The following is a 51,103-nucleotide window of genomic DNA, read 5'->3' on the forward strand; positions in this document are numbered from 1 at the left end:
TTCAAGCCCGAGCACTACCGGTACTGAGGAAGCGCGCCATCTGGCGCCCCTGCAACCGCTGGCCGAAAGGCTGGCGGTTGTTTTGCTTCTGGCGCAAATCTGCACGGGCCGCCAAAAGATTTGGTGAAACCCGAAAAACGGGTTTGAGGATCGGGCCGGTTTGCCGTTTTGATAGACAGTGTAATGGAACGGTACGCTGAACTCGGCCGTTGCCAATCTGCTACCCTCGCAAGAAAGCTGCTGTAATGTTTACCCGACGCCAGTTTGTTGCCACTGCCGCTGCGTTAGCCACGCCGGCAATCGCCCGCCCCGCCTTTGCCGCGCCAGGAGACTGGAGCCAGTGGGACGCCCAGGTGACTCCCCCTGAATTCGATCTGGAAACCTCGAATCCCTGGGGTCTGCATCCCCGCTTCCTGCCGCGGAGGGTCTCGGCCAACCCCGGCCTGAAACCGGGTGATATTCACGTCGATGCGGTTGCGCGCTACCTCTATCACATCCAGGGCGACGGAACCGCGATGCGCTATGGCGTGGCGATCGGGCGTGACGGTCTGTACGGACCGGGTGTCTACACGATCAAGCGCAAGGCGAAATGGCCGCGGTGGACGCCTACCGCAGCCATGATTGCCCGAGAGCCGGAGAAATACGCAGCCTGGGCGGACGGGCAGCCCCCCGGCCCGGACAATGCGCTGGGGTCGCGTGCCCTGTATCTTTATGTCGGCAACCGGGACAGCTATCTGCGCATTCACGGCACGCCCGCGCCGCGCTCTATCGGGACGCGGGCAAGTTCGGGCTGTGTGCGGATGGTGATGCCGCACATCAACTACCTGTACGACCAGGTGTCTACCGGCGTGACCGCCTACCTGTATCCCACCGACGGTAGCCCTCTGTAGGACTGTGTGGGCGGCCCCTGACAGGAGGCTGCCTGAGGTCCGCGATCAGGGCCGGGGCCGCGTGCAGATCGGATTGCCTGCGCTGGTGCGCACTGGCAATTCGGTCGTCTCGACGGGGCCTTCATGGGTGTACCAATAACACCCGTCCTCGGACCGCCACCGAACTCTGGTCAGATCCTGGTAGGGGGCGGCGATGGCGGCCACGGCTTCGGGAGCAGTGGACGTGGGGCCAGAGGGTGCACCGCCTCCCGGAACGGGCTCGCAGGCGGCAAGCGCCAGAAGGATGAGAGGGCTGGCGATTAAAAGAGGGCGTTGCATGGCGTAACAATCCGGTACTGAGGTCAACCGGACAGTCGCATTCCGCCCCACCGGCTTCAAGCGGCCACGGACCGGGTCGCGGCTTACTCTGCCAAGCGTGACACGAATCCCTCTCGGATCACCGCCGGGTCATAGGCCTTGCGGGCAAAGACCTCTCGCACCTGCGGTTCGAAATGCTCCAGCGGCAGGGTGTCGTACGCCGGGTCGAAACTCGACTGGTCCCAGCGTTCGCAGAATTCCGCGCAGCTGTCGCAACAGGGATGATCCTTGAACCGGTCGCGGGCATTGCGGTCCCAGCCATAGTGGTGGCCGTAGTAGAAGCTTTGAAAGATGCCGTGGTGTTCCACCACCCAGGCCACGTCCCAGCGGACGAAGGGCCGGATCACATCGGCAGAAAACCGGTCATGGTTCTGCGGCGCCAGCCCGTCGCCGACATCGTGCAAGAGCGCGCCGACGATCCAGTCGAGGTCGGCGCCATCGCGTTCCGCGCGGGTGGCCGATTGCAGCCCGTGGGTCAGCCGGGTGATGCGATACCCTTCGAGGGTGACCTCTCCCTGGCGGCGCAATTCATCCAGCACCCGGTCGGGGGTCAGCGCCAGGTAGGGTTTCTCCAGCCGTTCGAGAAGCTCGTAGTCTTCGCGGGTGCCATCCTTCATCTGGGTAAAGCTGACAGTGCCGGTTTCGGTCATGCGGTGCCCTCCTGGGGTGGGACGCCGGAACGGCGCCCGCCTGTCCCGATCTGGGCCCAAATTGCCACAGAGCGCAAGGTGACTTCACGGAATGCCCTTCGCGCCCGGAACAGGGGGAAGAGAGGTGCCGCATTTCCCTTGCCAATAACGCGAATGTGCGGTCACCATGCGATGGCATGGCCGCTTTGGCCGCTAAACAGCACGGACAGCGCCCGCGGAACGCGGCGCATGACACGAGGGAGTGAACATGGGACGTCGCGACGAACTGATCGCCAAATACGCCGAGGACCTGAAGAACAAGTGCGGCATGGAACCGGACATGGACCTGCTGACCAAGGTCACCATCGGCTGTGGTCCGGCCATCTATGACGCGGATGCCTCAACCGTTGCCTCATCGCAGGAGAGCGAGCTGGAAACCGTCAAGGACAACTTCCTGGTCAAGAAGCTGGGCCTTGCGGACGGTCCCGAGCTGATGGACGCGATCGGCAAGGTGATTGAAACCTACGGCCAGTCCGAGCGCAACAAGTACCGTGCCGTGGTCTACTACATGCTGACCAAGCATTTCGGCAAGGAATCCGTCTACGGCTGAGCCGTGGCAGCAGGACCAACCTGTTACGGGGCCTCCGCAGCGCGGGGGCCCTTGTCGTATCCAGAGCGGTGATTCCCCGCAATTGATTGAAATTGCCGGTAGTTCCAGATTGCCGGACGGGCGTGGAAACCGTAGGGTCTAGGGGACTGGCCAGAAAGGCCGGAACCGTAGATTTCAAAACACATGTGGTGCGTAGGGAGCATGTGGGGTGGACGGAGGGTTCCGGGTTTTCCGGGGCCCTCCGTTTTTATACGAGCCCGTGTCGATCTCAGAAGAGCGTCAGCACCAGCCCCATCAGACCGCAGGCCAGCGTCGCATAGCCGCCGTCGATCAACGTCAGCGTCAGGGGGCGCATGGAGTTGGCATTGTTGATCGCGATCCAGGGCGCGATGAAGAACAACCCGATCCCAAGGCCCGACACCAGTCCGGCACCAGCCGTCTCGACGCCGCTGGCGGCAAAGACATGGCGCATCATCCCGGCCACGACCACCTGCATGACAAAGGTCAGGATCATGACACCCGCGCTCATGCCGCCCTGCGGATTGCCGTCCGCGTCCAGTTTCACGCCTGAGGCGGTTTTCCACGGTCCGGCCAGGGCCATGTACCAGACGGCGCCAGCCGCGAAGGCCAGGATTGCAGCGGCAAGACTGTTGACGAATTCAAGCATGGTCATTTCTCCGGCGTGACTTTTCCGCGCATAAAATTACGGGTTTCGAAAAAAGGTTTATCCAGAACCCCTGTTTTCGCGTGGAATATGCTATAGTTTACATTGCGTGATATCTTGAGTCCCCGCAACTTTGACGAGCGCCCACCATACCCGTAGACCTGAAATACTTCCCCGATCTCGACCTGGTGTGGATTCGTCACAACGGACATGTCACGCGTGGAGAATTGCGCGAATTATTCGAACGTTTACATGGGGAAGACTCGCCGGAAGCCCCTGGAAAGAATTTCACCGACCTGGCCGAGGTCGCCGAGGTAGAGTTCGGGTTCCGCGAGCTGCACTGGCATTCCCTTCGCCTGCAGGATCGGCTGCGCTCCCGCAACCAAAGGTTGCTTGACTCGGTTCATGCTCCTGGCGGCGTTTCCTTTGGTCTCGCCCGCATTTACCAGCAGGTCGTCGACCCCGAGGGGCCTTTGCAGGTGCATGTCAACGACGAACGCCGACAGGCACTTGCGGCGCTCGCCCTGCCGCATATCCCCGACGAACTGCTGTGACGCGGATCAGGTGGACAGGCCCGCCAGTCCGCAGATGACCTGCCATTCCTCTTCCGAAACCGGCTGAACCGACAGTCGGGAGTTCTTGACCAGCACCATTTCCGCCAGCCGGGGATCCTCTTTGATCTGGTCCAGAGTGACCGGCGTCGCGGCGGATTCCAGCGCCATGATGTCCACGCATTCCCAGCGATCATCATCCGTGGTGCTGTCGGGATGTGCCTCGGCGATCACCTCGACGGTGCCGACAATCGCCTTTTCCTTTTGCGAATGGTAGAAAAAGCCCCGGTCGCCCTTTTCCATCTCCCGCATGAAATTGCGGGCCTGGTAATTCCGGACCCCGTCCCATTCTTCGCCAGCGTTGCCCTTGGCCTGCTGGTCCTGCCAGGACCAGGTCGAGGGTTCGGACTTGAAAAGCCAGTAGCGCATCAGATCACCTTTTTCCACGCGGTCAGGGTGACGCTCTGGAACAGGCCGGCCTTGGCATAGGGATCGTTTGCCGCCCATTCTTCGGCCGCTGCTTTGTCGGCGACGTCGAGGATCACCAGAGAGCCGATCATGCCGCCCTCGTCGTCCAGCAGCGGCCCTGCCTGAGAGACGACCCCGGTCGATTTGAGGTAGTCCAGGTGGGCGTCGCGCGTGTCCTTGCGGATTTGCAGGGCGCCGGGTTTGTCATGGGCGATCAGGGCAATCAGCATGTCATTCATCCTTGAGTGGTCGGGAAAGCAGGGTGTCCATCGCTTGGCGCACGGTCAACCGCCCCTGGGACAGGTCGGCCACCACGGAACAGACGGGCAGGGGCAGGTCCAGCTCCGTGGACAGCCGGGCGGCGGCGCGGGCGGTGGCCGCGCCTTCGACGGTCACGGAGGGGTCGAACTCCTCTCCTCGTCCCAGCGCCAGGCCAAAGCGATAGTTGCGCGACCCGTCAGAGGTGCAGGTCAGCGTCAGGTCGCCCAGGCCGGACAGGCCGGTGAGCGTTTCCGGGCGCGCGCCGAGCCGGGCGGACAGGCGCATCATCTCGGCAAAGCCCCGGGTCATCAGGGCCGCGCGGGCGCTGTCGCCCAGGCCGGCACCGATGCAGGCGCCGCAGGCGATGGCGATCACGTTCTTCAGCGCGCCGCCCAGTTCCGCGCCGATCATGTCATCGCTGCGATAGAGCCGCAGGACCGGCGTCGACAGGTGTTCCTGCAGCGCCCGCCCCCTGGGTTCATCTCCACAGGCCAGCGTCAGCGCCGTCGGCAGGCCGCGCGCGATGTCGCCGGCAAAGCTGGGGCCGGTCAGAACGGCGGGCACCGAGCCGGGTTGGTGCCGGGCGATCAGGGCCGACGGCCCGACGCCTTCGGCCAGGTCGATCCCCTTGCAGCAGGCGACCAGCGCGTGCCCGTCCAGCGGCGTGGCAATCCGGTCCAGCAGGGTCGAGAGCTGTTGCATCGGGACCGACAGCAACAGCGTGTCGCGACTGGCGGCCTCGTTCAGGTCGCCGGTGACGGTGACGGCATCTGGCAGGGTCACACCGGCAAGGCGGGGGCTTTGCCGTGTGTCATGCAGGCCGGTCACATCCCGCGCCCAAAGCGTCACCGCGCGCTTGCGCCCCAGCGCGACCGCCAGCGCCGTGCCAAAAGCGCCACCCCCGAGGACCGCGATGCTCATGCCTTGGCGCCTTTCTTGCCGGAGCCGACCAGGGGTGCTGCGCTCTTGTCCAGTGGCCAGCGGGGGCGCGCGGACAGGCTCATGTCATGGGTGACACCCGCGGCCAGCAATTCGCCGCCCGCATAGGCGATCATCGCCGCGTTGTCCGTGCACAGCCGCAGCGGCGGGGCGGTGAACCGCACACCTGTCTCGGCGCAAAGCGCCTGCAGCGATCCGCGCAGGGATTGGTTCGCGGCAACCCCCCCGGCAACGGCCAGGGCCGGTTCCGACGGGGCCTCATCGAGGTAGAGCGCGATCGCGCGGCGGGCCTTTTCGGTCAGAACGTCCCGCACCGCCGCCTGGAATCCGGCGCAAAGGTCGGACACGTCCTGCGCATGCAGACCGCCCTGATCGGCGATCAACTGGTCCCGCTGGCGCAAGAGCGCGGTCTTCAGTCCGGAAAAGCTCATGTCGCAGCCGGGACGGTCCAGCAGCGGGCGGGGAAAACGGAACCGGCGTTCATCGCCCGCGCGGGCCCGGGCCTCGACCGAGGGACCGCCGGGTTGCGACAGGCCCAAAAGGCGCGCGGTCTTGTCAAAGGCCTCTCCGGGCGCGTCGTCGATGGTGCCGCCCAACCGGGAGAAATCCTGCGCGCCGCGTACGATGAGGAACTGGCAGTGCCCACCCGACACCAGCAGCATGAGGTATGGAAAGGCCAGCCCGTCGGTCAGCCGTGGGGTCAGCGCATGGCCTGCAAGGTGGTTCACCCCCACCAGTGGCACGCCCAGCCCCGTTGCCAGCCCCTTGGCCAGCATCACCCCCGAGAGGACTCCGCCGATCAACCCCGGTCCGGCGGTCACCGCCACGGCGTCGACCTGTTGCAGCGTCACGCCTGCCTCGGCCAGGGCTTCCTCGACACAGGTATCCAGCCGCTCGGCATGGGCGCGGGCGGCGATTTCCGGAACGACGCCGCCAAACGCCGCGTGCAGCTCGTTCTGGCCCTTCACGACAGAGGCCAGCACCTCGCGCCCGCGCAGCAATGCGGCGGCGCTGTCGTCACAGCTGCTTTCCAGGCCCAAGATCAGGGGAGAGGTCATCCGGCGTTCCCGTTGCGCTTTACGGCGTCTGCAAGTACCACCCGGAAAGGCGCCCCACAATCCCGGAGGCCCATGCCCGACGCCTTGCCCGTTCTCCTGCTGACCCGGCCACAGGCCGCGTCCGAGCGTTTTGCCGCGCGGCTGCGGCAGGACGGCCTGAAATTCCGTGCCGTCATCTCTCCGCTTTTTGCCGTCGAAGTCACCGGGCCGCTGCCGAACGTGTCGCAGGCGCGGGGGCTGATCTTTACCTCGGCCAATGGGGTCATGGCCTGGCAGGCGCTGGGCGGGCGCACCGATCTGCCGGTGTTTGCGGTGGGTCCGGCGACGGCGCGAGCCGCCGAAGCGGCGGGGATGCATGCGCAGGAGGGCGGGGGATCGGCAGAGGAGCTTATCCGTCATATCATTGCGCGGCGGCCCCCGGCCCCCCTGGTGCATCTGCATGGGACCCATGTGCGCGGCGACATCGCCGCCCGGTTGAGTGCGGCGGGCATCGCCTGCACGAGCGCCGCGATCTATGATCAACCGCCTTGCCCCTTGAATACAGAGGCCCGCGCCGCACTTGATGGGCAGGTTCCGGTGGTTGCCCCGGTGTTCTCGCCCCGGACGGGCGAATTGCTGGCGAAGGAATGCGCAAAGGCGCCTCTTCTTGTCGCGGCCATGAGTCAAGCTGTGGTCAACGCGCTCATGCCGCTGCATAAAAGGAACCTGAAAGTGGCTGAGCGGCCCGAGTCGGAGGCAATGAGGGAGGTTGTCTCGGACCTTCTGAACCGGGCGCTGGCCAGAGACTATTGACCCGGTCCATCTGCCTGGACCGACGTGCATTCGAGGGGAAACGATAAAGTGGCGAAGTCTAAGAAGGATACCCCGACGGACACGGGTAACGCCGCAGACAGCCTGCCCGAGGCGGACACCCTGAAATCCGGCGCTGAAGACGCGGCGGAGGACAGTCTTGCCGCCGACGCCGGCGAGGACAGCCTGGCCGGAACGGATCTGCCCGAGACCGAGGGTGATGACACCCTGGCACCGGAAGGCGAGAGGCTGACCGCCGATGCGTTGGAAACCGGCGACCCCGCCGACACCGACCCGGATGCTGACCCTGCCCCCACCGAAGAGTCCGTGCCGCACGAAGGCGGTGATGTGGCCGCCGGGGCCTCTGACGATACGCTTTCAGACGACGCCGTGCCATTCGAGGACACCCTGGACACCGCCGCGGCGCCACCGGCAGAGCCGCAGGTTGTCCGCGAAACCGTGGTCGAGCGCAAGGGCGGCTTTGTCCCGATGCTGTTGGGCGGTGTCGTCGCCGCCGGGCTGGGTTATGCCGCCGGGGCCTATCCCGACCTGCCCTTTATCGGGTCGCAATCCGCCGAGGAAGATCCCTTTGTCACCCAGACGCTTGCTGCACTGCGCGACCAGGATGACCGGATCACGGCGCTGACCAAGCGCGCCGATGCCACGGATGATGCCGTTGCAGGCATCGACCTTGGCCCGCTGGGCACCAGCGTGACCGCGCTGGAAACCGGGCTGGGCGCACTGAGGACCGAGCTGACAGAGACGCAGGATCAGCTGACCGGGCTGGGCACCCTGATCACCGACCTGGACCGCCGCATGACCGCGCTGGAAAAGCAGCCGCTCAAGGATGCCGTCTCGCCCGAGACCGTGGCCGCCTACGAGCGTGAGCTGGAGGCGCTCAAGGCGCAGGTCACGGCACAACAGGCAGACCTGCTGGCGGCGCAGAAGGAGCAGCAGGCGGCGATGGATGCCGCGCGCAAGGAAGTCGAGGCGATGGCCGCCCGTGCCCGTGCCTCGGAAGAAAGCGCCGAAACCCGCGCGAAACTGGCCGCCAGCCGCGCCGCGCTGGCCGATCTGACGACCCGGGCCCGCGACGGCCAGCCCTATGCCGAACCGCTGGCGGTGCTGACCGGCAACGGCGTGGATGTGCCAGGGCCGCTTGTCGAAGGTGCCGAAGAGGGGCTGCCCACCGCCTCTGCCCTGATCTCGTCCTTCCCCGATGCCGCCCGCGATGCGCTGGCGGCGGCGCGGGCAGCGGGTGCCGACGGTGCCGAGGCGGGCAGCGTCGTAGGGTTCTTCCGCTCGCAATTGGGCGCGCGCTCGGTCACGCCACGAGAGGGGAACGACCCCGACGCGGTGCTGTCGCGGGCCGAGGCCGCGCTGCGCGGCGGCGACCTGGACACCACGCTTAGCGAAATCGAAAGCCTGCCCGAAACGGCACGGGCTGAAATGTCAGACTGGGTGGCCCAGGCCACGCTGCGGCGCGACGCTCTCGCCGCCGCGGCCGATCTCTCCCAGCAACTGAACCAGGAATAAGGGTCGGCACCATGCTTTGGTCACTCATCAAGATCGTTGTCTTCGTCGCGCTGGTCGGCGCGCTGGCCCTTGGCGCGGGCTACCTGCTCGAAAGCCAGGGCGGGGTGCAGGTTACCGTTGCCGGGATGGAATACACGCTTGGCCCGCTGCAATCGGTCATGGCGGCCGTCGTGCTGGTCTTTGCCGTCTGGCTGTTCTTCAAGCTGGCGGGTCTGATTATCGCCACGCTGAAGTTCATCAACGGCGACGACACTGCGCTCAGCCGCTATTTCGACCGCAACCGCGAGCGCAAGGGATACGAGGCACTGTCCGAAGGCCTGATGGCGCTGTCCTCCGGTGAGGGTCGTCTTGCCATTGCCAAGGCGAACAAGGCCGAGAAATACCTGCACAAGCCGGAACTGACCGATCTGATCACCGCGCAGGCGGCAGAGATGGTGGGCGACAACCGCAAGGCCGAAGAGGTCTACAAGCGCCTGTTGAAGAACGACACCACGCGTTTTGTCGGCATCCGCGGGATCATGAAGCAGAAGCTGGCCTCGGGCGACACGGACACGGCGCTGCAACTGGCCGAGCGCGCCTTCGCGATCAAGCCCAAGCACGTCGAGATCCAGGACACGCTGCTGCAATTGCAGGCCGAGAAACACGACTGGTCCGGCGCGCGCAAGACCCTGCAGGCCAAGCTGAAACACGGTGCCCTGCCGCGTGATGTCTACAAGCGGCGCGATGCTGTCCTGGCGCTGTCGGAGGCCACCGACATCGACGATGCCGAGGAGAGCGGCAAGGCTGCGGAAACGGCGATCGAGGCCAACCGCGCCTCGCCCGACCTGGTCCCCGCCGCCGCGATGGCCGCCCGCGCCTACATCGCGCAGGGCCGCAAACGCAATGCCATGAAGGTGCTCAAGAAGGCCTGGGAGGCGCATCCGCACCCCGACCTGGCCGCCGCCTTTGCCGAGATCGAGCCCGAGGAGACCCCGGATCAGCGCGTGCAACGCTTTGTCCAGCTGACCCGCATCCAGCCCGACCACCGGGAGACCAAGCTGCTCAAGGCCGAGCTGAACCTCGCCGCCGAACACTTCCCCGAGGCGCGCCGCGCGTTGGGCGATTTGCCGGACAAGGATCCGGATGCCCGGGTTCTGGCGATCATGGCCGCCGTCGAAAAGGGCGAGGGCGCGAAGGACGCGGTGGTGCGTGGCTACCTTGCCAAGGCCCTGACCGCACCCCGTGGTCCGCAGTGGGTCTGCGATAAGTGCAACACGATCCACGCGGAATGGACGCCGATCTGTTCCAACTGTTCGGCCTTCGACACGCTCAGCTGGACGACTCCGCCGCAGTCCGAAGTCGTGCTGCCCGCCGGCGCCGACATGCTGCCGCTGCTCATCGGCGGCGCGCTGGAAGACAAGGCCGAGGATGCCGGCGAAGAGGCCGGGCCCGATGTGATCGACCTGGGCCCCGAGGCCCCTGCCAGCGCCGCCCCGACGGATGCCAAGGCCCCTGATGCCGGACCCGAGGATGCCGAGGTCATCGAACTCGAAGACCCCAAGAAGGAAGGCGCAAAATAGCCCTTCCCCTCGCGCGGCCCGTTTGCTAATAGGCCGCGCACTGACACCGATCAGCCCTGCTTTGGGCGGTTTTGATCTGTGCAGGGAAGATGGCCGGTGTAGCTCAGCTGGTAGAGCACGTCATTCGTAATGATGGGGTCGGGGGTTCGAGTCCCTTCACCGGCACCACCTTCCCCCGGATCCGGCGCAAGCCTGGTCCTTAGCTTTCCGCGACAGAGACGAAGTCCAGACCGATGTCCAGCGTCGGCGCGCTATGCGTGATCCAGCCAAGCGAAATCAGGTCTACGCCGCTGGCCGCAACCGTGGCGGCGGTGTCGGGGGTGATGCCGCCAGAGGCCTCGGTGATCGCGCGACCCGCGACCATCTCCACCGCCTTGCGCAGCGTGTCCGGGTCCATGTTGTCCAGCAGAACCGCGTCGGCGCCGATCTCCAGCACCTCGCGCAGCTGGTCCAGCGTGTCGACCTCGATCTCGATCTTGACCATGTGGCCGGTCGCGGCGCGGGCGGCCTCCAGCGCCGGGCGGATGCCGCCCGCGATGGCGATGTGGTTGTCCTTGATCAGCACCGCATCGGCCAGCGAATAGCGGTGGTTCATGCCGCCGCCCGCGCGCACGGCGTATTTTTCCAGCGCGCGCAGGCCCGGTGTGGTCTTGCGGGTACAGACGATGTTGGCCTGCGTCGCGGCAACCGCCTGCACCAGGCCCGCGGTGACACTGGCGATCCCCGACAGGTGCCCCATGAAGTTGAGCGCCGTGCGTTCGGCGGTCAGCAGGCTGCGCGACGGGCCTTCGAAGGTGGCGATCCGGGCACCGGGGGTGACGGGGGCGCCATCCTGCAGGTGGCGCGTGACCTCGATGGCCGGATCGACCAGGGCACAGGCCAGCTCGGCACAGTCCAGCCCGGCAATCACGCCGGGTTTGCGGGCGACGGCGGTGACGATGGAACGGTGCCCGTCCGGGATTACCACCGCCGAGGTGATGTCCCCGGCAAGGCCAAGATCCTCTTCCAGCGCGGTGCGCAGGGCGGGTTCGATCACCGGGCGGGGCAGGGGGACAAGCGTCATGTCAGGCACTCCGGGGCAGGGGATGGGTCGTCTGCTGTTCCGCGACGGCCATAATGTCATCAAGGGTCATCCGGCAGGATGTGCTGCCGGGGAGAGGATCGGGATAGTCGGTGCGCGCATGGGCACCGCGCGATTCCTCGCGCAGCAGGGCAAAGGTCGCGATGGCAAGGCCGATGATGGCCGGGTCGGCAGAGGCGCCGGTGCCTTGGGCGAGGGGCAGCAGAGCGGCCAAGGCCGCGCGCAGGCTTTTGTCGTCGCGGAGCAGGCCAAGGTTCTCGGACACGGTTCGGCGCACCGCAGCACTGTTCGCCACCGGGGGCAGGGATACGGGCGACAGGCTGGCACCGCGCGGCCGGGCAGCAGGCTGGCCCGCGATATCCTGGGCGGCGCGTTGCCCCATGACCACCGCCTCCAGCAGAGAGTTGCTGGCCAGCCTGTTCGCCCCGTGCAGGCCGGTGGCGGCGCATTCGCCGATGGCCCAGAGGCCGGACAGGCTGGTCCGGGCGTGAGTATCCGTATGGATGCCGCCCATGTGGTAATGCGCCGCCGGTCGCACGGGAATGGGTTGTTGCGCAGGGTCGATCCCGACCGCCTGGCAGAGCCGCGCAATCCCGGGGAACCGCTTGGCAAACCCCGCGCCCAGTGCCGGGCGGGCGTCCAGGAAAACGCGGCTGCCGCGCGCGATCTGGGCGGCGATGGCACGGGCCACGACATCACGCGGGGCAAGCTCGGCGCCGGGCGTGTCGGCCATGAACCGCGTGCCCTCGGCGTTGATCAGCACCGCGCCTTCGCCCCGGACGGCCTCCGAGATCAGGCCCAACGGCGTGCCCTGTGTATCCAGCGCGGTGGGGTGGAACTGTACGAATTCCATGTCCGACAGCTGGGCCCCGGCGCGGGCGGCGAGCATGACGCCCTGGCCGTAGTTGCCCACGGGGTTGGTGCTGGCATCGTACAGCCCACCCAGCCCGCCGGTTGCCATCACGACGCGGGACGTGGACAGCAGCCGGCCGTCATTCAGCAGGACACCGCGCATAGGCCCGTCGCGCCGGACCAGCCGCACCACCTCGGCCCCGGTCAGGACGGAAATCGACGGGCAGCGGCGGACAGCCTCGGACAGGGCACGGGTGATGCCCGCACCGGTGCCGTCGCCGTCGACGTGCAGGATGCGTTTGCGCGAATGCGCGGCCTCCAGCCCCCGGGCGAAATCGCCCTCCGGCGTGCGATCGAACCGGACACCATGCGCCTCCAGCGCGGCGATGGCCCCGGGGGCGCCGCTCAGAACGGTTTCTGCCACCTCTGGATCACAAAGACCGGCCCCGGCAGCCAGGGTATCCGCCAGGTGCAGCGCCACGCTGTCATCGGTGCCGAGGCAGGCCGCGATGCCGCCCTGCGCCAACTGGCTGGAGCTTTCCTGCCCCAGCCCGGCACGTGTGATCAGCACCACCGGCTGCGGCGCCAGTTCCAACGCGCAGATCATCCCGGCGATGCCGCCGCCGACGACCGTGACCCGGTCGCCGTCCTGGCCAAGCCGGATCATTTTACGGCAAGCATCCGTTCGACGGCGCGCCGTGCGTCCGCAGCGATGGCGGCGTCCACCGTGACCTCGTGGTGGTTCTGTTCCAGCGCCTCGCGGATGTTGCCCAGGCTGATCCGCTTCATGTGCGGGCACAGGTTGCAGGGACGCACGAATTCCACGTCCGGGTGATCCACCGCTACGTTGTCGCTCATCGAGCATTCGGTCAGCAGCACCACGCGGCCTGGCTTTTTCTCACCGACGTACCCCGACATGACGGCGGTCGAGCCGGAGAAATCCGCCTCTGCCACCACTTCGGGCGGGCATTCCGGGTGCGCCAGGATGGTGACGCCGGGGTAGGCCTCGCGCATGCCGCGCACGTCGTCGGCGGTGAACAGTTCGTGCACTTCGCAATGGCCGTTCCAGGCGATGATCTCGACATCGGTTTCGCGGGCCACGTTCCGGGCCAGGTATTCGTCCGGGATCATCAGGACCTTGGGCACACCCAGCGATTCGACCACTTCCTTGGCGTTGCCCGAGGTGCAGCAGATGTCCGAGGCGGCCTTCACCGCGGCGGAGGTGTTCACATAGGTGATGACCGGCACGCCGGGATGCGCCTGCCGCAGCAGGGCGATGTCCTCGGGGGTGATCGAATCGGCCAGCGAGCAACCGGCGCCCATGTCGGGGATCAGCACGGTCTTTTCCGGGTTCAAGAGCTTGGCCGTCTCGGCCATGAAATGCACGCCCGCCAGCACGATCACGTCGGCCTCGACCTCGATCGCCTTGCGCGCCAGCGCCAGGCTGTCGCCCACGATGTCGGCAACACCGTGAAAGATTTCCGGCGTCTGGTAGTTGTGCGCCAGGATCACCGCGTTCTTTTCCCGTTTCAGGTCAAGGATGGCGGCAATGTCGTCCTCGTAGCGGATCCAGTCCGGTTCCGGGACGATCTTGCTGACCCGGTCATAAAGTTCGGGAAGGCGAAGGTAGGTCATGACGGCTCCTTATACTCTGGATGAGTACATCTGGAGGCGCTTGATATTCTCAACTAGAGTTTATGTCAATGGCGTGACACGGGCAGTCTTGGGCCTGCCAGGGCCTGGGCCTGCAGGACCGTCGGTCGATAGCGGTACAGCTTGGCCGGACGGCCCCCCGTCCCGCTGGACATCTCGCCGGTTTCCTCGACCAGTTCCTGCTGGTCGATCTGGCGGCGAAAGTTCGGTTTGTGCAGGCGCAGGCCCGATAGCGCCTCGACCGTGCGTTGCAGGTGCAGCAGGGTAAAGCTGTCCGGCATCAGTTCGAAAACCACCGGGTGATACTTGATCTTGGCGCGCAGCCGCGCGATCCCGGTCGCCAGGATACGCCGGTGATCCCCTGTCATGGGCCGCCCGAAACCCTCGATCGCCGGGCGCGAGGGGCTTTCGGCCAGACCGGCCTCGTACATCAGTTCATAGCGTTGCAGGGCCAGGTCCTCGTTCCAGGGCAAGCCATTCTGCCCGAACAGGAAATCGACACGCTCCCGGCGCAGGGAATCCGACCCCGCCCAACTGTCCAGCCGGTCCGCGATGCTGTCCAGGACAGCGGGACGGCGGTCGCGGTGGTCCTCCCAGGGGAAATATTCGTACCAGCCGTGCCACTGTGGCTGGCCGGTGCCCGGTGTCACCTGTTCCCGCACAAGCCCGAGGTAGCCGATAGAGATCCGCCGGGCCGCGCCTGCCTCGGAAGGGGCCTCTCTGTCACGGTCGGCAAAGGTGTAAAGCTGTTCGAGGTAGCCGACCGGGTGGCTCGTCTGGCTTTCGATCCAGTCGCGCAACCCGCTTTGCAGGCTGCGGTGCTGCGACTCGAAGGGGCCGGAGGGCAGCGCCTCGCCCGCGCGCAGGGTCATCACGCGCGGTTCGTTGTCCGTCACCGCCACGAGGACGGCGATCAGGTCAGCATTTGCCAGCCCCGCGCGCAGTTGGACGCCTGTCATGCTCTTGTCTTCCAGCCAGGATGAATGCCCAAGTACCTGTCAGAAGTCCCGGCGCGAGACAAGGCGCGAGGCCCGCAATGCGGGCCCGACGCGGTTCAGCCCCGGCGCAGCTGGCGCAACCGGGCGCGGTGCGCGGCGGCGATATGGGCCCGCATCGCCTGTTCCGCCGCATCCTGGTCCCTCGCTTGCAGGCCTTCCAGGATCGCCGCGTGTTCGCGCAGGGCATCCTCGGCGCGTTCTTCTTCGCGCAGGGTCGTGGGGCCCAGGATCAGCAGCGTGGTGTGGATCGAGGCGACCGCCTTCATCAGGAAACGGTTGCGCGCGGCATCCAGAAGCGCCGCGTGAAATTGCCGGTTGAGCACAAAGGGATCGCCATCGCCGGCGGCCATCGCGGCGTGAATGTCGGCCAGTTCCGCAAGTTCCACCTCTGACGCCGCGCGCGCGGCAAAGCGCGCCGCGGTGCCTTCCAGAACCGTGCGCATGTCGTAGAGTTCAGAGATTTCCGCGTGGTCCAGCCTGCGGATCGCGGCGCCGACGCGTGGAACATGGGTCACGACGCCGTCGCTTTCCAGCTGGCGGATCGCCTCGCGCACGGGGGTCCGGGAAAAGCCCAGCCGCTTGGCAAGCTCGACCTCCATCAGCCGGTCGCCCGGCATCAGGTGCCCGGCGCGGATCTCGTCGAGGATCCGGCGATAAGCCTCCTGTCCCTGCGACAGCTCAAGCGGTTTCTCGTCGGTCATGCTGTGCTCCTTGCGCATGTTGAATACCTGTGTATACACAAGGATGCAAGACAGGAGTGCATCATGCCCGACCGTCCCCGTACCGCCACCTCCCGCCGGATAGAGACCGCGCTGACCGCCGCCACCGGGGTCGCGCTGTTCACGTTGCTCGGCTTACCGCTGCCGTTCCTCTTCGGTCCGCTGGCGGCCTGCCTGCTTGCGGCGCTGGCGCAACGGCCCTTGCAGGGCTTCGGGCAGGTCTCGAAGGGGTTTCGCACGATCCTGGGCGTCGCGGTCGGGGCCTCGCTGACGCCGGACGTCGTGGCGGCCCTGCCCAGCATGGCGGCATCGCTGGCCTTCATCCCGCTTTACATCCTTGTGATCGGTTTGATCGGCGTCCCTTATTTCCACCGGGTCCACGGGTTCGACCGTGTCACAGCCTGGTACGCGGCCATGCCCGGGGGCCTGCAGGACATGATCATCTTTGGCACCGAGGCTGGCGGCGATCCCCGGGCCCTGTCACTGATCCATGCGACGCGCGTGATGATCATTGTCACCGTCGCGCCGATGATCCTGACCTTCGGTTTCGGCTCTGCGCTGACCAACGACATCGGTGCGCCCGCCGCCGAGATCCCGCTGCACGAGCTGGCCCTGATGGCCGCCGCCGCGTTGATCGGCTGGAAGGGGGGCGAACGGATTGGCCTGTTCGGGGCCTCGATCCTGGGGCCGATGATCGTCACCGCCGTGCTCAGCCTGTCCGGTTTCATCCATGCGCGCCCCCCGGCCGAGGCGATCCTGGCGGCGCAGTTCTTCATCGGGGTCGGGATCGGCGTGGGTTATGTCGGCATCACCCTGGGCGAGTTGCGCCGGGTGGTTCTGGCGGGTGTGCTGTTCGTTCTGATCCTCGCCGTGCTGGCGGCGATCTTTTCGGAAATCGTTGTATTGCTGGGGCTTGCGCCGCCGGTCGAGGGGTTCCTTGCCTTTGCCCCGGGCGGGCAGGCAGAGATGACGGTGCTGGCCATCGTGGCGGGGGCTGACCTCGGCTTTGTCATCGTGCATCATCTGACGCGCGTCTTCCTCGTGATCACCGGGGCGCCTCTGGCCGCCCGGTTCCTGATGAAACCCCGAAAGGACCATCCATGAGTTTTACCACCCGCCCCGAATTGCAGGGCACCTTTGGTGTCTGCGCCTCGACCCACTGGATCGCCACGGCGGTCGGGATGCGTATGCTGGAGGCGGGCGGAAACGCCTTTGACGCCGGGGTGGCGATGGGCTTTGCCCTCAACGTGGTCGAGCCGCACCTGAACGGCCCCCTGGGCGACATGCCCGCGCTGGTCTGGCCCGCCGGGGCCGAGGCGCCGCAGGTGATCTGCGGGCAGGGCACGGCGCCGGCCGGGGCGACTTTGGACCACTACCGCGCCGAGGGGCTGGAGCTGATCCCCGGTTCGGGCCTCCTGGCGACGGTGATCCCGGGGGCCTTCGACGCCTGGATGGTCATGCTGCGCGACCACGGCACGATGACCCTGCGCGAGGTGCTGGAACCGGCGATCTTCTATGCGGAAGAGGGGCACCCGGTGCTTGCCAGCGTGTCCGCCATGATCGCCCAGAACGCCGATCTGTTCCGCGACCACTGGCCTACCTCCGCCGCGACCTGGCTGCCGGGAGGAGAGGCGCCCGCCCCCGGCGCGATGTTCCGCAACCCGGAACTTGCCGCGTTCTGGCGGCGCCTGCTGGACGAGGCCGAAACGGCCGAGGGCCGCGAGGCCCAGATCGAAGCGGCGCGCAGGGCTTTCTACGAGGGCTTCGTCGCCGAGGCCATCGACGATTACCTGCGGGACGCCTGCGTGATCGACGGCACCGGCGTTGCGCGCAAGGGTGTCCTGACCGGGCAGGACATGGCGGGCTGGCGCGCCACGACGGAACAGGCCGTCTCGGTCGACTACCACGGCTGGCAGGTCTGGAAGGCCGGGCCCTGGTCGCAGGGGCCGTCCCTGCTGCAATCCCTGCGCCTGCTCGACGCGCTGGGGTATGGCAAGGAAGACCCGTATTCCGACGCCGCCGTGCATCGCATCACCGAGGTGCTGAAACTGTCGATGGCTGACCGCGAGGCCTATTACGGCGATCCCGACCATAGCACCGTGCCGCTGCAAACGCTTCTGTCCGCCGATTATGCCCGCGCCCGTGCCGGCCTGGTCGGCAGCATGGCCAGCCTGGAGCAGCGTCCGGGGATGATCGATGGGCTGGAGGCGCAGGCAGAGGCCTTCATGGCTCGTGCGGCAAGGATGCGTGCGACCGATGCCGGGATTGGCGGTGGAGAGCCCACCTTCTCGCACCTGGCCCCCACGCCGGAGGCGCCCAAGGGCCCGGACGAAGGTGACACCGTGCATATCGACGTCATCGACCGCTGGGGCAACATGGTCTCGGCCACGCCGTCGGGCGGGTGGTTGCAGTCGAACCCGGTGGTGCCGGGGCTGGGCGTGCCGCTGAACAGCCGGGCGCAGATGTTCTGGCTGGAAGAGGGGCTGCCGACCTCGCTGGCACCGGGGCGCCGCCCGCGCACCACCCTGACCCCCTCGATGGCCCTGCGGCCCGACGGCACGCGGCTGGCCTTTGGCACGCCGGGCGGCGACCAGCAGGACCAGTGGCAGCTGATCTTCCTGCTGCGCCTTGTCCATCAACAGATGAACCTGCAGGAAGCGATCGACGGCCCGCTGTTCCACAGCCAGCATCTGCAAGCGAGCTTTTATCCGCGCGGCTGCAAACCCGGTGTCCTGATGATTGAACCGAACTTTCCGCAGGCCACGCTGGACGCGCTGCGCGCGCGGGGGCACCTGCTGACGGAGGCTGCGCCGTGGTCCATCGGGCGCCTGACAGCGACCAGCCGCAGCCCCGAGGGCCTGCTGAAGGCGGCGGCCACGCCACGGTTGATGCAGGCCTACGCGGCGGGTCGCTGACCGGGCCGCATCTCAGGCCAGCCGGGGCAGGGTGAGGACGACGCCGAACCCTTTATCCGAGGGTTCCACGGTCAGCGTCCCGCCATGCCGCAGGGCCACCGCCTCGGCTATCGACAGGCCAAGGCCGCTGCCGGGGCCAGAGCGGGCCTGGCCGAACCGCGACAGGATCTTGGGCACGTCCCTGGCGGTCACGCCGCGTCCGTCGTCCCGCACCGACAGGGTTATGTCCGGGTCCGCGCGCAGCGTCAGGGTGACGCGCGACAACCCCTCGCCGCCGTGAACCAGCGTATTGTCCAGCAAGTTGGCCAGCGCCTCGCCCAGCATCACCCGGTCCCCCAGCATCGGCACCGGGCCCGGCGGCAGATCGGTGTCGAACCGCAGCCCCCGCGCCCGGGCACGGGGGGCAAAATCCGCGGCGGTGGTCGAGGCGATCTCTTGCAGGTCCAGCCGTTCGAACCCGCTGGTCCCGCTTTCGGCGCGGGCGCGTTCCAGCGTCAGCAGGCGGTTGGCCAGTTGCCCCGCGCCATCCGCTGCCTTGGCCATGTCGGCGGCCCGTTCATGCGCCGCCTCCAGCGTCGGCGCGGTGAGGATCGCCGCCGACAGCGCCTGTAGCCCGGCAATCGGGTTGCGCAGCTGATGCGCGGCGTCCGAGATGAAATTCGACTGCGCCTCCATCGTGGCGCCGAACTGGGTGAACAGGGTGTTGAGCCGCCCGACCAGGCCTTGCGTCTCGACCGGAACGGCGCGGCGGATCGGGCTGAGGTCTTCTGGTGAGCGGCGCGAGATCGCCTCTTCGAGATCGGTCAGCGGTTTCAGCCCGTGCCGGACCCCGAACCAGACCAGCAGGGCCACCGCAAGGATGAGCGAAGCGATGACCGTTGCCGCCCGTAGTGCCAGTTGCAGCGCAAAGCGGTTGCGGGCCTCCATGCTTTGCCAGACCGTCGTGGTGAAGGTGCCGGAAATCGCGCCGATGGTCGCCTCTGTCTTGAGCCGCAGAACCCGCACCGGCGTGCCCTTGTAAAGCGCGTCGGTGTACAGAAAGGCCACGTCCTGCGGCAGGCGCCGGGTGACGGGGATCGGCGGCACGGCATAGCCCACCACCAGCACCCCGTCCGGGGCATAGACGTGGTAGCGCACCGGGCCGCCGGCGGTTTCGCCCAGCAGTTTCTCGGTGTCCGGAGAGATCGCGTCACCGTCCAGCAGCGCCACGTCCCGCGACACGGCAAGGGCGGTGAACATCAGGTTGCGGTCAAAGAACTCTGCCGCCGTGCGCCGGGCCGCCTCGACCCGCCAGGTGCCGACGACGATCCCCAGCACCACCAGCGGCGTCAGGATGATGAGCAGCAGGCGAAGCCGGAGCGACCGCCTCACGCCCGTTCCTGCAGGCTGTAGCCAAGGCCACGGCTGACCCGGATGTCCAGCGCCGCCGGGACCAGTTTCTTGCGCAGCCGCGAGACATGCGCCTCGACCGAGGATTCACCGACGTCCGCCCCGGTGCCATAGACATGTTCCAGCAGGTCCGACTTGGACACCACCGCACCACGCGCGCGCAGCAGCGCCTCGAGCACCGAAACCTCGCGCCGGGGGAGCGGCAGCGGCGTTCCGTCGATCTCGACCTGCCGTGTTTCCAGAATGAAGCGCAGGGTGCCGATCGATAGCTCGGTCTGGGCGGTCTGTCCCAGGCGGCGCGACAGGGCACGCACCCGCGCCTCCAGCTCTTCCATCTCGAAAGGTTTGACGAGGTAGTCGTCGGCGCCCGCGTCCAGCCCCTGCACCCGTTCCGCCGTGGTGTCACGCGCGGTCAGCAACAGGACAGGGCGATGATCGCCCCGGTTTCGCATCTCTCTCAGGATTTCTAACCCATTGATCCCGGGCAGGTTGATGTCGAGGATCACGATGTCATTGGCGTCGTCGCGCAGGAAATCGGCGGCGGCATTTCCATCATGCAGAAGGTCGGTGGCATGGCCCCGATCCTGCAGCCGCCAGGCGATTCCCTTGGCCAGTGCCTCGTTGTCGTCGACAATCGCGATCCGCATTTTTCCCGGTCCGTCAGCTTCACGCAAGCTTCGCAGCTTAAATATTCATCATCAAGCGACGAATCATCGCTGGATGGAAAGGGCGCCCGGCCAAGGGCGCCGACATGGGAGGATACCAATATGACGATCAAGACCGCCATCGTCGCGGCCGGCTTTGCCGTGACTGCAACCCTGGGCGCCGCGCAGGATCTCGACCTGTCGGGCAAGACCGTGGACTACGTGATCCCGTTCTCGGAATCCGGTGGTTCGGCCAAATGGGCCAACTTCTACGCTCCGCTGCTCTCCGAGGCGCTGCCGGGAAATCCGACCGTCGTGGTGAAATACATGCCGGGCGCGGGGTCGACCAAGGGCGCCAACTGGTTCCAGGCGCAGACCTGGGAAGACACCGAAGGCACCGTGATCTTCGGCACCTCGGGGTCGACCCAGTTCCCCTACCTGCTGGGCGATCCGCGCGTGCGCTATGAATACAGCGACTGGAACGTCGTGCTGGCCTCGGGCACCGGCGGTGTCGCCTACCTGCCCCCCGCGATGGCCGAGAAACTGGACGGGCTGGACGCCTCCGGCCTGGCGGGCGAGGATTTCATCTGGGGCAGCCAGGGCGCCACGCGTCTTGACCTAGTGCCGCTGCTGGCATGGAAGATGCTGGGCATGAACGTCGAACCGGTCTTTGGCATCAAGGGACGCGGCGACGGTCGCCTGATGTTCGAGCGCGGCGAAGCCAACGTCGACTACCAGACCTCTTCGGCCTACCTGGCCAACGTCACGCCGCTGGTGGAAAACGGCAGCGCGGTGCCGTGGATGACCTGGGGTGCGCTGGACGAAAATGGCGACATCGTGCGTGACCCGACCTTCCCCGACATCCCGACCTTCAAGGAAGTCTGCGAGGCGACCGAGGGCTGCAACACCTCGGGCGAGGCATGGGACGCCTGGAAGGCCTTCATGATCGCGGGTTTCCCGGCGCAGAAGATGATCTTCCTGCCCAAGGGCTCGCCGGATTGGGCCGTGGACGCCTATACCGAGGCGCTGAACAAGGTGCTGGCGCGTGACGATTTCGCCGAAATTTCCGAGGCACGTCTGGGCGTCTACCCGCAGATGACCGGCAAGGGCGCCAAGAACACGCTCACGCTGGGCACGCAGGTGCCGGCAGAAGCCAAGGCTTTTGTCGTCGACTGGCTGCAGGAAGACTACGGCGTCTCGCTGAAGTAACCGACCGGACGGCGGCCGCCCGTCTATCCGCGGCCGCCGCCCCTTTTGAATTGACAGACGCGCGCCCCTCTGGGCCTGCGCGTCCCGACCTCAACGGAGAACAAGATGGACCTTCTGGCCACGGCGCTTCCGGCGCTGGGAGAGGCTTTTGCGCTCATCCTTCAGCCTCAGCAGCTGCTTTACCTAACGTTCGGTGTCCTGCTGGGACTGTCCGTCGGGGTCTTTCCGGGCCTCGGCGGGATTGCCGGCCTCAGCCTGGTGCTGCCCTTCATTTTCGGCATGGACCCGGTCTCGGGTCTGGCGCTGATGGTTGGCTTGGTCGCGGTTGTGCCAACCTCGGACACCTTCGCCTCTGTCCTGATGGGGATACCCGGTTCCTCGGCCAGTCAGGCGACAGTTTTGGACGGCTTCCCGCTGGCCCGCAAGGGCGAGGCCGCGCGGGCGCTGGCCGCGGCCTTCATCTCGTCGCTGTTCGGCGGATTGCTGGGCGCGACGATCCTGACCTTCTTCATCCTGATTGCCCGGCCCCTGGTGCTTGCCTTTGCACTTCCGGAAATGCTGGCGGTGACGCTTTTGGGGCTGGCGATGGTGGCGATCCTTGCCGGGCGTATCGCGCTCAAGGGCGTGGCGGCGGCCTGCCTTGGCCTGCTGGTCGGCACCATCGGCGAGGCCGGGCACGGCGGTTCGCTGCGGATGGTTCCCGAATCCTGGATGTTCGCGGCCACCGGCTCGACCACCTTCGAAAGCTATCAATACCTCGCTGACGGCATCAAGCTGGTGATCGTGGGCCTGGGCATCTTTGCGATCCCCGAGATCATCAGCCTGCTGCGGCAGAACCAGTCCATTGCGCGTGGCGCGCAGCTGGGGTCCGGCTGGGCGCAGGGTCTGCGTGACTGGTGGGCCAACGTCTGGCTGTCGGTCCGCTGTTCCTCGATCGGGGTGATCGTGGGGGTCATTCCCGGCCTCGGCGGGTCCGTCGTCGACTGGATCGCCTACGGGCACACGGTGCAGACCGCCAAGGATCGGTCGCAGTTCGGCTCGGGCGACATTCGCGGCGTGATCGGGCCGGAAAGCTCGAACAACGCCAAGGAAGGCGGCGGCCTGGTGCCGACGCTGATCTTCGGTATTCCCGGCTCCGGCTCGATGGCCGTCTTCATCGGTGGCCTCGCGCTGCTCGGCTACGAGGCCGGGCCGCAACTGGTGCAGAACAACCTGGACATCACCTATACGGTGGTCTGGTCGCTGGCGCTGGCCAACGTGCTGGGGGCGGGCCTGTGCATCGGCCTGTCCGGCCCCATCGCGCGGCTGACCACGATCCGCTTTACCCTGCTGGCGCCGTTCCTCTTCATGATGATCGCCTTTGCGGCCTTTCAGTCGCGGCAGTCGCTGGGCGACCTGGTGGCTCTCTTTGCCATCGGCCTGCTGGGCATCTTCCTGCGCCGGTTCGACTGGTCGCGCCCGGCCTTCCTGATCGGCTTCGTCCTCTCGACGCAGGCCGAGAATTTCTCGGCCAACGCCAACCAGATCGCCGGGTTCAAGTTCAAGCAGGGCTGGGCCGAGGGGCTGGGCTATGTCGCAACGCCCATCGTGATCGTGATCGCGCTGCTGACCGTGGTGTCCGTCTACTTTGGCATCCGCCAGTCCAAGCAGATCCGGTCCGAGGGTGACGTGGCCACCGGGACCAAGCGCGCGCCGCTGATCTTCCTGCTGGCGCTTCTGGCCTATGTCGGGACGGCCTGGATCAACGCCTATTCCATCAACATGATCTCGGACAAAATCTTTCCGCTGGCGGTGGCAAGCGTCGGCCTTCTGGCGCTGGTTGCGCTGCTGGTACGGATGATGATGGCCGGCGAAGGAGACGAGATCTTTGCCGACCGCGAGGCTTCGGGCGAGGATGCGGAGGCACCGCACTCACTCTGGGGGACGCTGGCCTGGTTCGGGGCGCTGCTGCTGCTGACTTCGCTGCTGGGCTTCGTGCTGGCGCTGGCGCTGTTCATGGTGGCCTTCTTCCGGGTGCGCGCCGGGCTGAACTGGGTCTGGAGCCTTGGGCTGACGGCGGCGGGCATCGCCTTCATCTGCTTCCTCGCCGGGATGCTGAACCGGGACTTCCCGCCGGGCCTGCTGCAGAGCTACGTCAATCTGCCGTGGCCGCTGACATGACGTTGACCCTGCTGTGTCTTCCGGGTGACGGCATCGGCCCCGAGATCGTGGCATCGACGCAGGCTGTCGTCCGGGCGGCCTGCGCCCGGGCCGGCGTGGCGGTGGATCTGCCGGAAGCGGAGATCGGCTTTGCCGCACTGGCCCATGAGGGGACGACCATCCCGAAGGCCGTGATCGACAGGGCCGGTGCCGCCGACGGCGTCATCCTTGGCCCGGTGTCGCACAATGCCTATCCGCCGGTGGCCGAGGGCGGACGCAACCCCTCAGGCGTTCTGCGCCGCGCGCTGGAGCTTTATGCCAACATCCGGCCCGCGCGGTCGCATCCGGCGGTGCCGCGCCCCGTGACGGCCAAGGTCGACATGGTGGTGGTGCGTGAGAACCTCGAAGGCTTCTATGCCGACCGCAACATGCACATGGGGCCGGGTGAGTTCATGCCCACACCGGACGTTGCGCTGGCGATCCGGCGCATCACCCGAGAGAACTCTCGCCGGATCGCGCGCTCCGCGTTTGAGCTTGCCGCCCGGCGTGGGGGCAGGGTTGCCGTCATCCACAAGGCCAACGTGCTGCGGGTTTCGGACGGGCTGTTCCTGGAAGAGGCCCGTGCCGTTGCCGCCGATCATCCCGAGGTCGAGGTCGAGGAGATCCTGATCGATGCCGCCGCCGCGCATTTCGTGCGTGACCCGGCGCGGTTCGACGTTGTGCTGGCGACGAACATGTACGGCGACATCCTGAGCGATCTTGCCGCCGAACTGGCGGGCGGCCTGGGGCTGGGCGCCTCGCTGAACCACGGCGCCACCCATGCGGTGGCGCAGGCGCAGCACGGATCGGCCCCCGACATTGCCGGACAGGACCGCGCCAATCCCGGTGCATTGATCGGATCGGCGGCCATGCTGCTGGATCACCTGGGCCAGCCCCGCGCTGCTGCCCTGATCCGCGATGCGCTGGAAACTGCGCTGGCCGCGCCAGAGACGCGCACCGCCGACCTTGGCGGAGCGCTGGGCACTGCCGCCTTCACCCACACCCTGACCCGCTTGATCGAGGACGCCGCGACATGACTCAGACCGCCATTCCCTACCTTTTCCTTCGCGGCGGCACTTCGCGCGGGCCCTATTTCAATGCCGCCGACCTGCCGCAGGATCGTGACCGGTTGTCCCGTGTCCTTGTCTCTGTCGTCGGGGCGGGCAACCCGCGCAACATCGACGGCATCGGTGGCGGCAACGCGGTGACGACCAAGGTCGCAATGCTGTCGCCCTCCGACGATCCCAAGGCCGACGTGGACTATTTCTTTGCCCAGGTCGCGGTAGAGGAGGAACTGGTGGACTACGCGCCCACCTGCGGCAACATCCTGGTGGGTGTCGGCCCGGCCGCGATCGAGATGGGCATGATTCCGGCGCAGGACGGTGTAACGCCGGTGCGCATCCGTGCCGTCAACACCGGCGCCCTGGTCGAGGCAGAGGTCCAGACCCCCGGCGGCTTGGTCAGCTATGACGGAGACACCGCCATCGACGGCGTGCCGGGCACCGCGGCCCCTGTGGCCCTGAACTTTCTCGACGTGGTGGGTTCGCGGACCGGTGCCTTGTTCCCCACGGGCAAGGCTCGGGAAGAAATCGACGGGGTCGAGGTCAGCCTTGTTGATGTGGCGATGCCGATGATGATCGCCCGCGCCGCCGATTTCGGCATCACAGGCCACGAGACCCTGGACGAACTGGACGCCATGCCGGACCTGTTTGCGCGCATGGAGGCGGTCCGGCTGGAAGCAGGCCGGCGCATGGGCTTTGGCGACGTGTCCAAATCCGTGACCCCCAAGATCGGCCTCTTGGCCGCCCCGCAGGGCGAGGGGCATTTCTGCGCCCGCTACTTCATGCCCTGGACGACCCACCCGACGCTGGCGGTGACCGGCTCACAGTGTCTGGCCGCCTGCGCGTTGGCGCCCGGCACCGTGGCCGAGGGTCTGACCCGCCCCTTTGCGGATAGCCCCGTGACCGTGCGGATCGAACACCCGATGGGCGTGATGGATGTGCGCGTGCGGTATGACCGGGACGGCGGCTTCAACTTCCGCTCTGCCGGGGTGACGCGCACCGCACGGTTGATCGCACGTGGAGAGGTGCTGGTCCCGGAAACGGTCTGGTGCGGCGCATGATCCATACCTACGACATCCTGGCCCGCACCATCGCGCAAGAGAACCCCGGCACCTGCTTTGCCCTTCTGGGGGATGCCAACATGGCCTTGGCGACGCGCCTGGCCGAAGAAGGCTGCGGGTTCATCTACGTCCGGCACGAACACTGCGCCGTGGCCGCGGCAATGGCCCATGCGCGCAAGACCGGGGGCGTTGGTCTGGCTACCGTGACCTGCGGGCCGGGTGTCACGCAGCTGATGACGGCGCTGCCGGCCGCCGTGCGGGCGCATCTGCCCCTGGTGGTCCTTGCCGGAGAGGCGCCCTTGAAGGCGGGCTGGTACAACCAGGCCATCGACCAGGCGCCCTTTGTCACCGCCTGCGGCGCGGCCTATGTCGCGGCGCACTGGCCGGCGCGGATGCCCGTGGTGATCCGCGATGCCTTTGCCCAAGCGCGGCGCGAAAGGCGCCCGGTTGTCGTGGGGCTGCCGTTCGATTTGCAGGAGTTGCCCTGGGAAGGGCCCGGCGACCTGCCGGCCCCCTCGGCCAGCCTGATCCCTGCGGCAGGCCCGATCCCACCCAACCCGGATGATCTTGCCCGCATCGCGCCAGCCGTGGCCAATGCCGAGAGGATCATCGTCATGGCAGGCATGGGTGCGGTCGAGGCCGGGGCGGGTGAGGCCATCCAAGCATTGGCCCGGCACCTGGACGCGCCCACGGCCACCACCCTGCCTGCCCGAGGTCTGCTGCATGGGGATCCCTGCTGCCTCGGCGTGGCGGGGGGCTTTTCCCCGGCAATCGCGCGCGAGGTGATGGGCGAGGCCGACCTGATCATCGCGCTGGGCTGTTCCCTGGCGCGGCACAATGCCGATGCGGGCAAGCTGTGGCCCCGGGCGCGGGTCCTGCAGGTGGACGTCGACCCGGTCAGCCAGAGCCAGGGGCGCCTGGCCGCCGACCTGCACCTGCGCGCCGACGCGCGCCTTGGGGCCGAGGCGCTGATGGAGGCCGTACCAGCCCGCCAGCCCCGCCAGAGGGGAGAGGATCTTGCCCGGCGCATCGCGTCTGAACCCGCCGACAGCGCGCGTTTCGACATCGCCCCCGGTCAGCACGATCCTCGTGACGTGGTGGCTGCGCTGGACTCGGCCCTGCCGCAAGGCTGGCAAATGGTCAATTCATCGGGGCACTGTTCCTATTTCTTCGCGCAGATGAACCGGCCCCACGACCAATTCCTGACGATCCGCGAATTTGGCGCCATCGGCAATGGCACCAGTTTCGCGATGGGGGTCGCCGCCGCATGTCGGGGGACGCCGGTTGTCCTGTTCGACGGGGACGGCAGCTTGTTGATGCATGTGCAAGAGCTGGAAACCTACGTTCGCCATCGTTTGCCGATCCTGACGGTGGTCCTGAACGACGGGGCCTATGGCTCGGAAATCCACAAGCTGCGGGCCGACGGCTTGTCGGATGCGGGGGCGGTCTTTGGCCAGACCGATCTGGCCGCCATCGCGCGTGGCTTTGGCGCGGCGGGCACGCGCGTCACGGACCTGGCCGATCTGCCGGGCCTGGTTAAGGCGTTCGCCGCCGATCCCCGGCCGACGGTTCTGGACTTTCCCGTGAGCGACCAGGTGGTCTCTCCGGTGATCAGGCGCTCGCACGGGATCAAATGACTTGGCGGAGCGAGTCAATCGGTATACCGTCGCATACATAAATGGAGGTTTCCATGTTGTCCCAGACCTTCCGGGTTGGCACCCGCACCGCCCCGATTGACCCGACACAGCATGCCGCTGACGCCGATCAAGGTGTGGCAAGCCGATGAAGGTCCATATCCTCGACGATTGGTTCGACACCTTGCGCACCTTGCCCAGCTTTGCCCGGCTGCAGGGCCATGAGGTCAGGGTCTGGACCGACCACACCGAAGACATCGACACCCTGGCCCGCCGCCTGCAAGAGGCGGAGGCGCTGGTCCTGTTCCGAGAGCGCACCCCGGTCACCGCCGCGTTGCTGGATCGGCTGCCGGGGCTGAAGCTGATCTCGCAGCGCAGCGTCTATCCGCATGTCGATGTACCGGCCTGTACAGCAAACGGCGTCCTGCTTTGTTCCAACATGCATTCAGACACGCCCTCGGTGGCGGCGTCAGAGCTGACGTTTGCGTTGATGCTGGCCTCGGCCCGACAGATCCCGCAGCAGATGGCCAGCCTGCGCGCGGGTCACTGGCAGATGGGGGTTGGTCAGACGCTCGCCGGGCGGCGGCTGGGCCTCTATGGCTATGGTCGGATCGCGAAACAGGTCGCTGTCTATGCTCAGGCCTTCGGGATGAAAGTCTGGTGGTGGGGGTCGGACGAGGGGCGCGCCCGCGCCCGGGCCGATGGCGCGGAACTGGCCCCCGATCGCGCCAGATTCTTCGCCAATAGCGATTTCGTCAGCCTGCATGTCCGCCTGAAACCGGCGACGCGCGGGATCATCACCGCCGAGGACCTGCTGAGCATGAAGCCCTCGGCCAGCTTCATCAACACCTCGCGGTCTGGCCTTGTCGCGCCGGGCGCGCTGGACAAGGCACTGGAGGCGGGGCGCCCCGGGCGGCTGGCGCTGGATGTCTTTGACACGGAACCGCTGACCGATGCCAAGGATCCGCTGGTCAATCACCCTTCGGTCATCGCGACGCCGCATATCGGCTACGTCACCGAGGATGAGCTGGATATGCAGTTCGCCGACATCTACGACCAGATCAACGCCTATGCCGAGGGCGCGCCGATCCACATGATCAACCCCGAGGCCCGGGGCGGCCAGTGACAGAGCTTTTCTACGCCGGGCTGGAGCCGGCGACCTTCTGGATTCTGGTCGCGGTCAGCTTTGTCTCTTCCTTCATCACCGTCGCGCTGGGCATCGGCGGGGGCGCCCTGCTGTTGGCGGTCATGGCCAGCGTCATGCCCCCGGCGGCGCTGATCCCGGTGCACGGGGTGATCCAGGTGGGGTCGAACGCGCTGCGGCTGGCGGTACTCTTTCGCCATGTGCATTGGCCGCCGGTGCTGACCTTCCTGGTCGGCACGGTGATCGGCGTGGCGCTGGGCGGGTCCTTGGTGGTCAACCTGCCGCCGGGGGCCATCCTGATCGGTGTCGGCGGTTTCGTGATCTGGTCGGTGCTCAGCAAGCCGCCCGCATGGTTGTCGCGCCTGCCGGTCGTGACCGGGCTGATTTCCAGTTTCCTGACCATGTTCTTTGGCGCCACCGGGGTCTTTGTCGCCAATTTCACCAAGTCGCTGAACCTGCCGCGGCAGGCACATGTCGCCAGCCACGCCGCCTTCATGACGGCGCAGCATCTGGCCAAGGTGCTGGCCTTCGGCCTGCTGGGGTTTGCCTTCGGTCCCTGGCTGGGATTCCTGGCAGCGATGATCCTGGCCGGGTTCCTGGGCACGCTGGGCGGACGCCTGATCCTGGACCGGCTCAGCGATCACGGATTTCGCCGGGTGCTGGACGTGGTGCTAATCCTGATCTCGATCCGGCTGATCTGGACGGGCCTGTCCTCGCTCCTGTGACGCTGCCCGCTCGGGCGTCGACGGATCGGAATCGCTTCGCTAGGCTCGGGGCAGGGTCGGCGTGTGCGGCCCGACTCGGGGCAACGGCAAGGGGACAGAGGTGATGAGAACAGCGGGACTGGCACTGGCGGGATTTCTGACGGCGGCGCCGGCCTGGGCCGAGTTCACCACCGGCGATGCGCTGGTGATTGGAAACGCGCGCTATGGCGAGACGGTGACGGCCTTCGGCCCCGACGCGGTGCAGGCCGTGGCCAGGGCGCTGCGCCTGCGCGGGCAAGAGGTCGAACAGCTGGCCAATGGCGGGGCCGTGGCGATGCAGCAGGCGCTGGACGGGTTCGTGGCCGCGATCGACGAGGGCGAGACGCCGCTGATCGTAGTGCTGTCGGGCCAGTTCGCCTCCGTCGACGGCGGCCCAGTCCTGCGCCCGGCGGGCCGGGAGACGTCCAAGGCTGCGGGCCTGTCGCTGGCGGCGGTGCTGGAGGTGCTGGCCCAGAGCCCGCGCCGGGCCTTCCTTGTGCTTGGCGAGGCCGGCGAGGCGACCGCCCTTGAGGCGCTGGAGATTCCCGAGGGCGTGACCGTCATCCGTGGTCCCGCCGCCAAGGTGGCAGAGTTCGCCGCCCGTGAAATGGCGCAACCGGCCTTGCCGCTTGAGAAATCCGCCGACTGGTATGGGCTGGCGCTGTCCGGTCACGCAAGCGATGGACTGGCGGTACTCACCCATACCGAGGTGCGCCCCCCGAGTGAGGCGGAACAGGCCGCCGCCCGGGACCGGATCGCCCTGTTGGACGAGACGGCCTGGCAGCGCGCCATCGAGAGCGGGGCGTTCCAGGCTTACCTGGACAGCTATCCGCAAGGCCTTCACGCCGAGGCGGCTCTGCAAATGCGTGACGGCGCACCTGCGATCAGCCCGGCAGATGCAGAGGCGTCCCTGGCGTTGGATGCGACCGCGCGCCGCGAGATTCAGCGCAGCCTGACCCGGCTGGGGCACCGAACAGGCGGTATTGACGGGATATTTGGCCCCGGCACACGCGGCGCGATCACCGCCTGGCAACGGCAGAGCGGCACCGATCCGACCGGCTACCTGGATGCGGCGCAGGTTGCGCGCTTGTCAAAGGATGCGGCGCAGTCACCGGCGCCCAGCGTCCCGCGGCCCAGACGGGCGAGCAATGCTGTCTCGGCGGCGGAGGCTGCAACCTGGAACATGGCACGAGGTGAACGGGGTCTGCGCGCCTATCTTGGCCAATACCCCAACGGCGCCTTTGCGGCGCGCGCCCGGGTCAAGCTGAGCAACATGCAGCGCGGGTCGGGCCAGTAGGCGATCAGCGCGTCCGCGCCGCCTCGCGCGCACGTTTCGCCGCCAGCATTTCCTTCAGGACCTCAGGGCGCGGGCGCCAGTCATATCGGTCGTCGGCACGGGTCTTTTGCCAGTGCAGCGCACCGCCGTTGCGCCAGGGGTCCAGCACCACGCCGTCATAGATCGTGCCGCCGCGCGGGCTGACAACTGCCGTGTGGTGGATGATCCGGAAGGGCGAGCGCGGAGAGATCGCGCGCAGGACCGAGAGTGTCCGGAAATTCTCCTGGCTGAGGCGGCGATGCATGTCCTCGGCCCAGTGGTTGCACAGGCCCCGTTCGCGTTCGCCGCTGTGGACCTTGGCGTTATGGATCAGCGGCGGGTCGGTGATGCCGTACTCTTGCGTCAGCTGGCGGGAATAGGTGTAGGCGATCCGCGCCGCGCGGTCGGCCTCACGCGGGTCGATATTTGGGCCGAGGCCCCGGATTTCCGCCGCCAGCGCGTCGATGTCCCTTTGCCCGAATTCCGGGCTGACGGTGGTGCAGCCGCCGATCGCCAGCATGGCCAGGGCCACCAGCATCATTGCAAAACGCTTTGTCATCGTGATCCCACCTGAAAGTCAGCAGTCTTGGCCAGAGGCATAGCCCCGGACCACCGGAGGTGCCAGACCTTGGGCGGCATTTGCCCCCGCCTGATGCAGTGAGGGCGCGAGAGACTAGAGGGCAAAGGCCTTTTGCGCCGCGGGCCGTGCCTGCAGCCGGTCGACATAGGCCTTGAGATTGGGCATCCCCGAGAAATCGACGCCGAATTTCTCGCACATGATGCAGGCATGGCCGGTGATCGTGTCGGCGGCGGTGAAATCCCCGGCAAGGTAGTCGCGATCCGCCATATGGGCATCCACGGTCTGCACCATGCGCGTCATCAGCTTCAGCGCGCGCTTGGCATGTTCCTCTGACCGGCGCTCGGGCTTGAGGATGATGGTTTCCACGACGTAGTTGTTCATCGGCCCCGTGATCATGCCCTCGCCGTAGTGCAGCCATTGCAAGTATTGCGGAAAGGCCGGGGACTCGACCGGCGGCACCAGCTTGCCCTGTCCGTGGCGCGCCACCAGGTACTCTGCAATGGCAGGCGATTCAAAGATCCGCACGTCGCCGTCCTCCAGCACGGGAATGCGGCCGTTCGGGCTGATTTCCAGGAACTCGGGCGCGCGCATGGCCGGATCGCCCAGTTTCTCGAAGCGGTGCAATTCGAAATCCAGCCCCAGTTCGTACATCAGCCAGGCGGTGCGCACGGCGCGGGTGTCGGGGGCGAAATAGAGTTTCATCAGCGTCTCCGGTTGGCGGGGCGCGCGGTCCCCATTGGCAATTTCCGGGCCGGACGGTCGTCTTGCCGGGTTGCGCGTTATTGGGTAGCGGTTGGGACAGGACAGTCAACCGGCAGGACAGCCCATGATCGACGCCCATTTCTGGCCCACGCCCAACGGGTGGAAAATCTCCATCGCGCTCGAGGAGATGGGGCTCGACTATCGCGTGGTGCCGGTCAACATCCTGCGCGGCGAACAGTTCGACCCGGAGTTCCTGAAGATCAGCCCGAACAACCGGATGCCGGCCATCGTGGACCATGCGCCAGAAGGCGGCGGGCCGCCGATATCGGTCTTCGAGGGGGCCGCGATCCTGATCTACCTGGCCGAGAAGACCGGCCAGTTCCTGCCCCGTGACCTGCGCGGGCGGACCGAGGTACTGGAATGGCTGATGTGGCAGGCCGCCGGGGTCGGGCCGATGTTCGGTCAGGCGGGCCATTTCAAGTTCTACGCCCCGGAACCGAACCCCTACGGCCTGGAACGCTACACGACCGAGGTGCTGCGGCTTTACGGTGTGCTGGATCGCCGGCTGGAGGGGCGCGACTACATCTGCGGCGCCTGTTCGATTGCCGATTTCGCGACCTGGCCCTGGGTCGTGACCTACCGCAAGCAGGAGATCGACCTGCACGAGTTCCCCAACGTGCGCCGTTGGTATGACCTGATGAAAACCCGCCCGGGCCTGCGTCGCGGCTATGACGTGGGCAAGGAACTGGGCAAGCCGCAGGGCACATGGGACGAGGAAGCACGCAGCCACCTGATGCCGCGCAGCACGCAGACCCCCGGGACCTAGGCCACAGCCGGAACCGCTTGATCGGCGGATGCGATTCCACACACTCTGGTTCCGATTGATGTCCGAGTGACCGTTGGTGCGATGCCCCTGATTTCAGAGTTCACTCTTGACCTTGGCACCCCGACGTTTGCCAGCTTGCAATCCCGCACCGGCGACCTGGTCATCATCGAGGCCGGCAGCGAGTCCGACTATGCGCTGACGCCGCTGCCCGCAGAGGTGGACGTGCTGCAAGCACAGGGGCGCAGGGTGATCGCTTATCTGAACGTCGCGGTGACGAACCACTACCGGACCTACTGGAACGACAGCTGGGTGGGCTACGATGACCCGGACAACCGCGACGTGGGCCCCGTTCTTGACGGCGCATCGCCACCACCCTGGCTGAAGAATAACCGCGACTACATGACCTCCGAAATCGAGAACGAGGACGGTTCGACCTTCACGATCACCCACGGTACATAGTCGATTGCAACGATCCCGCCTGGCAACAGCGGGTCATGGACGAGGCGGTCCGGATGGTATCGCCCGTGGCACAAGGCGGGTTGGGATACAGCGGGGTCTTTCTGGACGATGTGGGCCGCTATTACGAGGCGGCGTCACAGGATCTGGGCTACGACATGGCGGATGCCGCGGAGCGCGTGATGGCGTTTGTTACCGCCATCGTGACGGCGGTTCGGGCGGTCTTGCCCAACGCCTATGTCGCGGTGAATTCCGGGCCCTACATCGGCTGGAACAGCGGCCAACCGGTCGCCGCCGCGACGCTTGCCTATTTCGGCGCCATCGACCCCCTGTTGATGGAAACCCAGTTCGGTGGCGCCTGGGGGATGTCCTGGCCAACGGAACGCATTGGGTGCCGGACCACGACTTTCTTGCCGTCGAACGGTCATGGGACAGCACTCTGGATCCGCAGGCCTTTGCCGACTGGGCGTGGGCCAACGGCGTCGTGCCGCATGTCGCGGAGAACTCCGACTATGCCACGCCTGCCGTCATGCCTCCCCCGGGGACTGTGGGGCCCGACCTGCCGACCGGCGGGAACGGGTCCAATGGGCTGGACGGGCTGGGCGGCAATGACACGATCCTGGCCGGGGGTGGGGGCGATACACTATGCGGTCGCGCTGGCGATGATATGCTGGTGGGACAGGTTGGCGCGGATGAATTCCTGTATGCCATCGGCTGGGACGCCGATACCGTCGCCGGGTTCAAGGATGACGTAGGCGAGGTCAGGTTGCTGAACATGGGGTTCGCCACCCCGGCGGAGGCGTTGGCCTTCGCGGACCAGGTCGATGCCCAAGTGATCTTCGACTTCGGGGCGGGTGACCGGCTTTCGGTGCTGAACATCACGATCGAGCAGTGGGAAAACGACCTGCTGGTCTGAACCCGCACGGCGGCAGGGACCAGAGCGCCAGACCCGCTGTTGCGGGGCCGGTGTTTCGGTTCCGTTGCGGTCAGAGGATGAAATCGTCGCTCGTCAATCCGCTCACGTCCGGCAGGCGGATCGCACTGTCGGCGGCCAGGTCGGCGTCGACATTGATCTCGACGATGCTCAGCCCGCCTGCGGTCTCCTGCACCCGTACCTGGTTGGCCCCGGTGAAATTGGCGGTCCCGATAAAGGAGAAGGTCTCGGGGATCATGTCCGACAGGTCGATCGTGTCTACGCCCTGTTCGAAATCCAGGATTCGGTCGCTGGTGGCCTTCGTGGCGCCGCTGTCGTCGATGCTGTCGAAGACGAAGGTGTCGGCATCGTCCCCGCCACGCATGAAGTCCCGGCCAAGCCCTCCGTCGATCGTATCCTCGCCAGCAAAGCCGCGAATATCGTCTTCGCCCTCGGTCCCGGGCAGGTTGTCGGCGTTCTCGGTGCCGTGGATGACGCTGACGAGCAATTCGCTTTCGTCGTCGAAGATCGTCGTCCGGCTGGTCACGCGCCCCTCGGCGTCAAAGCCGTATTCGATCGTATCCCAACGCTCGACGTCCTCGGCATCGGACATGACCCGCGACACCGGCAGGCCATCGGTCCGGTTCTCGATCTGCAGCTTTCCGTCGTCGTAGTCGATCACGCGCTGCAGGATCTTGCGGTTGCCGTCCAGCGACAGGGTGATGCTGTTCCAGGGGTTGCCGTCCATGCGGTCGGTGATCACCTTGGACACCGGCGCCCCGTCGGACAGCAGGATCTTGACTTCCAGCCCGTTGTCCAGTTCGACCACGCGGCTCAGCTGCTGGCCGGTTTCGCTGAAACTCTTGGTGGCGGCAGTCCAGGGCATGACGTCGCCGCCGTCCTGCATCACCTGGAGATATGGGGTGCCCTCGTGGAAGAATTTTTCTAGGCTGCGCCCGTCGTCGAATATGACCTGCAGCTTTGTGCGGATACCTTCGGAGTTCCAATTCGAAGACCTGGACGACCAAGCGAATTGGTCCTCCGGATCGGAGACCGTGGTCCTTGTAGACATGTTGTTCTCTGCTCTTGGTTGCCAGTGTTGCCTGATTGCGCCGGGGCGGTTTTTCCCGCTCTCGAAGGACGCGCGTTAACTGTTTATCAAGGCTTGGATTTTCGCCAAAAAAAAGCAAAACCGGCGTGACTCGCCTCGCGGCGCGTTGTGACGCAACCGACACATTCAATACCGTATAAGGAGAAATTCCTATCCTCTGGGGCAGGCCTCGAACTGGTGCTCTCACCCGCCTTCGAGATGGGCCAGCATTGTTTCGGCCCCGGAAACCTTCACGGGAACGCCGGGCGGATTGTCTTTCACCCCCGGTTCGGCAAACAGCGCGGTGATCTCGCCGTCTTCGACAAGCATCGCGTAGCGCCAGCTGCGCAGGCCCATGCCTTGCGCCGACCGGTCGACGAGCATGCCCATCAGCCGGGTGAAATCGCCGTTGCCGTCTGGCAGCATCATGACCTTTTCGATCCCCTGCGCCCGCGCCCATTGATGCATGACGAAGGCGTCGTTGACCGACAGGCAGATCACGCGGTCGATCCCCCGGGCGCGGAACGCGTCGTAATGGCGTTCGTAGCCCGGCAGGTGGGTCTCGGAACAGGCGGGCGTAAAGGCGCCGGGCAGCGCAAACAGCACTACGCGTTGACGGTCGAACAGTTCGGCGCTGGTGACGTCCTTCCATTCATAGGGGTTGTCGCCGCCCAGGGCCTCGTTGCGCTGGCGAGTGTGAAAGACGGTTTCGGGAATGCGCTGTGGTGTCATGTCCGGGCTCCTGTTGCAGGTCGGTGTGGCCTGTTCCAGAGTAGCCCCCCGGGGCCGACGGTAAAGCGCCCAAGTTGACGAGAGAGAAGATGACCGACCTGCCGCCCGATCTTCCCGGCTATGGCGCGCTGCGCCCCTACAGGCCCGCGGGTGTCACGCGTGGTCCGCGCATGACCAAGGTGCTGGCGGATCTCGATGCGGCGATTTCCGCCTGTGATCTGCGCGACGGGGCCACGGTGTCGTTCCATCATCATCTGCGCAATGGCGATGCGGTGCTGAACATGGTCATGGCGGCGCTGGCCCGCCGGGGGCTGAAGGACCTGCATGTGGCGGCCAGTTCCCTCTTTCCGGTCCACGCGCCGCTGGTCGAGCATATCCGGAACGGCACCGTCTCCCGCATCTCGGCGGCCTTCATCTCGGGTCCGGTGGGCGAGGCGATCTCGACCGGGGCGCTGCCCCTGCCGGCGGTCCTGATGACGCATGGTGGTCGGGCGCGGGCGCTGGATGCGGGGGACATCGTGATAGACGCGGCCTTTGTCGCCGCACCGGTCGCGGACGAGATGGGCAATATTTCGGGCAGCATGGGCGCCACCGCCTGCGGCACGTTGGGATACCCGATGACGGATGTCGCGGTCGCCCGCCGCACCGTGGCCATCACCGATACGCTGGTGCCTTACCCGGCGCCCGCCATCGACATCCCGCAAAGGCAGGTGGATCACGTCGTGCAGGTGCCGCGCATCGGTGATCCGTCGGGCATCGCCTCGGGCACCACGCGCCCGGCAGAGGACCCTGTCAGCCTGGCCATTGCTGACAGCGCAGCCCGCACCATCGCCGCCAGCGGGCTGTTGAACGACGGGTTTTCCTTCCAGACCGGCGCCGGGGGCGCCTCTCTGGCGACCGCTGCTGCGGTGGGCCGCCAGATGGCGAGCGCGGGTGTCACGGGCAGCTTCTGTTCCGGCGGGATCACCGGGTTTCACGTCGAGATGCTGCGCGCGGGGCTCTTTCGCGGGTTGTTGGACGTGCAGTGCTTTGACCTCGAGGCCGTGCGGTCTTACCGGGACGATCCCCGGCACCAGGCGATGTCGGCGGCCACCTATGCCGCACCGCATATCGGCGGCGCGGTGGTCGACCGGGTCGACGCGGTGGTGCTGGGTGCGGCAGAGGTCGATCTGGAGTTCAACGTCAACGTGACCACCCGGGCGGGTGGTGTCCTGATCGGCGGGTCTGGCGGTCACGCGGACACGGCGGCGGGCGCGCAGTTGTCCATCGTGACCACGCGCCTGACGGCCGCCGGTTTTGCCAAGATCGTGCCGCAGGTCGGGACGCTGACCACGCCGGGCCAGACGATCGACGTTGTGGTGACAGAGGCGGGGCTGGCGGTGAACCCAGCGCGGACAGAGCTGGCGGAACGGCTGCACAGCGCCGGCCTGCGCTTGCGCCCGATAGAGGACTTGGCCCGTGAGGCCGCCACTGCCGCGCGCCAGCCGGTGCCGCCCCGGGCCGGGGGACGGGTGGTTGCCATCAGCGAATACCGCGACGGCAGCGTGACCGACCTTGTCCGCCAAATCGGCACGGATTGACACTTTGCCGTGACAAGGCGCTGGTATTCCGTGCCGAAACCGCGACAATCGCGCCGTATGCGCTATGGTTTTCGCGGATCCGGGCCGCCGTTCGCAGGACAAAAGACGGACCGCGGCGTTCAACAGGGAAAAGAGGTTTCAGGATGATAACAGACATCCAGTTCAAGCGGTCCTGGCGTGCATTTGCAGGCGCCGGGGCGCTGGCGCTGATGATGCCGGTGGCCGGGTTTGCCCAGGATGCCACGCCGATCCAGGTCGACACGATGCGGCTGACATCGGAACAGCCGGTTACCACCGATACCTTCTTTGGCACGGTGCAGGCCAGCGACATGCTGGGCCTTTCCTACGAGGCAGGCGGCTGCGTGGTCGAGGTCTCGGACAAGGCCAAGCGCGCGCGCGTCGCCACCGCCGGGCAAGTGCTGGTGCGGCTGGATGACAAGCGGTCGATGCTTGCGCTGCGCACCGCCGAGTCGCGGGTTGCCGAACTGGCCGCCACGATCGAGGAACGCGAGCTGGACATCCAGTCCGCCATTGCCGACGACAAGCGCCGCCAGCAGGAGCTGGACCTGACCACCGCCGAGTACGAGCGCAACAGCACCATGCTGGGCCGGGGCCTGATCAACGAGACCACGATGGAAGGGGTCGAGCGCCGCTTCATGGAAGCGCAGTTTGCCGCCGACCGCGCGCAAGAGGCCATCGCCACCGCCCGCGCCGCCAAGCGCCGCGCCGAGATCGCGCATGAGATCGGGCAGCTGGACCTGCAGACGGCGCAGCTCAACCACGAACAGCTGGTGCTGACGGCACCCATCGACGGGGTGCTGGTGGGGTTCGAAACCAACGTGGGCGACTGTGTCTCGGCCGGGGAACGCGCCGCGCAGATCTATGCCCCCAGCGAGAAATCGGTGGATGTCTTCATCCTCATCAGCCGCCTGTCCGAAAGCGGCCCGACCGGGATCTCCGGCGGCTCCGGCGTGCGCATCACCCGCGTGAACGGCCAGGTCTGCGCCGGGACGATCACCCGGTTCGACACCGAGGCGGACCTGGAAAACCAGTTCGTCAAGGCCACCATCGAGGTCGATGAGACCTGCGCCCCCGACCTGTTCCTGAACGAGGCGGTCGAGGTCGAGGCAATGCTGGACGCAAGCGACGACACCTTCGAGATTCCGACCGGCGCGCTGACCAATGGCGACACGGTCTTCCTCGTCGATGAAGAGGGCGCCACCCTGCAGGAGGTCACGGTCGAGATCCTCAGGACCGGCCCGCGTGAGACCATCGCGCGCATTCCCGGCGCGGCCGGACGGCTGATCGTCAGTGACGTCCTTGCCGGTCTGGGCGAAGGGCAGGCGGTGGCGCTGCGCTGATCGTCTTGCGGTGATCCTGCCGGGTCAGGGCGGGGTCAGCGTGCCCCGCATGGTCGCGGAGTACAGGAAATCCTCGAGATCCTCGGTGTTGATCGGCTTGGTCATCAGCACCGTCTGCGCCGCGTCGCACATGTGGCGCAGCTCGGTCGACCGGTTGGCCGACATCAGGCGCGCTGGCAGGGCCGGATCGCGCGCCCGCAGCTGCCGGACCAGCGCCAGCCCGTCCTGCCCCTCGCCAAGGTGGTAATCCGCCAGAAGGGCGTCCGGCAGAATGCCGATGTCGTGCAGCAGCGCGCGCGCCTCCTCGACACTTCCGGCGTCCAGCACGCTGCCGCCCCAGCGTTCGATCAAGAGGCCCAGCGCGCGGCGCAGCTCTTCGTCGTTTTCCACCAGCAGCACGATCAGCCCGCTGTCGCGCAGACGTTGCCGCGCCGCGGGGCTTTTGCGCGGTGTGGGCATCTCGTTCGGGCCGTTCACCCGCTGCGCGCTGAAGAAGAACCGCGTGCCGCGTCCCAGTTCCGAACTCACGCCAAGCGGGTGGCGCAGCTGCGCGCAGGCGCGTTCCACGATGGCCAGACCCAGGCCCAGCCCCTCGTTCACGCTGCTCTTGCTGTCCAGCCGCTCAAACTCGCGAAAAATCCGTTCCTGGTCGTCTTCCGCAATCCCGGGCCCGGTGTCCCAGACCTCGAACCGGATGGTGTTTCCCTGCCGCCGCGCACCAACAAGCACGCGACCCGTTTCGGTATAGCGCACCGCGTTGGCGATCAGGTTCTGCAGGATGCGGCGCAGGAAGCCGGGGTCGCTTGCCACGCTGCCAGAGGCCGGAACCACGCGCAGGTCCAGCCCCTTGAGCGCGGCGAGCGGGGCGAATTCATCGTGCAGCCTCTGCAGGAGCTGGTTCACGGAGACGGCGGTGATGTCGAGGCTGGCGGCGCCGGAATCCAGTTTCGAGATGTCCAGCAGGGCGTCGATGATCTTTTCGACGCTGTCCATCGCGCTCAGCGCCTTGGTGGCGTGTTGCTGGGTGGTGTCATCGCCGCCACCCTCGGCGATCCCCGAGATATAGAGCTTGGCTGCCGACAGCGGTTGCAGCAAATCGTGGCTGGCCGCCGCGACGAAACGCGACTTGGAGGCGTTGGCCCGTTCCGCCGTGACCAGCGCATCCTCCAGTTCCAGCGTGCGTTCCATCACCCGCCGTTCCAGCAGTTCGTTGGCCTCTTCGAGTGCCCGCGCCGCCTGGCGTTCGACGGAAACATCGGTGAATGAGATCACGAAGCCCCGATCGGGCATTTCCTGACCGAAGACATCCAGCGTGATGCTGCTTTCGGCGCGGATCTCGAACCGCAGGGGCAGGCGCCCGCGGTCCTGGTGGGCCCAGGCGCGCAGTTCCTCGGCGGTCATCACGTCGGCGTCGAAACGGGTTTCAAGCTGTTCGATCAGCCGGTCGAAATCCACGCCCAGCCGCAGCGTGGCGATGGGCAGGGACAGCATCTCGCCGATCTTGTCGTTCCAGCCCACCAGCCGCGCATCGCGGTCAAAGATGCAGACCCCCTGGTTGAGGTGGTCCAGCGTCGCCCGCAGCATCCGCGCCTGGCTGTCCAGCAGCTTGCCGCGTTCCTGCCGTTCCAGCCGCATGATGTCGGTCACGTCGGTCTGCAGGACGACGGTGCCGCCGTCCGGCGTGCGGTGTTCGCTGACCTGCAGCCAGCGGTCCCAGATCAGGCGCACGTTGAAGATCGCGTGCCGGTCCTTGTGGCGCTTCAGCCGCTGTTCGGCCCATTGCGCGGGGCTGACGATGTCGGGCAGTTGCAGGAACCGGCTTTCGCTGACGGCCTCAACGTAGTCGGCAAAGGGCAGCCCCTCGGCCAGGCGCGGCTGAACGTCGTGCAGCGGCAGGCTGAACCGGCTGTTCCACATCACCAGCTTGTCGGCGCTGTCGAACAGGGCAAAGCCCTCCTGCACCGCCTCGATCGCGTTGGCCAGGTTCTTGCGGGCGTGTTCGGCCTCGTGCTTGGCGCGGGCGAGGGCGGCATTGGACTGGTTCAGCAGGTCAAGCGTGTATTCCAGGTCGCGGGTGCGCTGGCGCACCTGGTCCTCCAGCATGGCGGCGCGTTCGAACTGGGCATAGGCGGCGCCGGACTGGTCGGTGTCCTGTTCGACCCGGCGCATCAGCGCCTCGCTGATCCGGAGCAGCTTTTCGTTCTGGCGTTCAAGTGGATCGTTGGGATTGATCAGGTAATGCGTCAGGTCTCCCTGCATGGAGCCTCCGGTGCATAGATCGCGACCCCGGTCATGGTCTGGTTGACATGCATCCCGTTGACCTGCTCGCCGTAGGTGGAAAACCCGGTGACCCTGTGCCGCGACAACACATCGTCAAGGGGCCGTTTCAACTGGCGTTTTTCGGCCTCGATCCGGCGCAGGACGCAATCGCAGGCAAGGATCGCCTCCGGTTGTTCGGTCCGTGACAGTTCGCTTAGCTGCTGGTCCAGGTGGTCGACGATATGGGCCGCATCGGCAAGGGTCAGCACCAGCCCCTCGTCGATGGCGGAAAAGAATTCAAGCGCGCCGTCCTCTGTCACGCGCTTGATGGCGCGGACGTGGTGGCTGCCACCCAGGCGGACCACCATCGGGCTGTCGGCAAAGGTGAAGGTGTCGATCTGGTGCGGGTCCTTGCCCAGCAGGCGCCCAAGCTCCAGTGCTGCGGGTTCGGCGTTGATTTCATGCACCAAACGGCGCGAGGGATCCGCGCGGGTCACCACCATGCGCAGGTCGGTGGGGGTGAAATGGTTGACGCTGAACACCCGTAGCCGGCAGGTGCTGCGCACCAGCGCCATGACAGCGGCCTTTTCGTGGCAGACGCCATTCAGGGCGACGAAGGTATGTTCGAACCGCACCCCGTCTCCGGCGGACCCCCCGAACAGCTGGGTCGGCCCCAGCCCGGCGGTCAGGGACGAGGCCAGCCGGTCCTCCTGCATCGACAGCCCGTCGACCATGAGAAAGGCGAATTCCTCTGTCATCTCGGGCGCGCGGGCGCCCAGCTCGGCGCGGGCGCGGATGGTGCGCTGGGTCATCTCGTGGCTGGGCAGGTTTTCCAGATCCTCGTACAGCAGGACCTCGGCCTCGAAACAGCGCTGCGGCAGGGCCATCGCCACCACCTGTTCCTCGACGTAACCGGCGCCCATCGCGATCTCTCCGGCGGTGGTGCAGGCCATGACCGGGGCATCGCCCAGTCGGGACTGCAGGCCCGTTACCAGCGTCTGAAAGGGGGTTGCGGGGCTGCAAAAGATCATCACGACGGCAAAGGGGCCGTTGCCCAGCCCGTCGGCAAGCTGGTCGATCAGGTCGGGTGCGTCGCAATCGGCGCGGGCTGTCCGCAGAATGGCGTCGTTATCGACACCTCCCTCGGACGGAGAGACTCCTCCGTCCATCGGTTCTCCTCCCCAGGTGTTCTGTCTTTATTCGGGACAGATTACGGAGTGTCCGGCTGTCTTGGCAAGAGGTTCGAAAAGCTGGCCTCGCCCGCGATCAGCACGGCCTGGGTGCGGCTCTGGACACCCAGCTTGCGCATGATGGCGGTGACATGTGCCTTGACGGTGGTTTCCGCGATGGACAGGTCATAGGCGATCTGCTTGTTCAGCTTGCCTTCGCAGATCAGTTGCAGGATGCGCGCCTGCTGATTGGTCAGCGTCGACAGGCGCGACACCGCGTCGTCACCGGAATCCGCCGGCTGGCCGGCATCGCCCACGTCGACGAAGCCCTCGGGGACAAAAACCTCGTCGCGGGCCAGCGCGTCGAAGGCCTGGCGGAAGACGCCGCGCTGGCTGTGCTTGGGGACGAATCCCTTGGCGCCCGCGCGCATCACCGATGTCACCATGCGATTGTCCGCCATCGAAGAGACGACGACCACCGGGATTGCCCCGGCCGCGGTCTTGAGCCGGATCAACCCGTCCAGCCCGTTCACGTCCGGCAGGTTGAGGTCCAGCACGATGACATCCGGTTCCGCGCCTTCGCTCAGGGCGTCCAGCGCATCTTCCAGCAGGCTGGCGGTCTCGATTTCCTCGATCCCGGCCACGGTCTTGAGCGTCATGGCAAGCGCGTCGCAAAACAGCGGATGATCGTCCACGATCAGCGCCGAGGCGAAATGCCGTTGATGATCCGTATCGGGCAACGTTCTCCTCCCCATTGAACGCCGGTCTCTTGGTATACCTTACGATCCTAGCAAAGCGCCAGAGCCACGGCACCTGTGCTAAGGTCTTAGGAGGGGCCGAACAGGCGCCGAAGGCGTGGGGCAATGCGCTACGTTCGGAATCAACCTGCGCTGAGCACATGCAGATGGACGGGAGTCCTGGCCGCGAAGGCGAGAGCGACCTTTGCGATGGAAAGAGTTCTCTATCCCGGAAACGTATTGTTTCCGTATGAATCTAACAAAAAGTGGCTGAAAAATGGCATAATTTTGTCGTTGTCACGATTCCGGCCCATCGTGGGTCCATTGGTTATTTCGAAAATCAAGAAAAATCTTGCCTTAACAGGCTGCGATTGGGGGACGATCTTATGCCCGACTACCTTAAGGTTTTCACGTACGAACTTGACGGCCTTTCCTACACCGTAAGCCTGTTCGAGGATAACGGAACCATCATGGCGGACATCACGGTTCTCGAAGGCGCGATGGATGTGAATGCGATCTACTTCGGCGACGACGACTATTCCGGAGAGAGCGCCTCTCTCGACGGACCGCTCAACATGAACGGTGCGCGGCTTGAAGACGGGGATATCCAGTGGGACATGGCCCAGGCGCTCAGTGATCCTGGCCTCGGCCCCGATGCGGCAGACAAGGAAACCTACCTTTCCGCAGGCGACACGCTTACGCTTGAACTGGATGCCGAAAGCATCGACGACATTGATGTCGTCGGCATCCGTGCGACCTCGACGACCACGGACGAGGGGTCGATCAAAGCCGTGTCAGACGACCCGGAAGAGCCTGAGGATCCCGAGGAGCCGACATTTGAAAAGGTGTATTTCGGCACCGGGACAAACGAGGAAACCGGCTTGCCGGATGGCGTTGCCATTTTTGGCGAACCTTTCGAAGGCAACCCGGTGCTGCCCGAAGACCAGGAGCCCACGTTCGAAAACTATCTGGCTTATTTCGAAAACGAAATCGAAGGCTACGATATCACCGATATCGTGGACATCAGGTTCTATACACTGCACGAGGAAGGCTATCCCGTCGAGTTGTTCCGCATCGAGGCCCCCGAAGGCGGCTTCGCGGATGCCGACGAGGTGCTGGAGGCTTATGATGCCGCCATCGAGGCTGGAGCTCTGGACCTTGAAAGCGGCGAGGAGCTGATGGCGGCTTTGAGTCTGCCAGAAGACTTCGAAGAGGCCCCCCTCGTAGAAGATCCGGATGTCGAAGACGATCTTGAAATGGCGTAACCGACCGGTGGCGTGACTGCGCGCTTTCGAGATCGGCGCCGACCATCATGCGAACGGCGTGACCGGGGTCACGCCGTTCTCTGGTCTGTCGGTCCGGATCAGCCGGTCCAGTTGGTCGCCTGGGCGAAGACCAGGAAGGCGATGGCGATGCCGATCCAGGTCACGAAGAGCGGCAGGAAGAACCGGATCCAGCGATCCCAGCCCACACCGGCCAGCGCCAGGGTCGCCATGAAGTAACCGGAGGTCGGGTAGAAGATGTTCGAGAGTCCATCACCCAGCTGGTAGGCCAGCACCGCGTTCTGCCGTGTCACCCCGATCAGGTCCGAAAGCGGCGCCATGATCGGCATGGTCACAAGCGCCTGGCCGCTGCCCGACGGAATGACGAAGTTGAAGCCGAGCTGCGACAGGAACATGCCCACCGCCGAAAGCGTGTCGGGAAAGCTGCCGACCAGTCCGCCAAGGCCGTGCACCAGAGTGTCCATGACCTGCCCCTGCTCGAACATCACCGCGACCGCCCGGGCCAGTCCGACGATGATCGCGCCCATCAGCACGTCGCGGAAACCCTCGTTGAAGGCATCGCAGATGCGTGCGGTGTTCAGCCCGGCGACAAGCCCAACGGCCACGCCCATCAGGACAAACAGCCCCGCCATTTCCAGCATGAACCAGCCACGGGTCAGTACGCCCCAGACGAGGATCGCGAAAAAGCCCAGTGTCACCAGCCCGGCCCAGGCCTGGCGTCGGGAAAACCGCATCGGCTCTGCCGAGAAATCGTGGCGGTAGGACCCGCGCTTTGCCTCTTCACGGGAATCCCCGGCCATCAGGCTGTCGTCGGGGTTGGCGCGGACACGGCGGGCATAGCGGATCGTGTGCAGAACGGCCACGACCAGCAGAACGACAAAGAGCGTGGCGCGCAGACCGGCACCCGAATACAGCGGCAGTTCGGCGATCGTCTGGCCCAGCCCGGTGTTGATCGGGTTCAGCACGCCGGCTGTAAACCCGGCGGTCGTCGCCAAAAGCGCGGTGGCCGCGGCGGTGACCGAATCGTACCCCAGCGCGATCATCAGGGGCAGGATCACGGGCACGTAGACGAGGGCCAGTTCCTGCGTCCCGATCAACGAGGCCACGACGGCAAAGACCGTCATAAGCACGGGAAACATCAACAGGCTGCGCGAGGAAAAACGCCTTGCGAGCTTGTCCACCGCCACGTCGATCAGGCCGGTCCGGCGCACCACCATGAACGTACCGCCGATGATGAAGGTAAAGAAGACGACGGTCGCCGCATCCACCAGGCCATTCGGGACGGCCAGCATGAACTGTTCCAGCCCCACGGGCGTGGCCGGAACCTCGCGGTAGCTGGTCGGGTCGATGGCGCTGCGGCCGTTCGCAAGCGTCACCCGGTCATAGAGACCTGCCGGAATGACATGGGTCAATGCGGCGGCAATGGCCGTGAAGACGAACAGAATGACGTAGATGTGTGGCATCCGGAATCCGGGCGCCTCTGTCTCGTCAACTTCGGTGTTCTCGGCGGTCATTGTCTGGTCCTCCCTCGACCCTGCGGCGCACCGCGGCGCAAAGATCGTCTGATGTTGCAATAACTGACATGTTAGTTAAAATATCTTCTGTGATGCCATAAGTGCTTTCAGAAGGGTCTGTTTGCAAATTTTTGAAAGTGGCGGCAAATATACAGGAAAGCGGAGGAAAACATGACAGAGGCAGGCGGTGAAGCGCAGAGCAGACGTGCCTTTGGCGCCCTTGTCGATGCCTTGAGAGGCGGAGAACTGCCCTCGAGCAGCTTTCATTCGATGCAGCAACTGGTGAGCGTTCTGGGGTTTCCGATCTCGTCGATTCGCGAGGCGGTCAAGCGAGCCGAGGCGCAGGGACTGGTCGAGATCCTGCCCAAACGCGGCATCCAGGTGATGTCGGCGGACCTCGCGTCGACGCGGAACTGCATGGACATGCGCGCGACGCTGGACAAGGAAGGCGCGCGCCGCCTGCTGGCGCGCGACCAGAGGCGCGACTGGTCCGATCTGCGCGCGGCGCATGAGGCGCTTCTGTCGCGGGCGCGGGCCGGGATCGGCGCCGCAGAGGCGATCGACGCCATCGACGTGGATCTCAGCCTGCACGACGCCCTTGCCGAAGAGCTCGACAATCCTCTGCTGCGGCGCTGCTACGAAGAGAACCGCACCCGCATCGCCATCATCCAGAACACGCGCCCCTTTCTCGCCGACCGTGTTGCCTCGGCGATGGAAGAGCACTTGGCCATCGTTTCAGCGATCGAGGCCGGGGACGAAGCGGCGGCGATGCAGGCGATCGACCTCCATTTCGTGCAGACCCTGCGCTGGTGGGGCATCCACGGCTGAACCGTCCCGCTGTATTCGGTGGCGGCGCCGTGACTAGGGTTCACCTGTCGCCGAACATGTCCCCCAACCCGCCCAGCACCGAGCCTTCGCCCTTGCTGCCGCCGGGACCCGCGGCGCGCAGCACGCGGTCCGCCAGCCGCGAGAAGGGCAGGCTTTGCAGGAACACGGTGCCCGGTCCGCGCAGGGTGGCCAGAAAGATCCCCTCGCCGCCGAAGACCATGCTCTTGAGGTTCCCGGCCCGTTCGATGTCATAGTGGACGCCGCTGGTCATCGCGGCCAGACAGCCGGTATCGACGCGCAGAACCTCACCGGCCTGCAGCTCGCGCCGGATGACGGTGCCGCCCACATGGATGAAGGCCATGCCGTCACCGTTCAGACGCTGCAGGATGAACCCTTCGCCGCCAAAGAACCCGGCCCCCAGCCGACGCTGAAAGGCGATGTCGGTCGTCGTGCCGAAGGCCGCGCAGAGAAAGGCGTCCTTCTGACAGATCAGTTCGCCGCCCATCTCGGCCATGTTCACCGGGATGATCTTGCCCGGGTAGGGCGCGGCAAAGGCGACGCGCTTCTTGCCCTGACCGTTGTTGGTGAAATGGGTCATGAAGATGGATTCGCCGGTCAGCACGCGTTTGCCGACGTTCAAAAGCGAATCCATGAACCCGGCGGACGGGCGTCCGCCATCGCCCAGACGAGTTTCAAAGCCGATCCCGTCATCCATGTAGTTCATGGCCCCTGCCTCGGCGATCACGACCTCTGCCGGGTCGAGTTCCACTTCGACGATCTGCATGTCATCGCCGAAAATCTCGTAGTCAACTTCATGGCACCGCATTTCAAACCGCCTTTCGAATATGGACAAAGCGAATGGGCCGAAGGCTAGACCGGTCAGGCGGGCGAAGTCCAGAGAGGGCGCTGCGCCCCCATTGCTGCTGGCCCGGGTTTCGAGAGGCACAGCCACAAGGATTTCGTCAGATCAAGAAACATCTCAGGGTTGAGCTTTGATTATGGTAAGATAGGGCAGTTACGAATTCAGCATTTTTGATCCGTTCCTTTGAAAAAGAAAGAAATCGTTATGGCTGTCGAAGACCCGACACTTACCAGGACACCCGTGCAAACCTTTGCCAAAGAGGTTGAAATCCAGGTCCATCACCCGGAATTCGAGGTATCGAGTTCCGTCCAGTTCCTTGATACCGAAAAGCTGTCTACCGGACGGCACAGGATCGAAATCGGCAAGTTCAAGGACGGTTGCTGTGGCCGTGCGGCCTTTGCGATCATCGACGACGGCCGGGTCGTCGAGATCGAGACGGAGGCCTGCGAAGACGCGAAAGGGACGGCGACCGAAGAGGAAGCCGCGCTGTTCCGGCTGGCAATGGACAAACTCGCCCCGACCGAGCAAGAGCCCCAGCCGGTGCAGACATTCCTTGCCAATCTGAACGTCGGCATGCCGCCGCCGATCGGTGTGTCCGGCTGTATCAAGATCTGTCTTCTCGGGTATTGCGTCACCTGTTGTTCGTCTCCGGCGGATGGGCTGTCGTGTTCGCTGACGCGGCCCAGCGGACCCTCGACCGGCACGGCATCGCCCCTGATGACCTTTCGGCAGGAGATTGAGTTCGAAGTTTACAAGCCGGACTTCGAGGCCCTTGCCTCGAACGCGTTTCTCGACGTCGAAAAGCTGTCCACGGGCCGCCACAGGGTCCCGGTCGGCAGGATGGAGGGGCCTTGCGGCGATGATACGGTCTTTGCCAACATCCGCGATGGCCAGGTCATCAATCTCGAGGCGGAAGGCTGCGACCGCAAGGGCGATCCCGTTCCCTCCGACGTGCTGGAGGTGTTTGCGCTTGCGCACAACACGATGGCGCTCAGCGCAAAACCCCCCGAACCGATAGCCGCTTTCCTGGGCGACCTCATCTCCATCGACGTGTGGGGCTGCTTCTGGATTTGCGGGTTCGGCTATTGCCTGTTCTGTTGCACGGGCGACGTCATCACCTCGGGGACGTCCAAGTGCTGGGTCGAAAAGCGCAAGAACTCCCTGTTCTGATCGCCGACAGGCGCGGGACCTGCGCCGCGCCACCTGCCACCACTCACGCAACAAAAAAGGGCGCCCCGCGGGACGCCCTTTTCCAGATGTCGTGTGCCGGCTTACTGCAGGCTGGCCAGTTCCTTGGGCAGCTTGAAGGTCCAGACGGTGCCACCCTGGTTGAGGTAGTTCACCTTCTTGGCAACCTCGCCACCCCAGAGCGGAACAGCGCCGCCCCAGCCGGAGACGATCGAGACATACTGCTCGCCGTCCATCTCCCAGGTCACGGGCTGACCCACGATGCCCGAGCCGGTCTGGAAGTCCCAGAGAACCTCGCCGGTCTCGTCGTCCAGCGCGATGAACTTGCCCTCGGGCGTGCCGGTGAAGACAAGGCCGCCGCCGGTGGTCATCACGCCACCCCAGAGCGGGGCGTCGTTCTTGTATTCCCAGACCAGGTCACCGGTGTCGGGGTCAATCGCCTTGAGCGAGCCGATGTGATCTTCGTAGTTCGGCTTGATGGTGAACCCGGCACCCAGGTAGGCCGCGCCCTTCTTGTAGGTGATCGGCTCGTTCCAGATGTCCATGCCCCATTCGTTCGAGGGCACGTAGAAGTTGCCGGTCTTCTGGCTGAAGGCCATCGGCATCCAGTTCTTGCCGCCCAGGAAGGAGGGCGAGGCAAAGATCACTTCACCCTTCTTGCCGTCGGCGGCCGCGGTGGGATCGCCGGGACGGTTCTCCTCGTTGAAGATCGGGCGGCCGTTCTCGTCGATGCCGCTGGCCCAGGTGATGTCCTTGACGAAAGGCGTCGCCGAGATGAACCCGCCATCTTCGGCGTCGAGAACGTAGAAGAAGCCGTTCCGGTCGGCGGTGGCCAGGCGCATGTTGCCGTCGCGGTCGTTGTAGGCGACCACTTCGTTCACGCCGTCATAGTCCCAGCCTTCGCGCGGGGTGGTCTGGAAGTGCCACTTGATCTCGCCGGTCTTGGGGTCGATGCCGATGCGGCTGGCGGCGTAGAGGTTGTCACCCTTGCCGGTGTTGTCCTGACCCGCGTCGCGCAGCCAGCTGTTCCAGGGCGCGGGGTTGCCCGCGCCAAAGATCAGCGTGTCGGTGCGCTCGTCGTAGGAGCCGCCCAGCCAGGTGGCGCCGCCGCCGGTTTTCCACATGTCGCCCGGCCAGGTCGCGTTCAGCTCGCCGGTCATGGTCGAGGGTTCGCCGTTCAGCATGCCCATGTGGCCTTCGATCACCGGGCGTTCCCAGACCAGGTCGCCGTTCTCGACGTTGCGGGCCTGCACGGTGCCGACGATGCCGAATTCACCGCCCGAGTTGCCGGTGATGACCAGCCCGTCGACGATCAGCGGTGCGGCGGTGTAGGAATAGCCGGCCTTGTAATCCGCGATCTTGTCGCGCCAGACGACATCACCGGTGTCCTTGTTCAGGGCCACGATGCGCGCGTCCAGCGTGCCGAAGATGATCATGTCGCCATAGATCGCGGCGCCACGGTTGACCACGTCACAGCAGGGCAGGATGCCCTCGGGCAGGCGGGCGTCGTACTGCCACAGTTCCTTGCCGGTCTTGAGGTCGATGGCATAGAGCCGCGAATAGGAGCCGGTGATATACATCACACCGTCGTAGATGATCGGCTGGGCTTCCTGTCCGCGCTGCTTTTCGCCACCAAAGCTGAAGGCCCACGCTGCCTGCAGGTACTTGATGTTGTCCTTGTTCAGCGTGTCCAGCGGGCTGTACCGCTGCAGGTGGCGGCCCATGCCGTTGGTCACGACCTGCGTCGTGATGGTCTGGTCGTCGGCCAGATCGGCCTCGGTCACTTGTGCCGTGGCAGCTGTGCCGGTCAGCAGAATGCTGGCAGCGGCTGCCAGAATGAATCGGTTCATGAGATTTCCTCCCTTCATCGCCCAGGCGACGTGGATACACGCGCCCCTCTCCCGGGCGCTGCAGACAGTATTCAGGGAAGCCGCGCGGCGAGGTATTGCACAATGGTCGTAAGACTGTCGCGCGGTTGACAAGCCGGGTGAAGCATGACGCGCGCGTGACTCGATCCGGGTGGTGCGGCGCCGGTCCAGGACAGCAGAAAGGGCAGAGACCGTGACTGAACGCTCGATCCCGTTCCCGACTAGGGTCAGGACTCGTTCTCTCTCAA

At 65.9% G+C, this 51,103-nt stretch carries 48 protein-coding genes and 1 tRNA gene; 25 read left to right on the top strand and 24 right to left on the bottom strand.

Features of this window, described 5'->3' with window-relative positions; genetic code table 11:
- Positions 1-245: 245 nt before the first annotated feature.
- Complete coding sequence (locus tag PVW46_RS16330) at positions 246-890, top strand: L,D-transpeptidase (protein WP_069209753.1); 645 nt, start codon at positions 246-248, stop codon at positions 888-890.
- Between the two features lie 45 nt (positions 891-935).
- Here the strand turns inward: PVW46_RS16330 and PVW46_RS16335 are convergent, their stop codons facing one another.
- Both PVW46_RS16335 and PVW46_RS16340 read right to left on the bottom strand, forming a co-directional pair.
- Positions 936-1,208, bottom strand: a complete 273-nt coding sequence (locus tag PVW46_RS16335; protein ID WP_083242319.1) for a hypothetical protein — start codon at positions 1,206-1,208, stop codon at positions 936-938.
- An 83-nt stretch (positions 1,209-1,291) separates the two neighbouring features.
- Entirely contained in the window at positions 1,292-1,897 is a 606-nt protein-coding gene (locus tag PVW46_RS16340; protein ID WP_069209752.1) for an HD domain-containing protein, read from the bottom strand.
- 247 nt (positions 1,898-2,144) lie between these two features.
- Here PVW46_RS16340 and PVW46_RS16345 point away from each other — a divergent pair, with 247 nt between their 5' ends.
- Entirely contained in the window at positions 2,145-2,486 is a 342-nt protein-coding gene (locus PVW46_RS16345; protein ID WP_043140643.1) for a DUF2853 family protein, read from the top strand.
- 268 nt (positions 2,487-2,754) lie between these two features.
- Here PVW46_RS16345 and PVW46_RS16350 read toward each other — a convergent pair whose 3' ends face one another.
- Positions 2,755-3,153 (bottom strand): DUF1761 domain-containing protein, encoded by a 399-nt coding sequence (locus PVW46_RS16350; protein ID WP_069209777.1) that lies wholly within the window; start codon positions 3,151-3,153, stop codon positions 2,755-2,757.
- Positions 3,154-3,338: 185 nt separating this feature from the next.
- Here PVW46_RS16350 and PVW46_RS16355 point away from each other — a divergent pair, with 185 nt between their 5' ends.
- Positions 3,339-3,704, top strand: a complete 366-nt coding sequence (locus tag PVW46_RS16355; RefSeq protein WP_133066199.1) for a hypothetical protein — start codon at positions 3,339-3,341, stop codon at positions 3,702-3,704.
- Between the two features lie 6 nt (positions 3,705-3,710).
- On the opposite strand, the gene PVW46_RS16360 is transcribed toward PVW46_RS16355, so the two are convergent.
- The 4 genes from PVW46_RS16360 to tsaD are packed head-to-tail and all read right to left on the bottom strand — an operon-like array spanning position 3,711 to position 6,427.
- Complete coding sequence (locus PVW46_RS16360; protein WP_069209751.1) at positions 3,711-4,130, bottom strand: EVE domain-containing protein; 420 nt, start codon at positions 4,128-4,130, stop codon at positions 3,711-3,713.
- Positions 4,130-4,399 (bottom strand): YciI family protein, encoded by a 270-nt coding sequence (locus PVW46_RS16365; protein ID WP_069209750.1) that lies wholly within the window; start codon positions 4,397-4,399, stop codon positions 4,130-4,132. The genes PVW46_RS16360 and PVW46_RS16365 overlap by 1 nt, the downstream gene beginning before the upstream one ends.
- A 1-nt stretch (position 4,400) precedes the next feature.
- Positions 4,401-5,351 (bottom strand): NAD(P)H-dependent glycerol-3-phosphate dehydrogenase, encoded by a 951-nt coding sequence (locus PVW46_RS16370; protein WP_069209749.1) that lies wholly within the window; start codon positions 5,349-5,351, stop codon positions 4,401-4,403.
- Positions 5,348-6,427: a tRNA (adenosine(37)-N6)-threonylcarbamoyltransferase complex transferase subunit TsaD gene (tsaD, locus tag PVW46_RS16375; protein ID WP_069209748.1), complete on the bottom strand. Its 1,080-nt coding sequence runs from the start codon at positions 6,425-6,427 to the stop codon at positions 5,348-5,350. The genes PVW46_RS16370 and tsaD overlap by 4 nt, the downstream gene beginning before the upstream one ends.
- A 72-nt stretch (positions 6,428-6,499) precedes the next feature.
- On the opposite strand from tsaD, the gene PVW46_RS16380 reads away from it, so the two are divergent.
- From PVW46_RS16380 to PVW46_RS16395, 4 genes are all read left to right on the top strand, one after another.
- On the top strand, positions 6,500-7,219 hold the full coding sequence (locus tag PVW46_RS16380) for a uroporphyrinogen-III synthase (protein ID WP_069209747.1): 720 nt from the start codon (positions 6,500-6,502) through the stop codon (positions 7,217-7,219).
- A gap of 48 nt (positions 7,220-7,267) precedes the next feature.
- Complete coding sequence (locus tag PVW46_RS16385) at positions 7,268-8,752, top strand: COG4223 family protein (protein WP_069209746.1); 1,485 nt, start codon at positions 7,268-7,270, stop codon at positions 8,750-8,752.
- An 11-nt stretch (positions 8,753-8,763) separates the two neighbouring features.
- On the top strand, positions 8,764-10,311 hold the full coding sequence (locus tag PVW46_RS16390; RefSeq protein WP_069209745.1) for a heme biosynthesis protein HemY: 1,548 nt from the start codon (positions 8,764-8,766) through the stop codon (positions 10,309-10,311).
- A 92-nt stretch (positions 10,312-10,403) separates the two neighbouring features.
- Positions 10,404-10,479 (top strand) — tRNA-Thr (locus PVW46_RS16395).
- Positions 10,480-10,510: 31 nt separating this feature from the next.
- On the opposite strand, the gene nadC is transcribed toward PVW46_RS16395, so the two are convergent.
- The 5 genes from nadC to PVW46_RS16420 form a co-directional block, all read right to left on the bottom strand.
- Entirely contained in the window at positions 10,511-11,374 is an 864-nt protein-coding gene (nadC, locus tag PVW46_RS16400) for a carboxylating nicotinate-nucleotide diphosphorylase (RefSeq protein WP_069209744.1), read from the bottom strand.
- 1 nt (position 11,375) lies between these two features.
- On the bottom strand, positions 11,376-12,911 hold the full coding sequence (locus PVW46_RS16405; RefSeq protein WP_069209743.1) for an L-aspartate oxidase: 1,536 nt from the start codon (positions 12,909-12,911) through the stop codon (positions 11,376-11,378).
- Positions 12,908-13,879, bottom strand: coding sequence for a quinolinate synthase NadA (gene nadA, locus PVW46_RS16410; protein WP_069209742.1), 972 nt, complete (start codon positions 13,877-13,879; stop codon positions 12,908-12,910). The genes PVW46_RS16405 and nadA overlap by 4 nt, the downstream gene beginning before the upstream one ends.
- A gap of 65 nt (positions 13,880-13,944) precedes the next feature.
- Entirely contained in the window at positions 13,945-14,856 is a 912-nt protein-coding gene (locus PVW46_RS16415) for an NUDIX hydrolase (protein WP_069209741.1), read from the bottom strand.
- Positions 14,857-14,951: 95 nt separating this feature from the next.
- On the bottom strand, positions 14,952-15,596 hold the full coding sequence (locus tag PVW46_RS16420) for a GntR family transcriptional regulator (protein ID WP_043140184.1): 645 nt from the start codon (positions 15,594-15,596) through the stop codon (positions 14,952-14,954).
- Positions 15,597-15,659: 63 nt separating this feature from the next.
- Here PVW46_RS16420 and PVW46_RS16425 point away from each other — a divergent pair, with 63 nt between their 5' ends.
- The gene (locus tag PVW46_RS16425) at positions 15,660-16,718 is read left to right on the top strand and encodes an AbrB family transcriptional regulator (protein ID WP_083242318.1); all 1,059 of its coding nucleotides are present in this window, start codon (positions 15,660-15,662) and stop codon (positions 16,716-16,718) included.
- Positions 16,715-18,529: a gamma-glutamyltransferase family protein gene (locus PVW46_RS16430; protein WP_069209740.1), complete on the top strand. Its 1,815-nt coding sequence runs from the start codon at positions 16,715-16,717 to the stop codon at positions 18,527-18,529. Before PVW46_RS16425 ends, PVW46_RS16430 begins: the two co-directional genes overlap by 4 nt.
- Before the next feature lie 12 nt (positions 18,530-18,541).
- On the opposite strand, the gene PVW46_RS16435 is transcribed toward PVW46_RS16430, so the two are convergent.
- Positions 18,542-19,900 (bottom strand): sensor histidine kinase, encoded by a 1,359-nt coding sequence (locus PVW46_RS16435; RefSeq protein WP_069209739.1) that lies wholly within the window; start codon positions 19,898-19,900, stop codon positions 18,542-18,544.
- Positions 19,897-20,565, bottom strand: coding sequence for a response regulator transcription factor (locus PVW46_RS16440; protein ID WP_069209738.1), 669 nt, complete (start codon positions 20,563-20,565; stop codon positions 19,897-19,899). The genes PVW46_RS16435 and PVW46_RS16440 overlap by 4 nt, the downstream gene beginning before the upstream one ends.
- Before the next feature lie 120 nt (positions 20,566-20,685).
- Here PVW46_RS16440 and PVW46_RS16445 point away from each other — a divergent pair, with 120 nt between their 5' ends.
- From PVW46_RS16445 to PVW46_RS16480, 8 genes are all read left to right on the top strand, one after another.
- On the top strand, positions 20,686-21,771 hold the full coding sequence (locus PVW46_RS16445; RefSeq protein ID WP_043140195.1) for a tricarboxylate transporter: 1,086 nt from the start codon (positions 20,686-20,688) through the stop codon (positions 21,769-21,771).
- A gap of 105 nt (positions 21,772-21,876) precedes the next feature.
- Entirely contained in the window at positions 21,877-23,931 is a 2,055-nt protein-coding gene (locus PVW46_RS16450) for a tripartite tricarboxylate transporter permease (protein WP_043140198.1), read from the top strand.
- Positions 23,928-24,986, top strand: coding sequence for an isocitrate/isopropylmalate dehydrogenase family protein (locus PVW46_RS16455; protein WP_083242317.1), 1,059 nt, complete (start codon positions 23,928-23,930; stop codon positions 24,984-24,986). Before PVW46_RS16450 ends, PVW46_RS16455 begins: the two co-directional genes overlap by 4 nt.
- On the top strand, positions 24,983-26,071 hold the full coding sequence (locus PVW46_RS16460) for a 4-oxalomesaconate tautomerase (RefSeq protein WP_069209736.1): 1,089 nt from the start codon (positions 24,983-24,985) through the stop codon (positions 26,069-26,071). Before PVW46_RS16455 ends, PVW46_RS16460 begins: the two co-directional genes overlap by 4 nt.
- Positions 26,068-27,708: a thiamine pyrophosphate-binding protein gene (locus tag PVW46_RS16465; protein ID WP_069209775.1), complete on the top strand. Its 1,641-nt coding sequence runs from the start codon at positions 26,068-26,070 to the stop codon at positions 27,706-27,708. Before PVW46_RS16460 ends, PVW46_RS16465 begins: the two co-directional genes overlap by 4 nt.
- 145 nt (positions 27,709-27,853) lie before the next feature.
- Positions 27,854-28,831, top strand: coding sequence for a D-2-hydroxyacid dehydrogenase family protein (locus PVW46_RS16470; RefSeq protein WP_069209735.1), 978 nt, complete (start codon positions 27,854-27,856; stop codon positions 28,829-28,831).
- Positions 28,828-29,574, top strand: a complete 747-nt coding sequence (locus PVW46_RS16475; protein WP_069209734.1) for a sulfite exporter TauE/SafE family protein — start codon at positions 28,828-28,830, stop codon at positions 29,572-29,574. Before PVW46_RS16470 ends, PVW46_RS16475 begins: the two co-directional genes overlap by 4 nt.
- 103 nt (positions 29,575-29,677) lie before the next feature.
- Positions 29,678-30,889 carry a peptidoglycan-binding protein gene (locus PVW46_RS16480; RefSeq protein ID WP_069209733.1) on the top strand — a complete coding sequence of 404 codons (1,212 nt, stop codon included), beginning with the start codon at positions 29,678-29,680 and terminating at the stop codon, positions 30,887-30,889.
- Between the two features lie 4 nt (positions 30,890-30,893).
- Here the strand turns inward: PVW46_RS16480 and PVW46_RS16485 are convergent, their stop codons facing one another.
- On the bottom strand, positions 30,894-31,466 hold the full coding sequence (locus tag PVW46_RS16485) for a hypothetical protein (RefSeq protein ID WP_043140209.1): 573 nt from the start codon (positions 31,464-31,466) through the stop codon (positions 30,894-30,896).
- 114 nt (positions 31,467-31,580) lie between these two features.
- A complete protein-coding gene (locus tag PVW46_RS16490) occupies positions 31,581-32,189 on the bottom strand; it encodes a glutathione S-transferase family protein (RefSeq protein WP_083242316.1) in 609 nt (202 codons plus the stop codon).
- Between the two features lie 124 nt (positions 32,190-32,313).
- Here PVW46_RS16490 and PVW46_RS16495 point away from each other — a divergent pair, with 124 nt between their 5' ends.
- The 3 genes from PVW46_RS16495 to PVW46_RS16505 all read left to right on the top strand — a co-directional run bounded on the left by PVW46_RS16495 (position 32,314) and on the right by PVW46_RS16505 (position 34,387).
- Positions 32,314-33,015, top strand: coding sequence for a glutathione S-transferase N-terminal domain-containing protein (locus PVW46_RS16495; protein ID WP_069209731.1), 702 nt, complete (start codon positions 32,314-32,316; stop codon positions 33,013-33,015).
- 81 nt (positions 33,016-33,096) lie between these two features.
- Positions 33,097-33,474 carry a putative glycoside hydrolase gene (locus PVW46_RS16500; protein WP_069209730.1) on the top strand — a complete coding sequence of 126 codons (378 nt, stop codon included), beginning with the start codon at positions 33,097-33,099 and terminating at the stop codon, positions 33,472-33,474.
- A 388-nt stretch (positions 33,475-33,862) separates the two neighbouring features.
- Positions 33,863-34,387 (top strand): calcium-binding protein, encoded by a 525-nt coding sequence (locus tag PVW46_RS16505; RefSeq protein WP_069209729.1) that lies wholly within the window; start codon positions 33,863-33,865, stop codon positions 34,385-34,387.
- A gap of 70 nt (positions 34,388-34,457) precedes the next feature.
- On the opposite strand, the gene PVW46_RS16510 is transcribed toward PVW46_RS16505, so the two are convergent.
- Positions 34,458-35,456, bottom strand: coding sequence for a M10 family metallopeptidase C-terminal domain-containing protein (locus tag PVW46_RS16510; protein ID WP_274576698.1), 999 nt, complete (start codon positions 35,454-35,456; stop codon positions 34,458-34,460).
- Between the two features lie 222 nt (positions 35,457-35,678).
- Complete coding sequence (locus PVW46_RS16515; RefSeq protein ID WP_069211095.1) at positions 35,679-36,206, bottom strand: peroxiredoxin; 528 nt, start codon at positions 36,204-36,206, stop codon at positions 35,679-35,681.
- Positions 36,207-36,295: 89 nt separating this feature from the next.
- On the opposite strand from PVW46_RS16515, the gene citF reads away from it, so the two are divergent.
- Together citF and PVW46_RS16525 are read left to right on the top strand one after the other, a co-directional pair.
- Positions 36,296-37,786: a citrate lyase subunit alpha gene (gene citF / locus PVW46_RS16520; protein WP_069211094.1), complete on the top strand. Its 1,491-nt coding sequence runs from the start codon at positions 36,296-36,298 to the stop codon at positions 37,784-37,786.
- Positions 37,787-37,929: 143 nt separating this feature from the next.
- Positions 37,930-39,147, top strand: coding sequence for an efflux RND transporter periplasmic adaptor subunit (locus PVW46_RS16525; protein WP_069211093.1), 1,218 nt, complete (start codon positions 37,930-37,932; stop codon positions 39,145-39,147).
- A 24-nt stretch (positions 39,148-39,171) separates the two neighbouring features.
- On the opposite strand, the gene PVW46_RS16530 is transcribed toward PVW46_RS16525, so the two are convergent.
- Genes PVW46_RS16530 through PVW46_RS16540 form a run of 3 tightly spaced genes read right to left on the bottom strand, consistent with a single transcriptional unit; the run spans position 39,172 to position 43,330 of the window.
- Positions 39,172-41,406 carry a hybrid sensor histidine kinase/response regulator gene (locus tag PVW46_RS16530; protein ID WP_069211092.1) on the bottom strand — a complete coding sequence of 745 codons (2,235 nt, stop codon included), beginning with the start codon at positions 41,404-41,406 and terminating at the stop codon, positions 39,172-39,174.
- A complete protein-coding gene (locus PVW46_RS16535; RefSeq protein ID WP_069211091.1) occupies positions 41,391-42,575 on the bottom strand; it encodes an FIST N-terminal domain-containing protein in 1,185 nt (394 codons plus the stop codon). Before PVW46_RS16535 ends, PVW46_RS16530 begins: the two co-directional genes overlap by 16 nt.
- Positions 42,576-42,616: 41 nt before the next feature.
- On the bottom strand, positions 42,617-43,330 hold the full coding sequence (locus PVW46_RS16540) for a response regulator (protein WP_052244410.1): 714 nt from the start codon (positions 43,328-43,330) through the stop codon (positions 42,617-42,619).
- A 248-nt stretch (positions 43,331-43,578) separates the two neighbouring features.
- Between PVW46_RS16540 and PVW46_RS16545 the strand changes: the two genes are divergently transcribed.
- Positions 43,579-44,577 carry a hypothetical protein gene (locus tag PVW46_RS16545; protein WP_274576701.1) on the top strand — a complete coding sequence of 333 codons (999 nt, stop codon included), beginning with the start codon at positions 43,579-43,581 and terminating at the stop codon, positions 44,575-44,577.
- Between the two features lie 98 nt (positions 44,578-44,675).
- Here PVW46_RS16545 and PVW46_RS16550 read toward each other — a convergent pair whose 3' ends face one another.
- Positions 44,676-46,109 carry a YfcC family protein gene (locus PVW46_RS16550; protein WP_069211088.1) on the bottom strand — a complete coding sequence of 478 codons (1,434 nt, stop codon included), beginning with the start codon at positions 46,107-46,109 and terminating at the stop codon, positions 44,676-44,678.
- Positions 46,110-46,280: 171 nt separating this feature from the next.
- On the opposite strand from PVW46_RS16550, the gene PVW46_RS16555 reads away from it, so the two are divergent.
- The gene (locus tag PVW46_RS16555) at positions 46,281-46,937 is read left to right on the top strand and encodes a GntR family transcriptional regulator (protein ID WP_069211087.1); all 657 of its coding nucleotides are present in this window, start codon (positions 46,281-46,283) and stop codon (positions 46,935-46,937) included.
- A gap of 40 nt (positions 46,938-46,977) precedes the next feature.
- Here the strand turns inward: PVW46_RS16555 and PVW46_RS16560 are convergent, their stop codons facing one another.
- Positions 46,978-47,763 carry a TIGR00266 family protein gene (locus tag PVW46_RS16560; protein WP_043140243.1) on the bottom strand — a complete coding sequence of 262 codons (786 nt, stop codon included), beginning with the start codon at positions 47,761-47,763 and terminating at the stop codon, positions 46,978-46,980.
- A 276-nt stretch (positions 47,764-48,039) separates the two neighbouring features.
- Here PVW46_RS16560 and PVW46_RS16565 point away from each other — a divergent pair, with 276 nt between their 5' ends.
- Positions 48,040-48,969, top strand: coding sequence for a hypothetical protein (locus PVW46_RS16565; protein ID WP_133066379.1), 930 nt, complete (start codon positions 48,040-48,042; stop codon positions 48,967-48,969).
- A 101-nt stretch (positions 48,970-49,070) separates the two neighbouring features.
- Here PVW46_RS16565 and PVW46_RS16570 read toward each other — a convergent pair whose 3' ends face one another.
- Positions 49,071-50,837, bottom strand: a complete 1,767-nt coding sequence (locus PVW46_RS16570; RefSeq protein WP_043140248.1) for a PQQ-dependent methanol/ethanol family dehydrogenase — start codon at positions 50,835-50,837, stop codon at positions 49,071-49,073.
- Positions 50,838-51,103: the final 266 nt, after the last annotated feature.

Source organism: Mameliella sp. AT18 (assembly GCF_028807275.1).
In the GTDB taxonomy this organism is placed as follows: Bacteria; Pseudomonadota; Alphaproteobacteria; order Rhodobacterales; family Rhodobacteraceae; genus Antarctobacter; species Antarctobacter albus.

Coding starts and splice junctions, on each gene's coding strand:
- PVW46_RS16430 (WP_069209740.1), top strand. CDS start 16,715: ATGAGTTTTACCACCCGCCCCGAATTGCAGGGCACCTTTGGTGTCTGC.
- PVW46_RS16465 (WP_069209775.1), top strand. CDS start 26,068: ATGATCCATACCTACGACATCCTGGCCCGCACCATCGCGCAAGAGAAC.
- PVW46_RS16495 (WP_069209731.1), top strand. CDS start 32,314: ATGATCGACGCCCATTTCTGGCCCACGCCCAACGGGTGGAAAATCTCC.
- PVW46_RS16350 (WP_069209777.1), bottom strand. CDS start 3,153: ATGCTTGAATTCGTCAACAGTCTTGCCGCTGCAATCCTGGCCTTCGCG.
- PVW46_RS16535 (WP_069211091.1), bottom strand. CDS start 42,575: ATGGACGGAGGAGTCTCTCCGTCCGAGGGAGGTGTCGATAACGACGCC.
- nadA (WP_069209742.1), bottom strand. CDS start 13,879: ATGACCTACCTTCGCCTTCCCGAACTTTATGACCGGGTCAGCAAGATC.
- PVW46_RS16460 (WP_069209736.1), top strand. CDS start 24,983: ATGACTCAGACCGCCATTCCCTACCTTTTCCTTCGCGGCGGCACTTCG.
- nadC (WP_069209744.1), bottom strand. CDS start 11,374: ATGACGCTTGTCCCCCTGCCCCGCCCGGTGATCGAACCCGCCCTGCGC.
- citF (WP_069211094.1), top strand. CDS start 36,296: ATGACCGACCTGCCGCCCGATCTTCCCGGCTATGGCGCGCTGCGCCCC.
- PVW46_RS16405 (WP_069209743.1), bottom strand. CDS start 12,911: ATGATCCGGCTTGGCCAGGACGGCGACCGGGTCACGGTCGTCGGCGGC.
- PVW46_RS16485 (WP_043140209.1), bottom strand. CDS start 31,466: ATGACAAAGCGTTTTGCAATGATGCTGGTGGCCCTGGCCATGCTGGCG.
- PVW46_RS16360 (WP_069209751.1), bottom strand. CDS start 4,130: ATGCGCTACTGGCTTTTCAAGTCCGAACCCTCGACCTGGTCCTGGCAG.
- PVW46_RS16365 (WP_069209750.1), bottom strand. CDS start 4,399: ATGCTGATTGCCCTGATCGCCCATGACAAACCCGGCGCCCTGCAAATC.
- PVW46_RS16420 (WP_043140184.1), bottom strand. CDS start 15,596: ATGACCGACGAGAAACCGCTTGAGCTGTCGCAGGGACAGGAGGCTTAT.
- tsaD (WP_069209748.1), bottom strand. CDS start 6,427: ATGACCTCTCCCCTGATCTTGGGCCTGGAAAGCAGCTGTGACGACAGC.
- PVW46_RS16480 (WP_069209733.1), top strand. CDS start 29,678: ATGAGAACAGCGGGACTGGCACTGGCGGGATTTCTGACGGCGGCGCCG.
- PVW46_RS16340 (WP_069209752.1), bottom strand. CDS start 1,897: ATGACCGAAACCGGCACTGTCAGCTTTACCCAGATGAAGGATGGCACC.
- PVW46_RS16530 (WP_069211092.1), bottom strand. CDS start 41,406: ATGCAGGGAGACCTGACGCATTACCTGATCAATCCCAACGATCCACTT.
- PVW46_RS16370 (WP_069209749.1), bottom strand. CDS start 5,351: ATGAGCATCGCGGTCCTCGGGGGTGGCGCTTTTGGCACGGCGCTGGCG.
- PVW46_RS16330 (WP_069209753.1), top strand. CDS start 246: ATGTTTACCCGACGCCAGTTTGTTGCCACTGCCGCTGCGTTAGCCACG.
- PVW46_RS16345 (WP_043140643.1), top strand. CDS start 2,145: ATGGGACGTCGCGACGAACTGATCGCCAAATACGCCGAGGACCTGAAG.
- PVW46_RS16470 (WP_069209735.1), top strand. CDS start 27,854: ATGAAGGTCCATATCCTCGACGATTGGTTCGACACCTTGCGCACCTTG.
- PVW46_RS16500 (WP_069209730.1), top strand. CDS start 33,097: ATGCCCCTGATTTCAGAGTTCACTCTTGACCTTGGCACCCCGACGTTT.
- PVW46_RS16550 (WP_069211088.1), bottom strand. CDS start 46,109: ATGACCGCCGAGAACACCGAAGTTGACGAGACAGAGGCGCCCGGATTC.
- PVW46_RS16515 (WP_069211095.1), bottom strand. CDS start 36,206: ATGACACCACAGCGCATTCCCGAAACCGTCTTTCACACTCGCCAGCGC.
- PVW46_RS16450 (WP_043140198.1), top strand. CDS start 21,877: ATGGACCTTCTGGCCACGGCGCTTCCGGCGCTGGGAGAGGCTTTTGCG.
- PVW46_RS16555 (WP_069211087.1), top strand. CDS start 46,281: ATGACAGAGGCAGGCGGTGAAGCGCAGAGCAGACGTGCCTTTGGCGCC.
- PVW46_RS16390 (WP_069209745.1), top strand. CDS start 8,764: ATGCTTTGGTCACTCATCAAGATCGTTGTCTTCGTCGCGCTGGTCGGC.
- PVW46_RS16445 (WP_043140195.1), top strand. CDS start 20,686: ATGACGATCAAGACCGCCATCGTCGCGGCCGGCTTTGCCGTGACTGCA.
- PVW46_RS16540 (WP_052244410.1), bottom strand. CDS start 43,330: ATGGGGAGGAGAACGTTGCCCGATACGGATCATCAACGGCATTTCGCC.
- PVW46_RS16525 (WP_069211093.1), top strand. CDS start 37,930: ATGATAACAGACATCCAGTTCAAGCGGTCCTGGCGTGCATTTGCAGGC.
- PVW46_RS16490 (WP_083242316.1), bottom strand. CDS start 32,189: ATGAAACTCTATTTCGCCCCCGACACCCGCGCCGTGCGCACCGCCTGG.
- PVW46_RS16510 (WP_274576698.1), bottom strand. CDS start 35,456: ATGTCTACAAGGACCACGGTCTCCGATCCGGAGGACCAATTCGCTTGG.
- PVW46_RS16425 (WP_083242318.1), top strand. CDS start 15,660: ATGCCCGACCGTCCCCGTACCGCCACCTCCCGCCGGATAGAGACCGCG.
- PVW46_RS16455 (WP_083242317.1), top strand. CDS start 23,928: ATGACGTTGACCCTGCTGTGTCTTCCGGGTGACGGCATCGGCCCCGAG.
- PVW46_RS16380 (WP_069209747.1), top strand. CDS start 6,500: ATGCCCGACGCCTTGCCCGTTCTCCTGCTGACCCGGCCACAGGCCGCG.
- PVW46_RS16560 (WP_043140243.1), bottom strand. CDS start 47,763: ATGCGGTGCCATGAAGTTGACTACGAGATTTTCGGCGATGACATGCAG.
- PVW46_RS16335 (WP_083242319.1), bottom strand. CDS start 1,208: ATGCAACGCCCTCTTTTAATCGCCAGCCCTCTCATCCTTCTGGCGCTT.
- PVW46_RS16570 (WP_043140248.1), bottom strand. CDS start 50,837: ATGAACCGATTCATTCTGGCAGCCGCTGCCAGCATTCTGCTGACCGGC.
- PVW46_RS16440 (WP_069209738.1), bottom strand. CDS start 20,565: ATGCGGATCGCGATTGTCGACGACAACGAGGCACTGGCCAAGGGAATC.
- PVW46_RS16415 (WP_069209741.1), bottom strand. CDS start 14,856: ATGACAGGCGTCCAACTGCGCGCGGGGCTGGCAAATGCTGACCTGATC.